The sequence below is a fragment of the Peribacillus simplex genome (genome assembly GCF_900156045.1).
Classification (GTDB): Bacteria; Bacillota; Bacilli; order Bacillales; family DSM-1321; genus Peribacillus; species Peribacillus simplex_D.
On the sequence record NZ_FTMX01000006.1, the window covers coordinates 288358 to 346028 of the forward strand.

General features: G+C 38.3%; 58 protein-coding genes and 2 pseudogenes (2 of these 60 only partly in view). 47 read left to right on the plus strand and 13 right to left on the minus strand.

The features are described 5' to 3' along the window. The 6 genes from pucL to BW986_RS21160 form a co-directional block, all read left to right on the plus strand. Window positions 1–345: the end of a factor-independent urate hydroxylase gene (pucL, locus tag BW986_RS21130; protein WP_076370427.1), read on the plus strand. The gene continues 639 nt to the left of window position 1, outside the view; 345 of the gene's 984 nt are visible here — the last part of the coding sequence; its start codon lies off the left edge, out of view; its stop codon occupies window positions 343–345. Beyond that, window positions 345–704: a hydroxyisourate hydrolase gene (uraH, locus tag BW986_RS21135; protein ID WP_076370429.1), complete on the plus strand. Its 360-nt coding sequence runs from the start codon at window positions 345–347 to the stop codon at window positions 702–704. Before pucL ends, uraH begins: the two co-directional genes overlap by 1 nt. A gap of 30 nt (window positions 705–734) precedes the next feature. Further along, entirely contained in the window at window positions 735–1274 is a 540-nt protein-coding gene (gene tpx / locus BW986_RS21140; protein WP_076370431.1) for a thiol peroxidase, read from the plus strand. Between the two features lie 561 nt (window positions 1275–1835). Further along, window positions 1836–2594, plus strand: coding sequence for a carbon-nitrogen hydrolase family protein (locus tag BW986_RS21145; protein WP_076370433.1), 759 nt, complete (start codon window positions 1836–1838; stop codon window positions 2592–2594). A gap of 545 nt (window positions 2595–3139) precedes the next feature. Then, window positions 3140–3994 (plus strand): hypothetical protein, encoded by an 855-nt coding sequence (locus tag BW986_RS21155; RefSeq protein ID WP_076370437.1) that lies wholly within the window; start codon window positions 3140–3142, stop codon window positions 3992–3994. A gap of 66 nt (window positions 3995–4060) precedes the next feature. Further along, window positions 4061–4966, plus strand: coding sequence for a VanW family protein (locus BW986_RS21160; RefSeq protein WP_076370439.1), 906 nt, complete (start codon window positions 4061–4063; stop codon window positions 4964–4966). Window positions 4967–5332: 366 nt separating this feature from the next. Here the strand turns inward: BW986_RS21160 and BW986_RS29780 are convergent, their stop codons facing one another. Further along, window positions 5333–5743, minus strand: coding sequence for a hypothetical protein (locus BW986_RS29780; protein WP_142244703.1), 411 nt, complete (start codon window positions 5741–5743; stop codon window positions 5333–5335). Window positions 5744–6013: 270 nt separating this feature from the next. On the opposite strand from BW986_RS29780, the gene BW986_RS21165 reads away from it, so the two are divergent. The 3 genes from BW986_RS21165 to BW986_RS21175 all read left to right on the plus strand — a co-directional run bounded on the left by BW986_RS21165 (window position 6014) and on the right by BW986_RS21175 (window position 8493). Further along, window positions 6014–6577 carry an MOSC domain-containing protein gene (locus BW986_RS21165; protein ID WP_076370661.1) on the plus strand — a complete coding sequence of 188 codons (564 nt, stop codon included), beginning with the start codon at window positions 6014–6016 and terminating at the stop codon, window positions 6575–6577. Window positions 6578–6758: 181 nt separating this feature from the next. After that, a complete protein-coding gene (locus BW986_RS21170; RefSeq protein WP_076370441.1) occupies window positions 6759–7160 on the plus strand; it encodes a DUF6157 family protein in 402 nt (133 codons plus the stop codon). Window positions 7161–7404: 244 nt separating this feature from the next. Continuing rightward, the gene (locus BW986_RS21175; RefSeq protein WP_076370443.1) at window positions 7405–8493 is read left to right on the plus strand and encodes a glycosyltransferase; all 1089 of its coding nucleotides are present in this window, start codon (window positions 7405–7407) and stop codon (window positions 8491–8493) included. A 646-nt stretch (window positions 8494–9139) separates the two neighbouring features. Here the strand turns inward: BW986_RS21175 and BW986_RS31130 are convergent. Continuing rightward, window positions 9140–10114, minus strand: a complete 975-nt coding sequence (locus BW986_RS31130; RefSeq protein ID WP_311316568.1) for a hypothetical protein — start codon at window positions 10112–10114, stop codon at window positions 9140–9142. A gap of 347 nt (window positions 10115–10461) precedes the next feature. Here BW986_RS31130 and BW986_RS31135 point away from each other — a divergent pair, with 347 nt between their 5' ends. From BW986_RS31135 to BW986_RS21220, 9 genes are all read left to right on the plus strand, one after another. After that, on the plus strand, window positions 10462–11112 hold the full coding sequence (locus BW986_RS31135) for a hypothetical protein (protein WP_311316569.1): 651 nt from the start codon (window positions 10462–10464) through the stop codon (window positions 11110–11112). A 536-nt stretch (window positions 11113–11648) separates the two neighbouring features. Next, window positions 11649–12356, plus strand: coding sequence for a DNA alkylation repair protein (locus BW986_RS21185; protein ID WP_076370663.1), 708 nt, complete (start codon window positions 11649–11651; stop codon window positions 12354–12356). 216 nt (window positions 12357–12572) lie between these two features. Next, window positions 12573–13181, plus strand: a complete 609-nt coding sequence (locus BW986_RS21190) for an undecaprenyl-diphosphatase (protein WP_076370445.1) — start codon at window positions 12573–12575, stop codon at window positions 13179–13181. Window positions 13182–13368: 187 nt separating this feature from the next. After that, window positions 13369–13635: a CPCC family cysteine-rich protein gene (locus BW986_RS21195; protein WP_076370447.1), complete on the plus strand. Its 267-nt coding sequence runs from the start codon at window positions 13369–13371 to the stop codon at window positions 13633–13635. Between the two features lie 152 nt (window positions 13636–13787). After that, complete coding sequence (locus BW986_RS21200; protein ID WP_076370449.1) at window positions 13788–14477, plus strand: HAD family hydrolase; 690 nt, start codon at window positions 13788–13790, stop codon at window positions 14475–14477. A gap of 176 nt (window positions 14478–14653) precedes the next feature. Then, a complete protein-coding gene (locus BW986_RS30860) occupies window positions 14654–14863 on the plus strand; it encodes a hypothetical protein (RefSeq protein WP_076370451.1) in 210 nt (69 codons plus the stop codon). Window positions 14864–15149: 286 nt separating this feature from the next. Then, window positions 15150–15791, plus strand: a complete 642-nt coding sequence (locus BW986_RS21210) for a DUF4272 domain-containing protein (RefSeq protein ID WP_076370454.1) — start codon at window positions 15150–15152, stop codon at window positions 15789–15791. Window positions 15792–16272: 481 nt separating this feature from the next. Then, window positions 16273–17070, plus strand: a complete 798-nt coding sequence (locus BW986_RS21215; protein ID WP_076370456.1) for a fumarylacetoacetate hydrolase family protein — start codon at window positions 16273–16275, stop codon at window positions 17068–17070. 145 nt (window positions 17071–17215) lie between these two features. Then, window positions 17216–17572 (plus strand): ABC transporter, encoded by a 357-nt coding sequence (locus tag BW986_RS21220; protein WP_076370458.1) that lies wholly within the window; start codon window positions 17216–17218, stop codon window positions 17570–17572. 470 nt (window positions 17573–18042) lie between these two features. Here the strand turns inward: BW986_RS21220 and BW986_RS30865 are convergent, their stop codons facing one another. The 4 genes from BW986_RS30865 to BW986_RS21240 form a co-directional block, all read right to left on the minus strand. Continuing rightward, window positions 18043–18177: a hypothetical protein gene (locus BW986_RS30865; protein ID WP_260320917.1), complete on the minus strand. Its 135-nt coding sequence runs from the start codon at window positions 18175–18177 to the stop codon at window positions 18043–18045. A 511-nt stretch (window positions 18178–18688) separates the two neighbouring features. Further along, window positions 18689–19378 carry a TetR/AcrR family transcriptional regulator gene (locus BW986_RS21230; protein ID WP_076370462.1) on the minus strand — a complete coding sequence of 230 codons (690 nt, stop codon included), beginning with the start codon at window positions 19376–19378 and terminating at the stop codon, window positions 18689–18691. Window positions 19379–19704: 326 nt separating this feature from the next. Next, window positions 19705–20997 (minus strand): MFS transporter, encoded by a 1293-nt coding sequence (locus tag BW986_RS21235; RefSeq protein WP_076370464.1) that lies wholly within the window; start codon window positions 20995–20997, stop codon window positions 19705–19707. Window positions 20998–21022: 25 nt separating this feature from the next. After that, the gene (locus BW986_RS21240) at window positions 21023–23068 is read right to left on the minus strand and encodes a CocE/NonD family hydrolase (RefSeq protein ID WP_076370466.1); all 2046 of its coding nucleotides are present in this window, start codon (window positions 23066–23068) and stop codon (window positions 21023–21025) included. A 366-nt stretch (window positions 23069–23434) separates the two neighbouring features. On the opposite strand from BW986_RS21240, the gene BW986_RS21245 reads away from it, so the two are divergent. The 11 genes and pseudogenes from BW986_RS21245 to BW986_RS21295 all read left to right on the plus strand — a co-directional run bounded on the left by BW986_RS21245 (window position 23435) and on the right by BW986_RS21295 (window position 33978). After that, window positions 23435–23923, plus strand: coding sequence for a GNAT family N-acetyltransferase (locus tag BW986_RS21245; protein WP_076370468.1), 489 nt, complete (start codon window positions 23435–23437; stop codon window positions 23921–23923). Between the two features lie 271 nt (window positions 23924–24194). Further along, the gene (locus BW986_RS21250; protein WP_076370470.1) at window positions 24195–24473 is read left to right on the plus strand and encodes an ArsR/SmtB family transcription factor; all 279 of its coding nucleotides are present in this window, start codon (window positions 24195–24197) and stop codon (window positions 24471–24473) included. Window positions 24474–24583: 110 nt separating this feature from the next. Continuing rightward, window positions 24584–24967, plus strand: a complete 384-nt coding sequence (locus BW986_RS21255; protein ID WP_076370472.1) for a VOC family protein — start codon at window positions 24584–24586, stop codon at window positions 24965–24967. Between the two features lie 403 nt (window positions 24968–25370). Beyond that, window positions 25371–26633: a dicarboxylate/amino acid:cation symporter gene (locus tag BW986_RS21260; protein WP_076370474.1), complete on the plus strand. Its 1263-nt coding sequence runs from the start codon at window positions 25371–25373 to the stop codon at window positions 26631–26633. A gap of 560 nt (window positions 26634–27193) precedes the next feature. After that, a complete protein-coding gene (gene cuyB / locus BW986_RS21265) occupies window positions 27194–27898 on the plus strand; it encodes a cysteate racemase (RefSeq protein WP_076370476.1) in 705 nt (234 codons plus the stop codon). A 38-nt stretch (window positions 27899–27936) separates the two neighbouring features. After that, the gene (locus tag BW986_RS21270; protein WP_076370478.1) at window positions 27937–28812 is read left to right on the plus strand and encodes a LysR family transcriptional regulator; all 876 of its coding nucleotides are present in this window, start codon (window positions 27937–27939) and stop codon (window positions 28810–28812) included. Window positions 28813–30377: 1565 nt separating this feature from the next. Continuing rightward, window positions 30378–30905 carry a hypothetical protein gene (locus BW986_RS21275; protein ID WP_076370480.1) on the plus strand — a complete coding sequence of 176 codons (528 nt, stop codon included), beginning with the start codon at window positions 30378–30380 and terminating at the stop codon, window positions 30903–30905. Between the two features lie 69 nt (window positions 30906–30974). Continuing rightward, window positions 30975–32372, plus strand: coding sequence for a DUF2642 domain-containing protein (locus tag BW986_RS21280; protein WP_076370482.1), 1398 nt, complete (start codon window positions 30975–30977; stop codon window positions 32370–32372). 36 nt (window positions 32373–32408) lie between these two features. Further along, a complete protein-coding gene (locus tag BW986_RS30365) occupies window positions 32409–32558 on the plus strand; it encodes a hypothetical protein (protein ID WP_179086130.1) in 150 nt (49 codons plus the stop codon). Between the two features lie 152 nt (window positions 32559–32710). Next, window positions 32711–33235: pseudogene (locus BW986_RS30870) on the plus strand (ArsB/NhaD family transporter). A 74-nt stretch (window positions 33236–33309) separates the two neighbouring features. Next, window positions 33310–33978, plus strand: coding sequence for a DUF2642 domain-containing protein (locus BW986_RS21295; RefSeq protein ID WP_076370486.1), 669 nt, complete (start codon window positions 33310–33312; stop codon window positions 33976–33978). A 262-nt stretch (window positions 33979–34240) separates the two neighbouring features. Here BW986_RS21295 and BW986_RS21300 read toward each other — a convergent pair whose 3' ends face one another. Beyond that, window positions 34241–35236 (minus strand): zinc-dependent alcohol dehydrogenase family protein, encoded by a 996-nt coding sequence (locus BW986_RS21300; RefSeq protein ID WP_076370488.1) that lies wholly within the window; start codon window positions 35234–35236, stop codon window positions 34241–34243. Between the two features lie 221 nt (window positions 35237–35457). On the opposite strand from BW986_RS21300, the gene BW986_RS21305 reads away from it, so the two are divergent. From BW986_RS21305 to BW986_RS21360, 11 genes are all read left to right on the plus strand, one after another. Beyond that, window positions 35458–35826, plus strand: a complete 369-nt coding sequence (locus BW986_RS21305; protein ID WP_076370490.1) for a winged helix-turn-helix transcriptional regulator — start codon at window positions 35458–35460, stop codon at window positions 35824–35826. A gap of 397 nt (window positions 35827–36223) precedes the next feature. Further along, on the plus strand, window positions 36224–36832 hold the full coding sequence (locus BW986_RS21310; protein ID WP_076370665.1) for a DUF3885 domain-containing protein: 609 nt from the start codon (window positions 36224–36226) through the stop codon (window positions 36830–36832). A gap of 474 nt (window positions 36833–37306) precedes the next feature. Beyond that, on the plus strand, window positions 37307–37606 hold the full coding sequence (locus BW986_RS31290) for a TIGR04104 family putative zinc finger protein (protein ID WP_076370492.1): 300 nt from the start codon (window positions 37307–37309) through the stop codon (window positions 37604–37606). 296 nt (window positions 37607–37902) lie between these two features. After that, window positions 37903–38400, plus strand: coding sequence for an LURP-one-related/scramblase family protein (locus tag BW986_RS21320; RefSeq protein WP_076370494.1), 498 nt, complete (start codon window positions 37903–37905; stop codon window positions 38398–38400). Window positions 38401–38809: 409 nt separating this feature from the next. Continuing rightward, a complete protein-coding gene (locus tag BW986_RS21325) occupies window positions 38810–39004 on the plus strand; it encodes a hypothetical protein (RefSeq protein WP_076370496.1) in 195 nt (64 codons plus the stop codon). A gap of 422 nt (window positions 39005–39426) precedes the next feature. Beyond that, window positions 39427–40095, plus strand: coding sequence for a DNA alkylation repair protein (locus BW986_RS21330; protein ID WP_034310892.1), 669 nt, complete (start codon window positions 39427–39429; stop codon window positions 40093–40095). A 435-nt stretch (window positions 40096–40530) separates the two neighbouring features. Beyond that, window positions 40531–40719 carry a hypothetical protein gene (locus BW986_RS21340; protein ID WP_076370500.1) on the plus strand — a complete coding sequence of 63 codons (189 nt, stop codon included), beginning with the start codon at window positions 40531–40533 and terminating at the stop codon, window positions 40717–40719. A gap of 278 nt (window positions 40720–40997) precedes the next feature. Further along, window positions 40998–42278 (plus strand): M20 family metallopeptidase, encoded by a 1281-nt coding sequence (locus BW986_RS21345; protein ID WP_076370502.1) that lies wholly within the window; start codon window positions 40998–41000, stop codon window positions 42276–42278. A gap of 678 nt (window positions 42279–42956) precedes the next feature. Continuing rightward, window positions 42957–43235, plus strand: coding sequence for a hypothetical protein (locus BW986_RS21350; RefSeq protein WP_076370504.1), 279 nt, complete (start codon window positions 42957–42959; stop codon window positions 43233–43235). A 212-nt stretch (window positions 43236–43447) separates the two neighbouring features. Then, complete coding sequence (locus BW986_RS21355) at window positions 43448–45088, plus strand: spore germination protein (RefSeq protein ID WP_076370506.1); 1641 nt, start codon at window positions 43448–43450, stop codon at window positions 45086–45088. Window positions 45089–45252: 164 nt separating this feature from the next. Further along, the gene (locus BW986_RS21360) at window positions 45253–45744 is read left to right on the plus strand and encodes a GNAT family N-acetyltransferase (protein WP_076370508.1); all 492 of its coding nucleotides are present in this window, start codon (window positions 45253–45255) and stop codon (window positions 45742–45744) included. 96 nt (window positions 45745–45840) lie between these two features. Here BW986_RS21360 and nhaC read toward each other — a convergent pair whose 3' ends face one another. The 3 genes from nhaC to BW986_RS21375 all read right to left on the minus strand — a co-directional run bounded on the left by nhaC (window position 45841) and on the right by BW986_RS21375 (window position 50152). Beyond that, window positions 45841–47292, minus strand: coding sequence for a Na+/H+ antiporter NhaC (nhaC, locus tag BW986_RS21365; RefSeq protein WP_076370510.1), 1452 nt, complete (start codon window positions 47290–47292; stop codon window positions 45841–45843). Window positions 47293–47341: 49 nt separating this feature from the next. After that, complete coding sequence (locus BW986_RS21370; RefSeq protein WP_076370512.1) at window positions 47342–48508, minus strand: alanine dehydrogenase; 1167 nt, start codon at window positions 48506–48508, stop codon at window positions 47342–47344. Window positions 48509–48742: 234 nt separating this feature from the next. Continuing rightward, on the minus strand, window positions 48743–50152 hold the full coding sequence (locus tag BW986_RS21375; protein ID WP_076370514.1) for a sigma-54 interaction domain-containing protein: 1410 nt from the start codon (window positions 50150–50152) through the stop codon (window positions 48743–48745). A 167-nt stretch (window positions 50153–50319) separates the two neighbouring features. Between BW986_RS21375 and BW986_RS21380 the strand changes: the two genes are divergently transcribed. From BW986_RS21380 to BW986_RS31425, 7 genes and pseudogenes are all read left to right on the plus strand, one after another. Then, the gene (locus tag BW986_RS21380; RefSeq protein WP_076370516.1) at window positions 50320–50760 is read left to right on the plus strand and encodes a GNAT family N-acetyltransferase; all 441 of its coding nucleotides are present in this window, start codon (window positions 50320–50322) and stop codon (window positions 50758–50760) included. A 46-nt stretch (window positions 50761–50806) separates the two neighbouring features. Next, entirely contained in the window at window positions 50807–51337 is a 531-nt protein-coding gene (locus tag BW986_RS21385) for a PepSY-associated TM helix domain-containing protein (protein ID WP_179086131.1), read from the plus strand. A gap of 14 nt (window positions 51338–51351) precedes the next feature. Beyond that, complete coding sequence (fosM, locus tag BW986_RS21390) at window positions 51352–51774, plus strand: FosM family fosfomycin resistance protein (protein ID WP_076370520.1); 423 nt, start codon at window positions 51352–51354, stop codon at window positions 51772–51774. Between the two features lie 36 nt (window positions 51775–51810). Next, complete coding sequence (locus BW986_RS21395) at window positions 51811–52503, plus strand: aspartate/glutamate racemase family protein (RefSeq protein ID WP_076370522.1); 693 nt, start codon at window positions 51811–51813, stop codon at window positions 52501–52503. Between the two features lie 805 nt (window positions 52504–53308). Continuing rightward, complete coding sequence (locus BW986_RS21405; RefSeq protein WP_076370526.1) at window positions 53309–53506, plus strand: IDEAL domain-containing protein; 198 nt, start codon at window positions 53309–53311, stop codon at window positions 53504–53506. A gap of 467 nt (window positions 53507–53973) precedes the next feature. Further along, window positions 53974–54435 (plus strand): DUF3574 domain-containing protein, encoded by a 462-nt coding sequence (locus tag BW986_RS21410; RefSeq protein ID WP_260320918.1) that lies wholly within the window; start codon window positions 53974–53976, stop codon window positions 54433–54435. Window positions 54436–54645: 210 nt separating this feature from the next. Continuing rightward, window positions 54646–54723, plus strand: a pseudogene (locus BW986_RS31425) (transposase); the annotation flags it as partial. 164 nt (window positions 54724–54887) lie between these two features. Here the strand turns inward: BW986_RS31425 and BW986_RS21415 are convergent. From BW986_RS21415 to BW986_RS21425, 3 genes are all read right to left on the minus strand, one after another. Beyond that, window positions 54888–56240, minus strand: coding sequence for an APC family permease (locus BW986_RS21415; protein WP_076370530.1), 1353 nt, complete (start codon window positions 56238–56240; stop codon window positions 54888–54890). Window positions 56241–56394: 154 nt separating this feature from the next. Further along, window positions 56395–57336 (minus strand): agmatinase, encoded by a 942-nt coding sequence (gene speB / locus BW986_RS21420; protein WP_076370532.1) that lies wholly within the window; start codon window positions 57334–57336, stop codon window positions 56395–56397. A 268-nt stretch (window positions 57337–57604) separates the two neighbouring features. Further along, window positions 57605–57671, minus strand: partial view of a TetR/AcrR family transcriptional regulator gene (locus BW986_RS21425; protein WP_311316570.1) — the 3' end only. 506 nt of this gene lie beyond the right edge of the window; 67 of the gene's 573 nt are visible here — the last part of the coding sequence; its start codon lies off the right edge, out of view; the stop codon is at window positions 57605–57607.

Sequence of the window (57671 nt, forward strand, 5' to 3'; positions counted from 1 at the left end):
AGCCGCTGGGAGGATGCCACGGGAGCAAATCCAGAAAAATATGTAGCAGCGGAACAAATTAGTGATATTGCAAACACAGTGTTCCATGAACTGAATAACCGTTCGATTCAGCAGCTCATTTATCATATTGGCATCAGGATTCTGGAACGTTTCCCTCAGCTCGCAAATGTTCAATTTAAAACCAATAATCGTACCTGGGAAACGGTTGTAGATACTATTCCAAATTCAGAAGGAAGTGTTTATCAGGAACCTCGTCCTCCGTTTGGCTTCCAAGGCTTTGTCGTTACACAAGAAGACGTTAAACAAAAAAAGGCAGCTGATTCAACTGTAGGGGTTTCCCGATAATGGACAGTAAGCTGACCACACATGTTTTAGACCTGTCTAAAGGCCTGCCGGCAAAAGGGATGAAGATAGAACTTTGGGCCATAGCAGAACAGGGAGACCATTCTTTCATTAAAGAAGTCTGTACAAACAAAGATGGGAGAGTGGATGATCCGCTACTTCAAGGGGATGATCTCAAACCAGGGGAGTATGAGCTTGTCTTTTATGTTGGGGAATATTTCAATGATGGAGCGAATGATCCTTATAAAAGGCCATTTTTAAATAAGGTCCCACTTCGTTTTGGAATAAGAAGTAATGAAGAACATTATCATGTTCCTCTGCTTGTTGCTCCAGGAGGATATAGCACCTACCGAGGAAGTTAGTGAATCAGTAAGGGAGTTGGAGGGTTCAATTTGGCATATGAGCGTACTGGTGTAGTGACTTTAGGCGGTAATCCAGTGACCTTAATTGGTCTTGAACTAAGGGTAGGGGATAAGGCCCCTGACTTTGCACTATTAACAAATGACCGCCGTAAAGCACATTTAACAGACTATAAAAATAAGGCATGCATCATCACGACTGTTCCTTCGCTTGATACGGGTGTATGTGATTTACAAACAAAGGTCTTAAATGAAGAAGCAAGCAAAATGGGTGATGATGTAGCAGTGTTGGCCATCAGCGCTGACCTTCCTTTTGCTCAAGCAAGATGGTGTAAAGAGAGTAATGTGGAAGCCATAACCATTCTCTCCGACCATTTTGATTTGTCATTTGGTACTGCATATGGAACGTATATGAAAGAACAACGACTGGAATGCAGGGCAGTATTTGTAATAAATCAAGAAGGAACTATTAAGTATGTGGAATATGTACCGGAAGTCACGGATCACCCAGATTATGAATCCGCATTGCAGGCAGCGAAGGAAGTGATAAATAAAGCTGGTACAGCAAAATGAATATTTTCCCTCACGAAGGATATTAAAATTTCATTCTATTATTCGTATGACCGTCCGATGTGCAAAAACTGGACGGTCTTTTGATGATACTGAATTAAATTGGAGTAGTTTTCCCGTGACTTTAAAAGGAGAAAAGTACTTCTACCCAAGTCTTTTTAAATGTAAAAATATATTAAAAATAACTAAATTTATCATTAATACCTTTTATTTGAAGGTTAACTCATGCTATAATGAAAGTCCAATAGCTTTATATAACATGGAAGCGCTTCCTTCTCCGAGGAAGTGCCCTTTTTATGTTTTTCACTTACTAATTAACATAACAACGCTAAAAACACCTGAAATAGAAATAAGTATCTGTTTAACGTCCAAAATCCCTCATCTCTACCCCTTCTACTTCAATTTCTTGATGATATAACAATCAGCCCTTGTAACGGAGAATTTTGCTACATCAGCGAGTGGCAAAATCTATCGAGGAAGATTAGTTGAACAAGCCAATCAATGTCTATGCTACAATCATTACAAGCATGGCCATTAATATAAGTTGATGTTTGGGAGATCACTATGGGAAAAATAAAAATAGCTTTATTACACCTATTGCCTATCGCTGGTGATGTGGAGTATAACCAAAAACTAATTGAACAAGCCATTCATATAGCATCAAATAATAATGCCGAATGGATTATAACACCCGAACTTTGTGTCAGCGGACTTCAATTCAATCATAAGATTGGGACTGGATGGATTAACAGGCAACCTGATGCTTGGATGAGTAATTTGAGCCGTAAACTAAAGAATTCGAATAGCACTGTATTTTTGGGCTGCCCTGAAAAAGGCAGTAACGGAGAGTTGTATAATTCTGTGTTTGTCATGGATAAAAAAGGTCATTTATTAGGTAAACAGAGAAAAATAAGTGTTATTGATGATTGGTCAGCTTCGGGGGATGTAATAGAGCCAATAAAAACAGATAATGTTGAGGTTGGTATTATGATATGTGCTGACGCATATACCAAAGATATTGCTAACAGCCTATTTGAAAAAGGGGCAAAAATATTAATTGCACCGTCTTCCTGGGGTCCCGGATTACATGGTCCAGAGGGAGAATGGGAACAAAGGTCATTGGATACAGGACTGCCTGTAATTGTCTGCAATCGTACTGGCGAAGACGAAACTGTCCGTTTTTGGGATGCAGAAAGCATGATCATAAAAAATGGTGTTCCCCTCCTAACACATAAATCAAAACAATCAGCGATACTTACCTTTGAATGGGATTTACAAAGCATGGAATTAATATCCCCTCATTTCGACATCGAATACATATAATGAGAACTTGATTTACTACATACACTGCACTCGTGTTCAATTAAAGGTGCGTTATTTCATTAGGCTGATTTCGCATACTTTGTTGCAATTTACCAAGTAAAGCGGTGTGGTTGATTTCCCCTCCAGATGCTCGCTTTCCGCGGGGCGGGCGGTGAGCCTCCTCGGCGTAAACGCCCGTGGGGTCTCACCTGTCCCGCTGCTCCCGCAGGAGTCTCGCACTTGCGCTCCAATCAACCTTAAATCGTTTTGTTTTAAAAACAACAATCTTTACGAAAAGAGCCTTTCATTAGATGAAAATGAAAAAACTTTGTTTCAATGCATAAACGGAGAAAACCCCTTGGCCGCCAAGGGGTTTTATTTTTTTTATATACGGATTGGACCCTCACCACTAATATGACTGAGCCATTTTAAGCTTTTATAGCTGATTCCCCAAAACCTTTTGTTTAGAAAATAAATGAACAAGGAAGAGTTTAATTTCCAAATATTCGAAGGTATTCAACTGATAAAGTTCTGAAATAATAAGTAAAAAATGCGGGAGAAACCAAATGAAAAACAATAAACTTTATCAAGTGATTATCGCTATTTTTATACTTGTCTTAATTGCCGATCACCCGGTCCATGCAGCGGAATGGGAAGATGAAGAAGGACCAATAAGCTTTAAAATTGAGATGTTACCTTGGGAGATTGTGAACAACATTATCCCTAATAAAACTATTTTCACGATTATTGATATTGAAACGGGCTTATCATTTAAGGTACAGCGAAGAGCAGGCAGCCATCATGCCGATGTACAACCGCTAACCAAAGAAGATACTCAAATCATGAAGAAAATTTATAATAATAAATGGAGCTGGAATAGAAGGGCCATTATTGTATTGATCAATAATCAAATGATTGCTGCATCCATGCACGGAATGCCACATGGTGCCGGTGCTCTTCAAAATGGTTTTGCAGGTCATTTCTGTGTTCATTTCTCTGGAAGCATTACGCATCGTTTGAAAAACGAGGATCTTTCTCATAAATTAATGGTATTGAAAGCGGCTGGCAAGCTTGATGATTATTTACAAACGGTGAGTCCCTATGAACTTATACGCATTTTTACCATTGCCGTTAATCAAGGAAATCAGAAATTAGTGGCAATGACCTTATCAAATCCGGAACATCCCGATCGTGTCAATAAGCTTGTTAACGATATTACATATTTTGGAGTTGTTGACCCTTTAAGACAACCGCCGGAACAACTAAATGGGCTATTTCTAGTGGATGTACCCGTTCAAGTAGCTATTTATAAGAAGAGAGAAGGCAAAGAAAAAAAGGTTATGCATTTTATGATCCGAAGGGAAAGTTTGACTGATCGTTGGTTTATTGATCAAGATTCGCTCCGTGAAGATTTAAAATAAGATTTGTGAAGTAAGGGAAACATGAAATGATGAATCCTAACTATATTAGTGTGGGGGAGCATTCAAATGAGATTAACATGGATTGCTGGAATTTTACTATTCGTTCAACAAGTGAATATCTCTGAAAGCTTATCGGTAACTCAACATGGGCAAACCATTGCCACTGTCAACCGTGTTGATGTTACTATGCCCTCACTAAATGTTCCTATGATGGACTTGGATAAATACAATCGGTTTATCGAAAAACTAGACCGCCAAGTGTACCAAAAACCTGTAAATGCCACCATCGATAAATATGGTAATATTCTACCTGGGCGGCTAGGTTATAAGCTTTACCATCAGGCGTTTAATGAGCAATTTTATTCCTATTTGTATAGCAGTAAAGCATACAAAGTGGAAGTGCCTTTGCTTGCCGTTTATCCAAAAGTTGACATCGAATTGCTTGCTCAGATTCGTGTGAAAAAAATAGGTGAATATAGAACCTATTTTAATGAGAAAAATAAAAATCGTTCTAATAATATCTTGCTTGCTACAAAAGCCATTAATAATTATGTCGTATTTCCAGGAGAGACGTTTTCTTTTAACCAAGCCGTTGGCAGGAGGACGGGAGACAAAGGATATATGCCCGCTCGGGTCATAGTCGAAGGAGAGTTTTCTGAAGGGATCGGTGGAGGGATCTGTCAGGTGTCATCCACCCTGTTTAACGCTATCGACAATGCAGGATTGCAAACTGTTCAACGCTATTCCCATTCTAGGAACGTTCCTTATGTTCCATCCGGTCGGGATGCTACAGTAAGCTGGGATGGTCCTGATTTTAGCTTTAAAAACAAGTACAACCAACCTATCCTAATCCGAGCTGCAACATATGGAGGAATTGTGAGCATCACGGTTTATTCTTCGGATATGATTAATTATGAGACCAAAAAAGTTCCCAACGCTTCAAAACACATATCAAAAGAAATTTCGGTGTGATTAATGAGTAAAAGCAAGCACGATCTTTCCGTGGGAGCTAGACAATATTCATCTAAAGATAGACTCTGCCATTAATACAATATTGATGGTCTGAAGGAAAAGTGGCGTACTACTATTAACCCCGATTACACAAGAAATTTAGTGCCAAAGCCTTCAACACACGATATAGAAGGGGGCGATGCATTGATGACAGTACCAACAGCAAAAAGACAATTAATTAAATTAATTGTCTTTTTTACCCCACATGGAATGGAGGAGAAAATGAAAGGATTTCAAGATGTGTAGAAATTTAGAACTTCCTGACCCCCATCTCCCTTAGGGAGTTTTTTATTTTTTTCCTAATTCTCTATAAAGTCTTTTTAAACATTAAATAATCCGTTGCGTTGTAACGGAACAAACAGTTTTAACGGAACAAATAGATGAAAGGCTAATGGTAAAATTACCCATTGACCTGTCATTAACTGTCACTTGCCCCGTAACAGGATCAAAACTTCGTAACTCTACAAATATAGGCGTAAATGGTTCAGCGGTTGTAGTAAATCCAATGACTGAACCTATGATAGAAGTCCTTAAAAACTCACTTATTTCACGTCGAGTCTGACATGCTTGTCCGATTGGCGCAAATGTTGTTTTATGACTCCTATCCTTTCCTTTATCACAGCAGGAAGATTTATCACAGCAAGATGATTTATGACAGCGGGATGATTTATCACCGCTGAATCGATTATGAACACAGAATGGGTTATGACGGCATAATATATTTTGACAAGATTTCATATATATCACTCCTTTTTCTACTATATATATGAGATTTTAAAAAACATGCTTGTACAAATTTACTAAATTCCCTGCCTTTATCGTATCCTTCCTTCTATTAGGCAATTTTATTTATATTTCTATTGAATGCTTCGTAATCGTTACTAAGTTGGAAAAGAGTTTGTGAGGAAGGTCCTTAAACTTTAAGGCAGCCTTTTTCTTATGGAATTAACTGGGCAGGATATATGAACAAATATATCAAATATAAGTAATAGGGGGAGATGAATGAAAATGAATGACGAAAAAATCGGCTCGGCCAGTGGAGTAGTAATAGCTGTAAGTAAAAGTGATAAACACACATTCAGTAAGGAAAGTTGCACTAGTATAAAACTGTTGAAAGGTTTGGGCGTTGAAGGAGATGCCCATTTAGGTAAAACCGTTAAGCATCGTTCACGTGTGGCTGCTAACCCAAATCAACCTAACTTGCGGCAAGTTCACCTAATCCACTCAGAATTATTAGATGAATTGAAAGATAGGTTTAATGTTACAGCTGGACAAATGGGTGAAAATATCACCACAAAGGGTATTGATCTGCTTGGATTACCGAGGGATTCGTTACTGTATATTGGGGAAACAGCGGTTATTAAAGTAACAGGCTTACGAAATCCATGTGCCCAAATCGATCAATATAAATCAGGACTGACGAACGCTGTTTTAGACCGGGATAAGGATGGGAACTTGATACGTAAAGCAGGAATAATGAGCATAGTTTTGGAAAGTGGTGAGGTTCACCCCGGGGACGTGGTTAGAATTCAATTACCTCCTTTGCCTCATACACCTCTTGAAAGGGTATGAGGTTTCAAAAGAACTGTTATTTTCAGTAAAACAAATCAACCTTAACTGGTTGCTTTATTTCAATTAGGGGGTTGCTGATGCGGCCTTTTTCTTTTGTAACTCACGGATCGGGATACCTGAAGAAAATAATGGTATAATATGGTACGTAAATGATCACGCTGCTGAAGAAGGAGGCTGTCGTATGAGTTATAAGAACACACTTATTACCATTTCAGAGGATTCAAAAGTTACTTCAGCAAAGGTACCTGTCATCAAAAATGATAAACCCACAATTGCTTATATTGAGCATGATTTAATTAATAATAACCCATATAAATTTACACAAGACGACGTGCAATTCAAAACATACTTAATCAGGAATCAAATAGAAGAGGAAAGTGCAGCTGAACTTCGAGAACAGTTCTTTTCAAAATCCAAGGCTTGCTTCAGAACTTCTCCGTTAGTAAAAAATTATGGTTGGGGAATTCATTATAATAATCAAGGGAAAATCGCCATATATGACGCCAAGAGTGAAATGTATAACCAATTGCTGAATCAAGTCGACATTACAAAACTCAAAGGTATGCGTTCCAAAAGAAAATAAAAACTAACGGGGCAGATTAGTTGAATTATATGAAAACGCTAGATATATATTTGGTGTTTACTAATAAATTAGAGTCCTTCAGCAAAGGAATTGTGACAAAAGATGCGGTTGCAAAAAAAGATCTTAAATTTCCTGCAATTGACGATTTTCCTTGTCATGTCTTGAATTAATTGGATCATACATCCCCTATCCCCAGACATTATTACAGGCAGAATCTAATATGCTGTTTACTGGAGGTGATTTAATGGGCGGGATTTCAATTAGTTTATGCATGATTGTAAAGGATGAAGAAGATTCACTTTCTAACTGTCTGGCTTCTGTTAAGGAACTAGTTGATGAAATTATTATCATTGATACAGGATCAAAAGATAACACGAAACAAATTGCTTCAGCCTTCACTGATCATCTTTATGATTTTGAATGGATCGATGACTTTTCGGCTGCGAGAAACTTCGCTTTTTCTAAAGCGACAAAAGAATATATATTCTGGCTTGATGCGGATGATATTTTAACAGAAGAGAATAAGGAGAAATTTTCAACCCTGAAAAAAGTACTTCCACCTCAATTCGATTCTGTCATGATGTTTTATCATCTTTCTTTTGATGGGAATGGAAACCCCAGCTTCAGTTCCAGGCGGAACCGGCTCGTAAAACGGGAAAAGAACTTCCAATGGATAGGATTCGTTCATGAGTATCTTGAAGTAAACGGAAACACATTTCAATCGGATATTGCCATACATCATAAAAAGGAAAAAAGTTTTAATGATCGTAATTTGGGAATTTACAAGAAGGCCCTTCAATCAGGAATTGATTTTTCACCGCGCGACAAATATTACTATGCAAATGAATGCAAAGACCATTGTTTATATGATGATGCCATCAAGTGGTATCGTAAATTTCTTGATGAGGGTAAAGGATGGAGTGAGGATAACATTCAAGCATGCGGCAAGTTGGCGGACTGCCATATTCAATTAAAAGATTGGGGTTCAGCAGTCCAGAGCTGTTTAAAGTCTTTCGAGTACGATACACCAAGAGGGGAAATCTGCTGTCGGCTCGGATACATCCATATGGAGCAACATGAATATGAACGCTCCATATTCTGGTACAATCTAGCAACACAAATAGAAATACCAGAAACAAAAAGCCCTTTTATCGAGCGGAATTGTTACACATGGCTGCCGCACATTCAGCTTTGCGTATGTTTTGACCGCATCGGCAAGCTAGAAGAATCAAAAAGACATAATGAGTTGGCTGCTGAATACTTGCCTGATCACCCTTCCGTCCTCTATAACCGCAATTATTTTCAGAATATCGAAAAAAAGGAAAAAAGCTAATCCCTTGAACGCCAAGGAATTAGCTTTTTTTGCTTCTCGAAAAGTTAATTTTGGTCTTTTAATTGCATGTAAGGGGGGAGAATAGCACTATCAAAATATTGATTATCCTTAGATTAAATAATACATACTACTATTTTATCATTTTTGCATAACTCTGGATATTTAACAATGGTAAATGATTTGTGCCGTTTCACTGTTGTTGCAAATTTCATAAAGTACTATAAGGTTCTAACGCCAAATTAAAACACCTAGTATTTGAAAAAAACATTTAGAGGGTGAAACAAAGTATGCCAGAATTCTTTGATGGAAGAACATCTCAAAATGCTTCCTATGCTAACTCCATTAACATTCCCACTTCGTCTGATTACCAATTATTTGGTCAAGTTGGTCTAAATGTTAGCGAAGCAAATCCCACTTCAATTATTCGGGTTCAATTTGACGGGATCATCACCTTGAAAGTAAATCCGGAAGCAAGCGTTCCTACACATTTTGTTGAAATTAAAATTGTTAGAGGGACCGATCCTAATGCTAATACAATTTTTAGCGGTATTAAGACTATTGTTCTTAATGGCTCTGAGGTCGGATCTCAAGAGTACGCATTTTCAGCTTCAGATTACAATGTCCCAAAAGGTTCAGGATTTTTAGTCTATACAGCTTTTGTTCGTAACATTACTGGTTCAGCTGATACAGATGTAACGCGTGTCGGCCCAGAGAGCTTTAATGCGTCAGCTATTGGAAATACAGGAGCCACCGGAGTTCCGGGTGTCACAGGAGCGACGGGGGCCACGGGAGCCACGGGAGCCACGGGAGCCACGGGAGCAGCAGGCGCCACCGGAGCCACGGGAGATCCAGGAGCCACGGGAGATCCAGGAGCGACGGGAGCAACAGGAGCCACGGGAGATCCAGGAGCAACGGGTGCAACGGGAGATCCAGGAGCCACGGGAGCCACGGGAGATCCAGGAGTCACCGGAGCGCCGGGTGCAACAGGCGCCACCGGAGCCACGGGAGATCCAGGAGTCATCGGAGCGACGGGTGCAACCGGAGCCACGGGAGATGCAGGAGCCACGGGAGATGCAGGAGTCACGGGAGCCACAGGAGCCACAGGAGCCACAGGGGCCACCGGAGCCACGGGAGATCCAGGAATCACAGGAGCGACGGGAGCCACGGGAGCCACAGGGGCAACGGGAGATCCAGGGGCAACGGGAGCCACGGGAGATGCAGGAGTCACCGGAGCGACGGGTGCAACCGGAGCCACGGGAGATGCAGGAGCCACGGGAGATGCAGGAGCCACGGGAGATGCAGGAGTCACCGGAGCGACGGGAGCCGCAGGAGCCACGGGAGCGACAGGAGCCACCGGAGCAACGGGAACTACGGGAGCCACGGGAGATCCAGGAGTCACCGGAGCGACGGGTGCAACCGGAGCCACCGGAGATGCAGGAGCCACGGGAGCGACAGGAGCCACCGGAGATCCAGGAGCAACAGGAGTAACAGGAGCCACGGGTGCAACAGGCGCCACCGGAGATGCAGGAGCCACGGGAGCGACGGGAGCAACGGGAGCGACGGGAGCTACAGGAGTAACGGGAGCAACAGGAGCGACGGGAGCCAGGAGCAACGGGAGCAACAGGAGCGACGGGAACCACAGGAGCAACGGGAGCCGCAGGAGCGACGGGAGCCGCAGGAGCGACGGGAGCAACGGGAGCGACGGGAGCCGCAGGAGCGACGGGAGCAACGGGAGCGACGGGAGCCGCAGGAGCGACGGGAACCACAGGAGCAACGGGAGTCACGGGAGCGACGGGAGCTACAGGATTAACGGGAGCAACAGGAGCGACGGGAGTCACGGGAGCTACAGGATTAACGGGAGCAACAGGAGCGACGGGAGTCACGGGAGCAACAGGAGCAACGGGAGCCACCGGAGCCGCAGGGGCCACGGGAGCGACGGGAGCCGCAGGAGCGACGGGAACCACAGGAGTGACGGGAGCGACGGGAACCACAGGAGTGACGGGAGCGACGGGAGCCGCAGGAGCGACGGGAGCGACGGGAGCCGCAGGAGCGACGGGAGTCACGGGAGCTACAGGATTAACGGGAGCAACAGGAGCGACGGGAACCACAGGAGCAACGGGAGCCGCAGGAGCGACGGGAGCAACGGGAGCAACAGGAGCAACGGGAGCAACAGGAGCAACGGGAGCCACCGGAGCCGCAGGGGCCACGGGAGCAACGGGAGCCACTCCTCAATTAACTTTTGCAGAAGTGGCTGGTCCAGTCGCTCTCACAACTACTGGAACCGAAACGTCAGTGGTTACAATGAATGTACCAACTATTATTGGCCAGAACGTTAAAGTGGACTATGTGGTATCAGTTGATGTGATCACAACGGCCAACTCAAATTTCACCTTTCAAACTAGGTTATATCGTAATGGGGCTTTAGTTGATACACGTTCCGTTCAAAGAAGTATAAGTTCTGCAGGTACATCAAGATTCCCTGTTGCATCTACTAATGTAAATACTGCCGCTATCACTGGAACTTCAACATATGAAATTAGAATCGCTTTTACAGTAGCATCAAATGTAACCTCCTCAAATGCTATAAATGCCGATATTAACGCAATAAGCTTTCCATAATGAAAGTAACTTTATATCACCAGCCATATTCCTTTAAAGTAAGGGTATGGCCTTTTTTTAAAAAAAAGGGTTATGAGGAAAGGAATTTTTGAATGTACTGTACTAGATTGAGTACAGTGGTATGTGATGGTCAATATCGGATGATATCCTCAACCTTGTCCATATCCCCTATGATAAGTAGTCTGGCTCTAAGCCGTTACGCGTAGTGCTTGTGTTATTTGCAAAGGATAAGAAATGTATTTTGTCCTTTTAAACGTACATTTTGTGTCAAATCTACAAGCCTTATAGAACTAACGGGGCAGGTTAGTTGAACAAGAACAAAGGGGAAACCTCATGATTCTAAACGTTGTAGGAAACTGTAACAGAAGGCAATGTTTCTTACGTGCGAGAATAACGTGTTAAGTGGGTTTCTGCGTAACACTCATGTACTTAGACTGTAGTTTTGCTGACAAATGCTAGTTTGTTATAGGATAATGGTGATATATTTGATGGACAAAATATTAGGGGGAAAACTGAAAAGAAGGAAGTGCTTAGCGATGAATTTAGAGATGGTTATGCAGGAACTTGAAGCCTTTGGCAAGGAACGAACTAAAAAAATATACATATCCAATGGTGCGCATGAGCCGCTTTTTGGCGTTGCTACAGGCGCTATGAAACCCATTGCCAAGAAAATAAAAATAAGTCAACGTTTAGCAGAAGAGCTTTATTCCACGGGGAACTACGATGTAATGTACTTTGCAGGCATTATTGCAGATCCAAAAGCCATGACTGAGTCGGATTATGATCGTTGGATGGATGCTGCGTATTTTTATATGCTGTCCGATTATGTAGTGGCCGTAACCTTAGCAGAGTCAGATATTGCGCAAGAAGTTGCTGATAAATGGATCGCAAGCGGTGAAGAGCTGAGAATGTCAGCGGGCTGGAGCTGCTACTGCTGGCTTTTAGGGAATCGGCTAGACGTTGAATTTTCAGAAAGCAAGAATTCCAATATGCTTGATATTGTGAAAAATACGATTCACGATTCGCCGGAACGAACGAAATCCGCTATGAATAATTTTTTATACACCGTGGGGATTTCATATTTGCCACTCCATGAAAAGGCAGTCGAGACTGCAAAGGCAATAGGAATAGTAGAAGTCAAACGGGACAAGAAAAAAAGCAGTTTTCTAAATGCTTACGAAAGTATTCAAAAAGAAGTCGATAAAGGAAGGCTTGGTTTTAAACGCAAATATGTAAGATGTTAAAAAATTAGCCTCGCATTATGAATCAACTATCGTGAAAAGGTTATTACCTTCTCGATAGTTGATTGGATACATGAAAATATCCTTCTTAAACTAATGTGTGCTTTACTTCATTAAGGAAGGTTGCTGAGGCAGCCTTTTTCTATAGGTTTAATAGAAGTTCATCTTATTTACACTTAATAAAGATAAAGTGATCATACAATCAGGAGGAATTTTTCAATGGCTTTGTCCGAAATGAATAGTAAATTGTTTAGAATGATTAATAATCTAGGTAAACAATACACGGATTTAAATCCTTTCTTTGTATTCATCGCGGAATACATGATTTTTTTCTTAGTATTGGCAATCCTTCTGTTTTTGTTTTCTCGAAGAAATAAAAATAGAATCATGGTAATCTGTGCATTTATTACATTAGCTATCTCGGAACTATTGGCAAAAATAGCAGGGCAATTCCACTCGAATAATCAACCATTTGCTGAGTTGCCCAACGTTAATAGGTTAGTTGAAAAAGCAGTCAATAATTCCTTTCCAAGCGACCATACGATCATATTCTTTTCCTTTTGTATAACCTTCTGGTTGTTCAAAAGGGGTTGGGGGATTTTATGGGTAATTTTAGCTGTCACTGTAGGTATTTCGCGAATTTGGGTAGGTGTCCATTATCCAGCAGATGTTCTTGTCGGAGCCATCATCAGTATTGTTTCAGCCACGATCGTTTACAAAATGGTTCTTAAGTTAAGACTGACCAAGAAATTTTTGGGGAATCAAGGCGAACAATCCATTCTATCTGCCCTATCCAAACAAAAGAAAGGTAAGTCAAAGGACTTTTAAAAAAGTGTTTTACAATACTACTTGAAATGGAAGAATTATTAAACATTAACCATTTTTCATCTGAAAGGTCGATAGTTTAACAAAGGGTTGCTGCGGCAACCTTTTTTTAGGGAACTAAAGGGGCAGTTTAGTTGAAGAATGATGTTTAACCATAAAAAAGAATAACAAACAACTTCGAGGTGATTGTATGAAATATACTTGTCCTTGCTGTGGATATAAAACATTAGATGAAGAACCGACCGATACTTATGCAATTTGCAAAATATGCTTTTGGGAAGATGACGGTGTTCAATTTCGAGACCCTGATTACGAAGGCGGGGCAAATGAAGTTTCATTATGGCAAGCACAAAAAAACTTTGTTAAGTTTGGGGCATGTGAAGAAGGATGTATTGCTTTTGTAAGGAAGCCAAATAAGAAAGATATAAAAGACCCTAATTGGCAACCGTTTATTTAGAGAAAATTATTAAAGCTAACGGGCACTTTACTTCAATAAAGAGCCTTGGCAGCTCATTCAACAGAGCAGGGTATTGTGTGAAAAACAGAATGTTGCAAGATAATTTTTAATATGTTCTTGCTTAAATTTCATTTTTGCAAAGGGGGAAGAAAATGTCACAATCATTGATTTTTGATATGGATGGTACATTATTTCAAACAGATAAAATTTTAGAAATATCCCTTCAAGAAACATTTGATCATTTGAGAAATTTGAGTTTGTGGGAGCAAAAAACGCCTATAGAAAAATATCGAGAAATTATGGGAGTACCTTTACCAGTTGTATGGGAAACCTTATTACCTGAACATTCGAGCGAAATCAGAAAACAAGCAAATGAATTATTCCACGAGAAATTGATTACTAATATTAATGTAGGTAATGGTGCTTTATATCCGTATGTAAAGGAAGTTTTTGGCCATTTAAAAGATAATGATTGTGCAATATACATAGCAAGCAATGGGCAAATAGAATATTTAAATGCAATCGTAAAGTATTATCAATTAGATAATTGGGTTACGGAAACATTTAGTATACAACAAATACAATCTCAAAATAAGTCAGATTTAGTACATACAATAGTGAACAAATATAATGTTGAAAAAGGTGCTGTAATTGGTGATCGCTTATCGGATATTAAAGCAGCAAAAGATAATAGTTTAGTAGCCATAGGGTGTAATTTTGATTTTGCTCAAGAAAATGAGCTTGCGCAAGCAGATATCATCATTAACAGCTTAGCTGAATTGAAATCAGTTTTAGAAAAATTAAATGAAAAAAGCAATGGGGGAAATAAGGCAATAAGGTGAGTTGGTGAAGCTTTTTCTTTTTGCAACAAATGGGGCAGGTTAGATTAAGAAGATACATCAATCTGTATTATTGAGTGCCAGCGCATGCTATAATGAATAACTTACGATTATTACTGTTTTTGGACGGATGCCAAGTAAAGCCTCCGCATAGCGATAAAATATGGAGGTGTAAGAGATTGAATAAACAATGGACGATTGGCAAAATTAAAGAATTTGTTGAGAACAATTCGGAAAGTAAGTTGCTAACGACGGAATATCACGGTTTTTCTCAAAAGTTACTATTTAAATGTACATGTGGTAGCAATTTTGAAAAAACGTTTACGAAGTTTAAAAATAATAAACAACGTAAATGTGACGTGTGCCAACCGCCTAAGGCTGCACGATAACGGATAGTGTATAAACGAAGTGCTGATTTCTTTAGGTAAGTTGGCACTATTTTTATTTAATGGGGGAATAAAAGTGGAATCCTAAAGGGGAGGTCTAGATGATTATTCCTTCTTGAACTAGCGGGTGCGTTAGCTTTACCAATGGGCTGTCATAAGGCAGTCTTTTTTTATGCAACTAAAGTCTCAGGAAAGTTGAGATTAATGGTATAATAAAAGATGGTGTGTGGAAAGTTTTTCTAATCGTAGTTTTAAAGTTAACGGGATTTACCTAATAGTGAGGTGCGGAATGAGAAGTTCGAAACATAGAAAAAAAAGATCCGAAAAAATATTAAAGACCCTAAAGGTACCAATAAATAAACATTTGCCCTTAACGGAAAATGAAGAAGAAGTTTCGCTTAGAACAACAGAAGAGATCATTAACAGAATTATTTCATTAGCGATAGTCTCAGCGAAAGCTTTGGAGGCTCCGCCAGAAAAAATTGAGGAGTTTATTGAAAGGTATAATGCTAATGAATTATTCACAGAAGAAGAAAAAAAGTTTTTAATGAAAAAACATCTGAACCAGAACGAGCTGATCCAGTACTCTTGGAAGTTGGAATGTATTTGGCTTCTGCTTTGGTCTGTAAATCTAATATCCGATATAGAGGTTCCAGCCGATACATGTAATGCTGAATATGTTTTTGAGACGGTTTTTCTTCATTCTAAACAAGGGTTGCTTGATAAATCCTCTATAAAACCAACCAGTGATATATTGGATAGCCTTGATTTTATTTATAGAGCACATTGGGCGGTAAGGGAAGCTCAAATAAATCATTTGGAAGTTCCATCATCTCTAAATGAAGGCGTTGTATATGAAAGACACTACACTCTTAATTGGCTAGTAAATTATATGAATCAAGAATGGGAAGAAATAAGTACAGATACATAAAAGCACGAATACTTTTATGCTCTCATTACAGGGGCGAATGATCAGGGTTTACTTCAAACAAGGAAGGTTGCTGAGGCAGCCTTTTTCTTATGGCACTAACGAGGCAGGTTAGCTGGATAAGGGACGAATTACCAGTACAAAAGTTTTCATTTTTTGAGATAATCAATAAGCACCAAGATTTTGAATGTAATAGGTGCAATTGTATGCATGAAATTAAGTGAACATTTCATGGGGAATGTATTACAAGGGCTGCCAATCGGAAAATTTATTGGAGCCTATATAAGGCAATACACAGATAAAATTATAAATAAATTGTAGGTTCCATAAAATACAATCTTATTGACTAAAGGCCGGTTTAGTAGAAGATGGAGTTGCGACGAGAGCTCTTTTTTCACGTAAAAGAACAGGCATGTTATAGTATAGGAGAACCGGATTTTATTTTATCTGAGGTAATCTTTATCATCAAAGGAGTTTTTTCATAATGCATGTGCTACAAAAAACACAAAAAATAGTTCGCTATCAGAATCAACAGGGCAATATACATTACGGTATTGTTGAGGATGAGATGATATTACAACTATCCAGCAGTTTTGCTGAACTTGTCAACAAGGAAATAAAGTATGACGGGGTAGAGCTGAAATATAGTGACGTAAAAATTCTGGAACCTGTAAAACCTTCGAAAGTTGTTAATTTCGGCTGGACATATGCAGGTCATGCAAAGGAAACAGGGGGAGAGGCGAACCTTGTAGAACCATTTCTCTTCTTGAAGCCATTATCTTCGCTTATTGCAGACAAGGAGAAAATTATCCTTCCTCCAAACGAGCTATCCAACCAAGTGGAACTCGAAGGGGAAGTAGCCTTGGTGATTGGAAAGCGCGGAAAAAACATCAAAGAAGAAGATGCGCTTGATTATGTGTTCGGTTGTACGATATTCAATGACGTCACTGCAAGAGATCTTACAAAAAAAGATCCACAGTTTACGCGGGGTAAAGGATTTGATACATTCGGACCTTTGGGACCGTGCATCGTTACCGGGGTAGATCCGACTAATTTGCGGATTGTGACCACTTTAAACGGCCGCGTTGTCCAAGACGGTAATACCAATGAAATGTCTCTAAGCATTCCGTTTCTAATCAGCTGGCTTTCACAAGTAATGACACTGGAGCCCGGTGACATTTTGGCTACGGGTTCACCATCTGGCAGCTGCCCGATCAAGTCGGGGGATGAGGTCGTTGTTGAAGTCGAGAACATCGGTCGATTGACTAATGACGTTCAGTAAGATGTGCCAGCATTCTTAATAACCACGAATGCTAAATAGTTAGTAAAGATCGGAGCTGTCTTTAAGGCAGCTTTTTTCTTTATGCATCAGGGCAGGATGTTTAATAAGGAATGATAAAGTATGTATTTAGATAACCATTTGGGATGTGATTGAAACGGATAGCAGGCTATTAGAAATATATGTTGGATGGGAAGATAAACTAGATACTGACGAATGGTATTTTAGTAATGCATTCGAATCAATTACTAATGGAATGTCTCCGGAAGATGCATTTAATTATGTTCCAAATGTCATTGAGGTGTTACTTACATTAAACAATGACTTTCTAATATGGGAAACTCTTTACTTTTTAAGTGAACTCTATAGTGCTGCCGATACAACCCAAATACATCCACATCACGAAAGTAATTGGTCTGTTTTAACAGAACATATTAAGAAATATGAAGACTCATATGCTACTCCATTTAAAGGACTTATGAGACAACTAAGGACAAAAGAATAAGTTTATCTACTAAATTAGGTGGATTAATGAAGTTGGACATTGGGGTTTTGCCTCATAAAAAAGACAGTCCTTGCAAAGCGATGGAGTATGTAAAGAAGAAATTTCAACACTTAATGAACAATATAATGACTAAAATAAAAGTCTATTATATCTATGAAGAGTCAAGTTAGTGGATTGCTTGACTCTTCATTTCGTTACCTGCAAGTTTTTATGGGAAAGGCTGTTTTCACATACTTTGTTGCGATTTAACAAGTAATGCGGTGTGGTTGATTTCCCCTCCAGATGCTCGCTTTCCGCGGGGCGGGCGGTGAGCCTTCTCGGCGTAAACACCTGTGGGGTCTCACCTGTCCCGCTGCTCCCGCAGGAGTCTCGCACTTGCGCTCCAATCAACCTTAAATCGTTTCGTTTTAAAAACAACACTCTTTACGAAAACAGCCATCGGAAAAGCAAAGAAGGCACGAGATTGTAACTTATTTAGCATTGCGCGGGGGCTTATTAGTTGGATAAATTGCTTTTTCCAAGTCTTCTGCTGCGATCACTGGATTTACTGTATCGCTATTAGCTTTTCCCTTCTGACTATTGCCTTTATCACGCTTTTGGCTCATGCTTAGAACCTCCCTCCATATAGCTACATTTGTTAAGATGGACTAATAGATGGCGACTTATTCACCAAACGGGGGAAGGGCCTCGTTTTGAGTTGAATACACCCATATAGGGTTTAATATGTATAACTGATTTCAGCTAAAGTTGATGGACAATTCAATGTTTATAGATACCCTTTTGGATTATTGATGTTTGTCATAGTAATTATGTCTTGGGCTGTTTTCTAACGTCATTTTTAACTGAAGTTTTATTTCATTCGCGGAATGGCTAATATTCAATAGGTATGTCCCCGTTTCAACGACCTAAGTTATTCAAGAAAAGGGCGCGTTTCTGGGGCAAGAAATGCGCTCTTAGCAGCCGATGCCTTTGCATAAGGAAGATTAACGAAGGTACACTAGAAAAAACAGAAATAATAAAATAAATATCCTTATCCAAGCCTTCTCGATCAATAGAGGAGGGCTTTTTCGATGTCGCTGCGAAACTTGTATGTGTCAGAAGAATGGTAAGGGAATGCTACTGCTGATTGGCATGATCCCAATTTTTAAAATGAAATAGATTTGCGTTGTGTACAATCTCTGTTATATAGTTCATGGTGATTTTTGCAGCCGTTTGAATATCGTAGCTTTTGCGATTATTTAAAATGTTTGTAAACATTCCCTGCCATACTAAAATGGTTAATTCATTAATCGCATCAACATTTTCCTCTTTAATGTAGCCCTCTCTTAGTGCAATTTCTAAAAAGGATCTCCCTCTTTTTGACACATTACGTTCGAATAGGATAGTCTTTAATTCTTCAGGAATGTTAATCAAATCAGACGGATAGATTTTATAATAGTCTTCGAGCAGCTTTTCAGGTTGATCAGCTAGGTCCATAATAAAAACCGCATGGAAAATTTGTGGTTGCTTAAAAGAGTGATTACAAAAACATTCCCATGCTAATAAGTACTTTTCAATTGGATCTTTTCCTTTTTCAATATAATCAGCTACCTCATCTGTGTAGCATTTCAAGAATTTCATTGAAGCGAAAAAAATCAAATGGGAGACCTCAGAAAAATAGTTATAAATGGTTGCGCTATTATAGCCCGCTTTATCCGCAACTTTCCTTATTGTTACATTCTCTAAACCTTCTTCTTCGATAATTTCAGCTGTTGCGTCCACAAAGTATTTCCACATGCGGCCCATTTGTATTTCTTTTTTTTTCATATCCATTCCCCTCGCATTTTTAAAAAGATATAGGTCCATTTCGATTATAGATGACCTTATTTTTTTCACTGAACCCTTTAAAACAAAGCTTTCCTGTTTTCTACCTTTATTTTAAGTGGCGTGCTAATCAATAAAGTGCTGATGGATAAATTATACCAAACTATGGCATGGAAGCCGAAAGAACATTAGCCCACAATAGAAATGTATAAAAATAAAAAGCTGGCAAAAAACAAAACGTTTATCGCCAGCCACTTTACATTTTTGGGGATTTTTAAGAAAACCTCATTATTCTATCACTTGGCAGCCTTTTAATCCTTTTGTTTTTACTAACTTGCTTTCATTATTCTCTTCTGAAGCACAATTTCTTTTCGTTTTTCTTTCGTTACTCTTTGCCAAATTATAGCCGTTATCAACCCAACAATCGTCAAGGCTAATAAAATGGTGAATAATACCTTATAACCGTCTGTACCACTCCAGTGGTCCAAACAAGCACCTGCAACAATCGGCATAAAGATTTCTCCGCTATACCCAATAATCATCAAGGGCATGGCAACTGTTCCCGTTGTTTCGACAGGATAGTCTCCTTCCACTAAAATAGCGAAGTGCGTTGCCTGTAATGCATACATCGATATATAAATAATCGCTATAAAAACTAACAGTAATAAGATGAAAGAAGGCTTTCCGGGTAATACGATGAGAGCGGCTAAACCGATTGCCAGAACACAATAGCCAATTATGACCATATTCGAAATACCAATTCGATCCCCGATAATGCCAGAGCCAAAACTTCCGATTGGGCGACAGTATTGTGAAAAGTAACCCAAAGCAGCGGCGATTATTGTTGAAGCACCAAAGGCAGCCGTTGCATAAGGCGTAATATAATAGAAACTATTAATCATCGCATAAGACGTTAAAATAAGAATGGCTGCCAACCAGGTTGTCGGCATTTTGAGAATCCTCAAAAGTATTGCCCAATCAAATTTTTTATTTGCCTTTTCTTTTATTTCATCGCTACTGTTGTCATCATCATGTTCCTTATAAAGTAACAAAATCATGATCCCTAAAAGAATACACATCACGGAATAGAAAATGATCACAGAGGACAATGCCAGCTTGTCACTCAGTTGCTTTGCTAAAAAGGCGAAGAGTCCTAATACCAAAGCAGATTCGATAACTTTGGCAGCACCGCGTCCGCCTTCAAAAAAGCCGAATGCTTTTCCTTGTTCGTTTTCAGATGCTAACGACCGGACGGCTTTTATTAACGCTACCCAAAAGGTCATGATGGATGTTATACCCCAAGCTGCATAGATTAGCAGCAACACAGGGTAAGGGGGGTACAATAGTAAAGCAAAGCCTAGAATCCCTGTCGTAAATAAGGATATTGACAACAAGTGCTTCGTTCTCCATCGATCCGCCACATACCCTCCAAAGATATAGGAAATCAAACAGCAAACTCCATACGCACTGCCAAGCGTACCCATTTGTGTATTGGTTAAGTGAAAGGCATTTAAGAATACATCATAATAATAGTTTCGAAAATAAGGCAATGTATAAATCATTTCACCTGCAATGATTAAAATGACTAGAGTAGGTATATTTTTCCTCAGTTTTCCTTTCATCTCTTTCTCTCCAATCGCTGGCTTTTTAAAGTCCTAAACGTTCAATCCTTTGATCCCAATTCTTATGAAATGCCGGTCGGTCGTTTTCTTTAACATCCATTTCCCCAACAATGATAAAGTTTTCTGCATCAGAAGTTTGCGTAACGGTAATATCAGCCTCAATCCACCAACCTTCACGGCCAATTCTCATTTTTTGAAAAATGGTATATTTCGCGGAAAGAGGATTAGCATTGCTTAATGTCAACTCTCGTCTCAAATTGTGTTCAACCGTAACATCGATGTCATCAAAACGATAGACGCCTTCACCAAAAACCCCTCCAACACCATCGGTTATGCAAGTCCATGTATCCGTTAAAATATCGTATGAAATGGAACGATCGACTTTTCCCTCTGAAAGCATAGTTGTCGGAGTTAATGGCGCACTTTGAGGACTCATATTCGGTCCAGATACCCGGCTTCCTTTAAAGACTGGTAATGAAAACTTTGCGGTTTCAAGATTCAGGGTAAGGGTTGCATCCTCAGGCATTGTCCAAAACATTGGCCAAAAAGTTGTTGCAATAGATAAACGTACCCGGTGGCCGGCTTTAAACTTATGCCCGCAACAGTCCAAATCAACAAATGCATTTACCTTTTCACCAGGGGTTAACAAGTCTACTTGATCATGTCCATTTAAATGTGTTAAATTCATCACTCCATAAGAAACACGGGTAACGGCTCCATCTGGTGCCACATCTGATAGTTGTGCGAAGAGCATTGCCTTTGGTTTGTCACTTGTTAGTTGTACTTCAAATCTTGGATAACCAACTATTTCTAATGGGCTTTTCAAGAAATCCCCTTCAAATACCATTGCCATACCATCATCCAATCGTTGGTCTGACGGACTTTCTCCCGGTACGCCGGCACCCATCCATTCACCTGATAAAAGGCCGTGATTTAAAGGTGTTTTTAATAACACTCGCTCTTCTGTTTCATCTCTTTCTGCTAGCAACTTACCATGAGTCAATTGATAAGTTTTCGTTAGAACTTCATTTGATGGCCAGGAATCGAGTCCAACCCACTTTCCTTTACTGACTGGTTTAATGGAAGAAGGAGGCATACTTTCCTCAAGCCATACACTCACCATTGGTCCATCCATCGCATCGTTCTCTTTTCCTTTTAGCCAATGGTCCCACCATTTAACAGCTTCTTGCAAAAAGCCCATTGCTGGTCCTGGAACTCCATCATGAGGGTAAACATGTGCCCAAGGACCAATAATCCCCTTCCTAGGGACTGAAAGCCCTTTCATTAAACTTAATACGGTATTCGTATAAGAATCTTCCCAACCATCGATGGCTAGAACTGGCACTTCAATGTCATCATAATTTTCACAAACTGAACCATGCTTCCAATAAGCATCTCTCGTTTGGTGCTCCATCCATTGCGCCATCCATAAAGGCATTTCCTCTAATCTTCCCAGCCATTTTTCACGCCAGCTATCCCCGACAATATGAGGGTCAAGTGGACGCACCTGATAGGCTAGCATAATGGCCCCCCACCAGAAATTATCATTTAAGAGGCAGCCGCCTTTATAGTGGATATCATTGTTATACCGGTCATCGGTAAACCCGAGTGTAATAATTGCTTTTAAATTTTTGGGCCTCCTGGCTGCAACTTGAAGGGAATTAAAGCCCCCCCATGATTTACCCATCATACCGATATTTCCATCACACCAATTTTGCTTTGAGATCCAATCAATAACTTCCAGAGCATCGTCTTGTTCTTGCTTTAAGTATTCATCCCTAAGCAGACCATCTGATTCTCCCGAACCTCTCATATCCACTCTGACAACAGCATAACCGTGCCCGGCAAAATAACCATGCATCGGTTCATCTCTTGCCCTTGTACCGTCTGTTTTTCTGTAAGGAATGTACTCTAAAATGGCAGGTACTTTCTGACCTTCCCCAATTTCAGGCAACCAGATACGACTTGAAAGTCTTGTTCCATCTTTTAAAACAATCCAAGTGTTTTCAATGGTTTGAAACGCATAAGGAAAATGGGTGATAATTTCTTTTTCGTTATATTCTGTTGACATTTTTCATCCTCCATAAAGTAGTCATTATCATCATTTTTAAACTCATTTTAAGCGCTTTCCATAAATTTTTAATCGGAATTATAAAGCAATCATAGTAATTTTATAATCATGATTACTTTTGTGAATCTAGTATATCACCCGAAGATATGACGGACAACTTAAAATTTTCTGAATTTTTATGATAAATTTTTTCCCTTTGAAAATACGCTATTGGAGACGAGTTATGTAACTAACTGATGCGTTAAGAGCAGTGACGTTCAGCCCTTTTCTTATGGCACTAACGGGGCAGGTTAGTTCATGAAGGACAAATGGAAGTTTATGCCGAAATAATTAAGAGAGTTGATTAATTGTAAAAGAGGTATAACAATGAATGTTTCATTAAATCAAATTTCCTCAGATGAAAGGCATATTCTTAAGAATTTATATTCCCTTTATTTACATGACCTTTCGGAGTATACCGAGGGTTTAGACATATCATCAGATGGTTCGTTTGAGTTTGATTCATTTGAATTGATTTGGAAGATGGAAGGGGTAACACCATATTTTTTGAAAAAAGATAAGACAATTGTAGGGTTTTTATTACTCTTGGAAAGGCCGTTTTTAAATAAGGAATATGATTACAGCATTAATGATATTTTTATTTTGAAAAAATATAGAAGAAAGGGTATTGCCATTGCATTAGTAAAGGAATTGTTCAAACAAAAAAAGGGTAGCTACTTTGTTGTTGAATTAGCCAAGAACATTCCTGCCGTTATATTTTGGAGAAAGATTTTTAGTGCGCTAAATATAGATTTTGAAGAAAAAAAGAAAATGATAGATGATGAAGAATGTTTGATGCAATCCTTTCATATTTAAACATTAACTAACAGGTGCTCTACTTCAATAACAAGGGCCGCTGCGGCAGCCTTTTTCTTATGGAATTAACGGGGCAGGTGCTTATAAATTTAACTAGTGTGATGATCCAATGAGGATTCATGCACTTTTTAGAAATTATATTTCGATAATGGAACAAACTACAATTATGTGACTTTAACTTGTTAGGAATACATGATACGGTGCTTTTATCACGCAACTCTACGGTTGCCTGTTCTTGACAAGCAACCGTAGAGTTGCTTATACTCGATATATGAATTGGGACAAAGACGCAATATTCAAGGCACTTGGAGACTCGACTCGGCGGCTTATATTAGACGAACTCTCCGAACGCAACGAGCTGACGTTGTATGAACTTACGGTACGTCTCATTATGAAGCACGACATTTCCATTTCGCGGCAAGCGATAGCTAAACATCTTTCTGTATTGGAAGATGCAGGGCTCGTAAAATCAAAACGGAAGGGAAAGTATCGAGTCGTTATATTCAACAACGAACCACTTAAAAATTTGCTAAAAGGATGGATAGAGTAATTTTATTAAATCGGAACAAGACTTCTGACAAATGTGTGGGCCCGTTTTGCTTGCAGCCAGATTGTTAGCACAACACCATGCGTCACAAATATCAAAGGAGGCAAAACAAAATGAAAATCATTGTTACCAGCATATTCGTACAAGATCAAGATAAGGCACTGGAATTTTACTCAGAAAAGCTGGGATTTGTAAAAAAGCAAGACGTTCCAATGGGGAAATTCAGGTGGATCACGCTTGTTTCTCCCGAAGCTCATGACGGTACCGAGCTTTTACTCGAACCGAATGAGCATCCTGCCGCACAGGAGTATCAAAAGAAGATATTTGCAGATGGCATCCCGGCAACAATGTTTGGCGTTGCAGATATTCATGAAGAGTACAAACGATTATTGGAAAACGGCGTGAAGTTTACTATGGAGCCGACAAAAATGGGCGAAGTCACAATAGCTGTCTTGGACGATACATGCGGCAACCTTATACAGATAGCGCAGCAATAACTTTATGTAGAAAAAGATGTAACTTGTTCTTTAAACAGCTTTATGCTAACCCTGTCCTAATTTTAGGACAGGGTTATACTTGTTTAAGTGCAATAGAAATGTACCATTATGGATCACCTAAACTAACTGGTGCGTTAGCTGATTAAGGAACAATAAAAGGTGGAGTCAGGATTAATAATTAATTCTTATAACCTTATAGTAATTCAGTATTTTACTGAATCGCGAAAAAATGATACAGTTTTTGGTATATTTACAAATATTTTTAAAAGGGGGTTGTCTATGGAAATGTAGAATCAATTTTTAAAGGCCATTTCTTCTTTCTCATTTCATAGTCAAATGAGAATGGAATGATCTATTTATTGTGTGATGAGGCTATTAATCTTTCGTTCAGGGAGGACAACACATGAAAAAGTTTTTTGCTTTTCAAGTATTAATAGCACTGTTTATTGGAGCACTTATCGGACATTTTTTTCCTGTACTTGGCCAATCCTTAAGACCAATTGGCGACGCTTTTATTCATCTTATTAAAATGATTGTTGTGCCTATTGTTTTCACCACTATCGTCATTGGGTCATCAGGCGACGGGAACATGAAAAAAATGGGTTCATTAGGACTTAAAACAATTATTTGGTTTGAATTTATTACCACTCTGATTCTAGGTTTAGGTCTTATACTTGTTAACATTTTAAAGCCTGGTGCCGGGCTCAATTTGTCCCATCTTGCTCAAAAGGATATCACACAATTGAATGAAAGCGTTACCAAAGTTGTCGATTTTAAAACGATGCTTGTTAATATCATTCCAAGCAACATTGTTGATGCGATGGCAAAAAGTGATTTATTAGCTGTTATATTCTTCGCCATTTTATTTGGGGCAGCTGCTGGAGCAATTGGCAAAAAGTCAGAGCCGGCAATGAAGTTTATGGAATCAGTTGCAAATATCATGTTTAAACTGACACAAATGGTCATGGTAACAGCACCGATTGGTGTACTCGCTCTCATGGCAGCCTCTGTAGGTCAGTATGGCATTGCCCTTTTAATCCCTATGACAAAGTTGATTGGGGTTGTGTATCTTGGGCTTGCTATAGTTATTTTCGTTCTATTCCCAATAATTGGATGGATCTTGAAGATTTCTTACTTTAAAGTGTTTCGAATGGTATGGGATTTGTTCCTTATCGCTTTTTCAACAACAAGTACGGAAACCATTCTGCCTCAGTTAATGGAACGAATGGAAGCATACGGTTGTTCGAAACGCGTTGTTTCATTCGTTATTCCTTCTGGGCTATCACTGAATTGTGATGGTTCGACATTGTACCTTTCTGTTTGCTCTATTTTCTTGGCACAAGCATATGGCATCCCGATGGATTTTGGCCAACAGTTGATTGTAATGGGGGTTCTTGTTGCAACCTCAAAAGGAATTGCCGCTGTTCCATCCGGTTCGCTAGTTGTCCTTTTAGCTACCGCCTCAGCAGTAGGGCTTCCTGCAGAAGGCGTCGCAATTATTGCAGGAATTGACCGTGTGCTGGATATGGCACGTACTGCTTGTAATACTCCTGGACATGTTCTCGCTTGTATCGTTGTTTCGAAGTGGGAAAAAGAATTCCGTCAGGGAGATTGGAAAGCCCAAACCGAACAGTCAGGCATTCGGCAGGTGCCGCCAACATTTTGATGAAACGTTAAGCAGCATCATTACATCAGAAGAATGGGGAAAAGCAAAGATACAAGAAGCACGGACCTGATATTCTCGCCCCATTGTTGAGAGTGAAAGTCGAGAAATAAAGTCTTCCTTCACTAACAGCTGCGTTAGCTTAAAATCGGAACTGCCTTAAAGGCAGTTCTTTCTTTATGGAAGGCTCTTTTCGTAAAGATTGTTGTTATTAAAACAAAACGATTTAAGGTTGATTGGAGCGAGCATCTGGAGGGGAAATCAACTACACCGCTTTACTTGGTATGCGAAAACAGCCTTATGGAATTAAAGGGGCAGGATGGTTCAAGTACAGGGAACAGTTATGATGGACTTGAGGAGGGACATTTAATGGTCTGTAAGAAGTCCTTCGAGAATTTGAGGGGAAATGTTTCAATGGAAGCTTCATCATTAGTAAAGTTCAATTTATTGTTTCTATTAGTGTATAGATTATTTCTATAATTCATCGCTTCGTATAAAAATTATAATAAAGTTAAGTATTAAAAAACTATATTATAAAATTTTAAATATAAGTGGTGAAGAACATGAAAAAAGTAGTTGGGATTATTGGTGGAATGGGACCATTAGCAACTGTTGATTTAATGAATAAAATAATTTTTTATACACCTGCAAAGAAAGACCAGGATCATATCCATATTATCGTGGACAATTATTCACAAATACCTGATCGAACAACAGCTATTTTGGGAAAGGGTGCAGATCCGACTCCTTTTATTGTACAATCGGCACAAAGGCTAGAAAATGCTGGTGCGGATTTTCTGGTAATGGCTTGCAATACTGCTCACTTTTACTTTCAATCAATAAAAGAATCCGTTAGTATCCCGATTCTACATATGCCTTTAGAAACAGCTCGCTTTTTACACGTAAATAATATGAGGAGAGTAGGTTTGTTGGCCACTGATGGAACAATAAATACAAAACTGTATCAACAAAGTTGTCAATACTTTGATATTCAAGCCATTGAGCCTGATAAGCAAATGCAAAAGGAAGTGATGGAAGGAATATATGCTATTAAAGGGAGTGATTTGGAGAAAGGTCGTTTATACCTTTCAAGAGTAGCTGATAAATTAATAAAAAGAGGGGCAGAAGCTATAATAGCAGGTTGTACAGAAATCCCTCTTGTACTTAAATCATCCCAAAATATTTGTATGATTGACCCAACAGCAATTTTAGCCAAATCGGCAATTAAAACAGCTACTGAGCCAGAATCAGCTAAAGCAATTGGGTAAATTAGATAAATGGTGAACTAAAATTAGGAGCAGTAAAAATGAATATTGAAAATATTGAAGCCTTCATTTATGTTTGTCAACTAGGTAGTTTCAATAAAGCAGCTGAGGCTCTTTATTTAACTCAACCTTCTGTAACGGCACGTATTCAATCCCTTGAACGTGAAATTGATTTAAAGCTTTTTCATCGAAACGGAAATAAAATTTCTTTAACTGAAAAGGGAGAATATTTCTTTCCGCACGCACAAAAAATTCTTCAATCTTATCAGGAAGCAAAGTACGGATTACAACAAGTAACTGTACCTTTTGAGCTAGTACTTGGGAGTGCATTGTCCATTTCCAACAACATTCTCCCTGATATTTTGCCTGCTTTTAAATCTAAGTTCAAGGATGTTAGAATCAAAATTATAACAGGACATTCTAAAGATATTTTACACAAGGTCATTAATAAAGAGGTTGACTTTGGCATTATACGAACAGAAACCCATCCTCAAGTAGAATCAATTCGTCTTTATAATGATCCTATTAGCCTTGTTGTCCCTTCAAATCATCCTTTTTTAAAAGAAGAAAGAGTAACAGTAGAGGATGTAAGTAAACAGCCTCTAATCTTTTTTGATTATGGATCCATCGATTGGCTCATCATTCATCGTCTATTTCAAAGTAATGGTGTAAATCCGAATATATATGTAGAAGTTGACAATATGGAAACGGCTAAAAATTTAGTATTACAAGGCCTAGGCATTAGCTTTTTACCTGAGCATTGTGTAAGGAAGGAAATAGAAAATGAAGAGTTATTTAGAGTGGAAATGACTCCTCCCGTAAAAACGAATATTAGTATAGACTTTATCTATTTAAAAGGTAAAACCAAATCTGTTTTTATGGATTTTTTAAAAAATAAAATGTTTGAAAAACAATAAACGAATGATGTGTCCAATCATTGGCAGGAGGGTCTTCGGAGCCGATTGGTCGAAGGTCCTTTAGAGTTGAAATAAATGGATGTAGTATGAAGTTAAGAAATTATAGTGTGAAATATTGTACTTAAACTAAATGGTCAGCCAGTAATATTTTCTTGCAGACTTTATTATTTGAACTTTACTTCCTTAACAATCCTTCCAATTTTTAGTGCCCATCGAATAGGGATGTTACTTAGACCAATCTTAAGTCATTAAAGGGGTAGGATAGTTTAAGCAGTTTTCTCAATATTTACGGTTTCCTTAAGTGGTTCTTACAAATACATTAATGTTGAAACACAATGAGGAACTAAGAAGGAGCATAAGTTTTTATGCCTAAGTATTAGTTGAAATCACTAATTCAATTTATTTTCCCAACCAAACCAAAATCGTCTGTTTTAAACTATCATTAAAATAAATTTCTCTAACTCCAAAAAACGGCGATGCCAAAGAAGACCCACGGGTGTTAATTGAATAACGAAAGAGCTGTCTTAATGGTCAGCTCCTAAATTCAAAAAGGTCTGTGGGCGATGCGATTGGGGGATACCTTCCAAAAGAAAGACATCGAGAGGCTCAAAAGGTTAAAACCCCTTTCACACAAACTTTTTGATGCTATTTTTTTCTGTTCCTTTTCCCTTAGGCACCTTTACCCTGTTTCCCCTCATTGTTTCCCGCCGATTCTCCTCCTTCATAAAAACCTTCATGGCCTTTAGGTTCCGAGAGCTCCTGGGTTTGCACTGACTCGGAGGAGGCTGTACCATCTTTCGGTTCTTTTTTCCTTAGGCACCTTTGTCTTCTTCTGTTACCTCTTGAGTTGCACGCACTGGGTGTCCCTTTTTATTAGATTTTTTCTTCATTTTTTCACCATCTTATTAAATTTATTTTCTTGTTTAACTTATGAAAAAAATCCGAAACTCGATTAGATCCAATACATTTATTTTTGCAAATCTTGATCCATACCTAAATGAATAATTTCAGAAGCGTCCTAATTAACAAACAACCATCTGTATTTTCATTTTCCCCTGTCACAAAATCCGTCATGTAATAGGTCAAATATTGAGCATAACGATTGTTTGTTTTTAACAATAACTCGTCCACATAATACACACCGTTAGGTATTTGGTCTAGCAAAGTACGGTTAATGAAGCGCAGATACCGCAGCGACCCACTCTTCATTTAAGTTCATTAAAGTGACTATCCATTACACCAATTCATCTGTTAGATGCTGAGCGAATTTCTCACATGGATTTAGGCCATCTCTTTACCCCTGGCTATTCAATATCCTTCAGCTATCTTAAAAGGCGTTCTCTGCTTCGAATAAAGTACTTTTTTAAACTATCCATTATTCTGGCCATAGAGTTCATTCAGGAATTTCAGTCATTTAACTTCAGGAAATTCTAAAGGTTAGTGCATATACACATTTTTGATGAATTCCAGTCTTATTGATAGAAGATGGACATTTACCACGACACAATGTCATTCCATGACACATATACATACAGGGTAAATGATTATATAGGAGGGGCAACATTATGAATAAGGAATGGTTAACTAATTTGGTTGGGAAAGTTCTAAAGGTAGATAGAGGAGGGCCTGAATCTCGGACAGGATTATTATTAGGCATATACGATGACCACTTATCGATCTTAACTGAACAAGAAGGTGTTATCTACTATAAAACCGACCATATCAAAAGTATTACCGAGAATGTAAAGAAGGGATTCCAATTTCAACTGGAGGTTCCCGAAGATTTTACTTTTAAAACAGCTGCAACTTTTAAAGGCTTACTAGGTGACCTCAGAAATCAATGGGTAAATATTAACCGAGGCGGCCCCGAGAAGCTTGAAGGAGTACTTCATGATATTAATGATGAATTCATAACATTAATACTAAACGAAGAAGTTATTCGCCTGTCAATGTTCCATATCCGCAGCATCAGTTACGGTGCAAGAGTAGAGAAACCTAAAGAAGAAGAAAAATCAGAAAAAAATAAAGATAATAAAGACGGTGGAAAATCGGAAAAAAATAAAGATAATAAAGCAGAAGAAAAAGAAAAATAGTATTTCCCATAAATGATGTGTCGCTTCCGGACAGAAGCGACCATCCAATTAAAAAGGGGGACTCATCAGATGAAAAAACAAAATTTTCAAGAGGCACTTAATTCACTGATAGGTTTTAATATTAGTATTATTTCTGATGATAAAACTGTTCATGATGGGGTAGTACTTGATGTGAAGAGCGACTTTATTGTCATTCAAATTAATCCAAATAAACAATGTTATTTCAACTTAAATCAGGTTTATGCCTTATCAAAAAACACCAAAGAATTCCAGGCTCAAATACTTGATCACGAACTAACACAGAAACAAAGTTTTACAGAATTAATAAATGAACTCCAAGGCCATTGGGTGACAGTAAACAAAGATAATAATCTATCGTTTGACGGATTTTTAAGTACCGTAACTAATAATTATATCGTTTTATTAAATAAGGATAAACAGCTTTATGTACAATTATCAAATATACTCTATATTTTCAAAGGGATAGATAAAAAGGAATCGTCAGAGAACAAACAGCAGGAAAATAAGGACGAAAAAACTGAAAATAAACAGTCAGAAGGGGATCAAGTTAAGGAAAGTGATTCCATATTGAAGGAAGACACTGAAATTAATTCCAAAGGGGAGGAAGAGCCTGTTGACCAGAAACAAGAACAGGACATTTTAACTATTGGAAAAGAGGAACCAACTTCTGCCCCTCCGGAAGTTTTATCTGACGTGAAAGAAGAACCGACTGTTCAATCTACAGTAAATCAAGTGGACAAAGATCAATCCAATGTACAAGAAAGTACGGATCAATATACGGAACAAAAATCCCCTGAAAGTAAGAAGGAAAACCCTACAGCAACTAATCCTGTCCATCCGGAAGTTTTATCTGACGTGAAAGAAGAACCGACTGTTCATTCTACAGTAAATGAAGTGAAAAAAAATCAATCCAATGTAAAGAAAAGTACGGATAAAAATAAGAAACAAAAATCCCGGAAAAAAAAGAAAAAAGAAAGTAAGAAGGAAAACCCTACAGCAAGTAATCCTGCCCCTCCGGAAGTTTTATCTAACGTGAAAGAAGAACCGACTGTTCAATCAACAATAAAAAAAGTGAGCAAAAATCAATCCAATGTAAAGAAAAGTACGGATAAACATAAGAAACAAAAATCCCAGGAAAAGAAGAAAAAAGAAAGTAAGAAGGAAAACCCTTCAGTAACTAATAAAAAAGATATTCAAGAGGCAATCCAAGAAAACCCGACTGGGGAATTCAGGAACTCAAGCCCTGAAGAAATGAATGAACAATCCGCAAAGAAAAATAATTTAAAAGAAAAAAGGAAACTGATAGATAAGAAATGTTACGAATTAATGAAGTCCACTGAAAAGGTGTATGCAGAAAATGGAAAACGAAAAACAGAATATTATTCATTGATGAAATTTGCTGAAAGAATGAAGGGGAAATTGAAGGCAAAACGGGTAAAGCCTTAAGATAAAATTAAAGGCCAATTGAAAGGAGGACATGGAATGATGATTTTGTTTTTTTCTGTACTTGGAGGAGTCTTCTATTCCTTTTTTGTAAAACCTCAAAATCAAACCACTCCTGATACCGTAAAAAATTACACCATCCAAAAACAAGGCGGCGGAGGTAAATACTTAGTTTACAAATTGTCTTGATGTCAATAATTTTTACTTTAACTATTATTCTCATGTTATGGAGACCATTTGGGATTAATGAAAAAATGGGATAAAACCTTTCACGCTATGTGCATACTCATCCACTCAATGTTAAACAACAATCCGAAGATAATGATTGGAAGTTGTTTAAAATGAGTTTTGCAATCATCATCTTAACTCGGCGAGCTTCTTCGCACTTACACCATTTGGGGTTCCCTTGGAATTGGTCGGTGGGAGCGTTCCTTTTGATATTACTGAGATGGTATAAAACCAAAACTGGTCTTAGCGATATTGTAAAGAAAACACCCTGGCATGTTCTTTCATTTGCTTTCAATATGTACGTGCTGGTATATGGTTTGAAGAATGTTGGCTTGAACGATTATATAGTCAGCAATTTAAAACCCTTAATTATGGATAGCCCATTCAACGCAACCATGATCATGGGCATATTATTAACTAATAATCTTCCTGCAGTTATGATAGGGACTTTGTCGATAACAGAGATGGGATAGGATCCTCACCTTGTGCAAATTGCTTATCTTGCTAACGTGATCGGAAGCGATATAGGTGCTTTGTTGACGCCTGATGGTACGCTGGCTACATTAATTTGGATGTTTATATTGAAGAAACACTCCATCGATATCTCATGGGGAAGTATCTTAGAGTTACCTTTTTGATAATTCCTATAGGGTTAATCGTAAGTTTGTATTTTTGGACCGCTTGGCTATTAATGTAGGAAGGAGGGGTGATTATGAATAAAATCTTACAAAATCTCAGAGGAAAAACAATTAAAATAGAACTTTCTGGAAAAAAATTCTTTTTCGGTACATTGGTTGATACTGGTATTGATGTAGTGGTTATCTTTAATGGACAGGATTTTGTGTATCTTCCAATAATTCATATTCAAAATTGCAAAGTAAATACTACGGAAAACGAGGAGATTTCCCTCCCTGTAGATTCACCTGGAATTGAAGCTGAGGAAGAATTATCACTACGAAAAACTCTTTTATCCGCGAAAGGGATGTTCACGGAAATATACGTAACTGGTAACCAGCCTTTACACGGGTATATAACAAGGGTGATGAATAATTACTTTGAATTCTATTCACCAGTTTATAAGACTATGTATATACCTTTATTTCATTTAAAGTGGATTATCCCATACACGGACAATCAAACTCCTTATGGTTTAAGTAACAAGGATCTTCCTGTACATCCTTCAAACCTTTCATTGGCAAGAACCTTTGACGTACAAGTGGAAAAACTGATCGGTAGCTTAATTATTTTTAATATAGGAGAAAACTCCAATTTAATTGGACAAATTAATAAGTTAGAAGATAATTTTGTTGAACTTATTACGGCAAGGGAGGAACCTGTATATTTAAATCTTCATCATATTAAAACAGTTCACCTACCCTGAATAAAAGGCAGCAAATATGCTGCCTTTTTGATATTCCTTTTCTAAAGCGTAAACAAGGTGAGAATACTTTACGAAAAACCCACTTCTTACATATTTATCTTTTATCTATAAGATATAAAAAGCTTCTGAAAAGGAGCTTTTTTCAATGGTTCACCAATAGCTTTAGTGTAAGTGGATTTATCGCATTGTATATTTCCTTATCTATTTTAATTAAATAAATCAAAGTTTAAAAGCAGACGTTACGTGAGAATCTTTTAGAATATCACCAACTATTTTTCAGAACAATTTTTCCAATCGCCTTGCCTGACTCCATGTATTCATGGGCTTTTGAAACTTCATCAAACGTAAAAATGTTTGGATCCACAAGCGGACGCAGCTGCTCTTCCTCAACCAGCCGAGCAACCTTCTTCAAAATTTCTCCATAATGCTTATGCATGTCCTTGTTTAATATCTTCAACAACATAAAGGTAACATGCAGAGAAAGTCCCTTTGAATGCACTGGGGAGAGGTCATGGGTCGAACGGGTAGCAATGGCTGCTACCGTTCCATGTACCGCAGCCGCCTCAAAGGAGCGATCAAGGTTTTCTCCTCCTACCGTATCGAACACAACGTCAAATCCTTTTCCGTCTGTATATTTCTGTACATAGTCGTGAACGCTTTCTGCGCGATAATTAATAGTTACATCTGCACCAAGACTTGTGCCAATCTCCAGTTTCTCTTGCGAAGAGGCAGTTGTATAGACTGTGGCGCCTTTCCATTTCGCCAGTTGAATGGCAATGTGTCCTACACCGCCGGTCGCTGCATGGATCAGTATATTCTGTCCAGGGAGTAGATTTGCCCGATTGAATAATGCTTCCCATGCGGTAATGGCAACCAATGGTAAAGCTGCGGCTTCTTCCATCGTCAAATTTTTCGGTTTGTGAGCAAGTAAATCGACATCCGCCAGCATTAACTCTGCAAGTGCACCGCCAGTCCCTCTAAAGCCACCCGCGCATCCAAATACTTCATCGCCAACATTAAACTCGGTTACTCCTTCACCCACTGCAAATACCAAACCTGCAACATCCCCATGTAATACTGCCGGAAACTCGGGGGAAACGGCTGGAACTGCACCAGCACGGACTTTCGTATCAATGGGGTTTACACTTGTAGCTTTGACTTGAATGAGGACATGTCCAGGTTTTAGTTCAGGTTTTGAAATCTCTTTAAATTGAAATACGGAGGGTTCACCAAAAGATTGAATAATTTGTGCTTTCACTTTAGTCACTCCTACTTATTTTTTAGGAAAATGTCTCATCAGACTATTTTCGTAACATCGTTGATGATCAATAGTATGAAAAGAACGAATATTTAGTCTTCTCTTGCAAAATCAATGATACTTTATATAATATAAAATTAAAAGTACGCACATTTTTGTTTAATAGGATAAAATTTGTAATATAGTATACAATTTGATACTTAAAAGATTGGGGTGTCAATATGAAGGACTTTAAAACGGAAAAGTGCCCTGATACCACTGCTTGTCCTGTTGCAGTTACAGTAGATGTGATAGGAGGCAAATGGAAAGGGATCATATTATATAACTTAATCTCCGGCCCTAAACGCTTTAACGAGTTAGGGAGACTTATGCCCTATACCACAAAACGCATGATAACGTTACAACTTCGGGAATTGGAACAGGATGGTATTGTACATCGTGAAATTTATCGAGAGATTCCTCCAAAAGTTGAATATTCTCTTACTCCCTTTGGGGAAACATTAAAACCTATTATTAACCTAATGCGAGATTGGGGAGATATGAACGGAAATGAGGTATTAATGAAGCGAAAACGATTGGAAATGAAATAGACAAGGTATTCTAATAAAGGATGTCTAATTGTTAAAATATCAGAGCTGCCTTTAAGACAGTGTTTTTAGAAAAAAGGTTCTATCTAAAGTATAAAAAAGTTGATTGGAACGGAAGGTGCGAGACTCCTGCGGGAAAAGCGTGTCAAAGGGAGACCCCGCAGGCGCAAGCCGAGGAGGCTCCCTGACCGCCCGCGGAAAGCGAGTGCCTGGAATGGAAATCAACGTCCAAGTTGTACAAACCATAAAGAAACTGTAGATAAACTCGATTTTCATCTAGTGTCTACAGTCTGGGAGTTGCATAGGCAGCTCTTTTTTTTATGCAACCAAAGGGGCATGTTACATGGATAGGTATAATGAAGGAACATAATGAGGTGAAAAAATGCTTTTAAACGAATTTATGAATGAAAATTTCCCGAACTTAGAACTTAGACCGCCGTTGTTTTATACTTGGAAAACGGGCATCCGTTTTGAATTAGGTGTGGACTATGATAGTGATTATGCTTATGAAAATAGCCCATATCTACAAGGAGTATATAAAAGGGCTATCACTTTATTCAAGTCCTTGCATTCTCATAAAGATGATATTTATATCGTAGTTGACGTAAACGATTATTCCGATGGTTTTAAACATAAATCAAACACTTTTTCACGGTATATTAAAGAGAAGCCGCTCTTATACCGGTTAAACCAAACGACAACTTTTCATGACGATGATGAAGAAGGAACATATAAAACACATAGATTTACGTTAAAGTGCAGAACGTCTGACTTCAAATACATTCCTATGCTAAAAGCAATCTGTAATCAAGATATGGGAATAAGGCCAAGTATTTTTAATAGAGTCTATTTTATAAACATCAACAGGAAAACTATATTTCACGTTTATGATGACAGGGGTTGTGATTTATTGGCGACTTCGCCCGAAACGATAAGAGATGTTTATGATAAATACAACGACTGGATATTAGACTACGACAGAAATGAAATAGACGAAGGATTCAAATAAGGGGCACCCTGTTAAAATATCAGGTGCTATAGCAAAGATCAGAGCTGCCTTTAAGACAGAGTTTTTAGAAAAAAGGTTCTATCTAAAGTATAAAAAAGTTGATTGGAACGGAAGGTGCGAGACTCCTGCGGGAAAAGCGCGTCAAAGGGAGACCCCGCAGGCGCAAGCCGAGGAGGCTCCCTGACCGCCCGCGGAAAGCGAGTGCCTGGAATGGAAATCAACGTCAAAGTTGTACAAACCATAAAGAAACTGTAGATAAACTCGATTTTCATCTAGTTTGTCTACAGTCTGGAGCTGTCTTTATGGCAACCTTTTTTTCCAGGGTAATGGATTTTAACAACTTTTACTTCAATAAGGAAGGTTGCTGACGCAGCCTTTTTATAATGCACTAAAGGGCAGATTAGTTGAATGAGAAAATGTAATTTTATGTTAAAATAGAGGTGGAGATATGTATAAAAAAGGAGGTAGTTTAATATGCCAACCTGTCAGAATTGTGGTTATAAGTGGAGATGGAGAGAAACTTTTGTAAAAATATTCACGTTTAAAAGTAGGTTAAAATGTTCCTCCTGTGAAGGATTCCAATACGTTTCAAAAAAATCAAAAAACCGATTAAGTCTATTTGTATTTACTCCATTTTTGATTTGGTTACCGTTAGTATCATTTGGTGTACCTAAGGGTTTTATCTTAGTTTCAGAATTAGTTTCTTATGTTTTAGTGTTTGTTTGGATGCCATTTCTATATAAACTCAGTAACAAGGAGGAGCCAATTTGGTAGTATTCCTTGAACAAACGGGTGAAATATCAGGGGTTGCTACGGCAGCCTTTTTCTTATGGAACTAACGGGGCAGGATTGTTCAAGAGTACATAAGGAGCTGTTCAACAATTGGGCCAGATTGCGAAGGAAGAATTGCTGACTTTACAAAAGGTAAATTAGTTAAGGTAAATGGTGGTGAACCGAAAAGAAGGCGCTTTTGAGTGGAGCTATTATTTGGAATTTAATGCATAAGATTGGAACCAATGCCCATTTCAAACGTAAGTAATGTAAAAGACTTAAGGTTGGGAGGCATAAGTATGAGGCAGCTTTATATAAAGCAGAAGGTATTCAGTCTTAGCGGGAAATTTACAGTAAAGGATCAGCAGGAGAAGGATATATATTTCGTGGAGGGAAGTTTTATGCAAGTTCCAAAGACTTTCTCCATTATGAATACAGCAAGAGATGAAGTAGCACTCATTACGAAAAAGGTGTTCAGCTTTTTACCAAAGTTTTTGGTTGAGGTGAATGGTCGAGAGGTATTAACAATAAAGAAGGAATTTTCCTTCTTTAAAGCACGATATACAATTGATGCGGCAGGCATTGAAGTACATGGTAATTGGTGGGATATGGATTTTCAAGTTTTACAGCATGGTAAAATCGTAGGTAAAGTGGGCAAGGAGTGGTTCACTTGGGGCGATAGCTACAAGGTTCAAATAATAGATGAAGAGATGGAGACCATTATTATTGCACTCGTTGTTGCAATTGATTGTGTGAAGGCTGATCAAGCAGCTGCTTCCTCAGCAGCGTCGATTTAAATTAGAAGTGTAAAATCAAAAGGCTGAAAGTTTTTAAAAAACCACTGCTTGAATAGGTGCGGTGAACCGTATCATAAATAAATGACAAGGCCATTTCGTACCAAGGTTTTATATTCGTTCTTCAGTAATCGAGCGCGATTCTTGAATTAGGGTTGCTTTTCTTATAGAACTAACAGGCTGAAGATTGGAGCTGGCTTTAAGGCAGCTTTTTCTTTATGCAACTACTGTATATAATGTACTCGATTTTGTATCTCAAAACAGTTAGAGATTGAATTGGTGCGGTTTTGAGTGGATTAATAACTCTATGTACTCAAATTCATGTCCCCAATGTACTTATCTTTGTGTCTTCGTACAATAAACGAGGCAGGAGATATTATATTGTCAATAACAGTGATTGAGAGGAAATAATATGTTTAAAATATTTATACGTGATGACGAATTAATAATTGTAAGAGCGAAAGAAGATTTTAGAACGAATGGATATAACGTTAAAAAAGGGGAACTTTTCAAAGCCTCAGAAAAAGAAGGGGTAATTGTAAATGGTAGTTTCGCGTGTGATTTTGGCAGCCCTAATTTCGAGGCTTGGTTTGAAATAATCGCCTAAGATAACTATTAAACTGACTGATTCATAAATTTGTTGTCAATACTGAAATCAAGGATATATTATGCCTTGCTTTTTTTATTTCTATTACGGATATTTCTTCTATATAGCCCTTCAGAGCAATTTGAGGGGCTTTTTATTTATAAATACCATGATTTGATATAAATGCTTGTTAAACTAAAGGGTAGCGTTTCTTTAAAGAGGAGTGCTCTTTTCGTATCCAATTAAAAGGAAGTAAATGTTATTATTATATGAAAGATGGTTGCTCTTCTATTATAGGTGGAGAAAGCTTTAATACGATATATACTACAATATTAACTTTGGAGGCACACCACTGCAATAAGACATATAACGAAATTAAGTTCTTGATATATCCCGTCAAGGACATATTATGAAACAGTGCTTTAATAAAGGAGTTGTATAAAATGAATGAAAATAAAGGTACAGAAATAAAACGCTTTTCAAAAGCAGAAAACATTCTACCTCAGATCAATAGTAAAACTAAGCTAGGCGACTTACGGAAAATCGCGAAGGACATTAAAAAAGATCACGAACTAGCTATGGAACTTTGGTCAACCGAAGAGTTTTTGCCCAGACTATTAGCAATCTTAATTATGGACAAAAAACTTCTTTCACAAGATGTGCTAAATAAGCTTGATAAGGATATGCAGACTCACACTTTTGATGAGCGAAATAACTTAATGGATTGGTTAATGGCTAATCAGCTCACCAAAGACAAGAAGAAAATTGCATTGATGGAGTCATGGGAAAATAGTCCTTCTGCTCTTCAAAGGCGAGCTTTCTGGTATTATCAAGGGCGATTGAGATGGACTGGACAAACACCGCCTGATAACACCGCATACTTGCTATCTGCATTAGAAGCTAATATTACGCAGGAAGAACCGGAAGTTCAATGGGCTATGAATTTCACCGCAGGCTGGATAGGCGTTTATGATGAAAAGAATCGTGCACGTTGTATTAAACTTGGTGAGAAAACGGGTCTTTACAAAGATGAAATAGTAGCAAAAGGATGTACTCCCAGCTATTTGCCGGAGTTCATTACAATTGAAGTTAACAAACGACATAATAATTAGTTACCTCTGAAAAATTTATTAGGGTTTAATGCAAAAAATAAAGGAATTCAAAGCCTCAATATGAAAATTGTAATAGGCTTGGACCGAAAAATAAAGAAAACAACGCGTTATGGCAGCTAGTTAGTGAAATATGCAAGGAAGATGTAAAGGATTAACCCACTATCTCTTTTTGGTCTGTAGGGCGCTTATCTTTAAGAAGAACAACTTTCCAGCTGCACAGTACAACGATACTGTTCAGCTGGAAATAAAAAAGGACGATTTCCACATAAATGGTGATCGTCCTTCTTCAACTAATGGGGGCGATAGTGAAAGAAAGGGTATCGCTGCGGCGAGCCTTTTTTGTTATAGAACTAACGGTGCAGGATAATACAATAAGAAGAATATGTCTTATGTCTCATCAGATTCATATTATTCATTAAGAAAGGGATGATAACGATGACAAAATTATCTTATAGTGGTTTAAAATATGGGGAAAGTGATGTGGAAGTAAAATTACTGGTGGATATACAAAATGATTGGTTTGAGATAACGCATACGAAGGAAGTGTCTCAAGTAATGAATAAATCAACAGGTGAATATATCATAGTAAAACGAAACACCCTGAAATTTGAGGTTGTTTCATAGTACGATAAGATTGTGAAGGATTGTACTTAAAGTAACGGGTGCGTTAGCTGAAGATAAGAGCTGTCTTTAAGGCAGCTTTTTCTTTATGGAACTATCGGGGCAGATTAGTTTAAGTAGCATAGTTTATTCGAACTGTGAAACATAATCATTTAAAAATTACTTTTAACACGTATCAAATGTTTCCCCACTTTTATCCCCAGAAATATGATCTAGGAACAGCACATAGAATAGTATAGAAATACTGCGGCTAATGCCGGACATGGAGGGGATGTATTTATATGAGTACCAGAATAATCCGGCAGCTGATACGGTCAAGGCAACAGGAATTAGTCGAACTTGCTGCTTCATTTATTCGAATTCCATCTGAAAATCCATCGCCCGAGTTTAAGAAGCGGTCAGCAGAAATGGGGCGCCATATTAGCCGATACCTAGCAGCAAAAGGGTTCTTGATTACCGAGCACCGCCGTAGCGAAAATGCGCTGGTTACCGTGGTCTGTGATGCTCCCTTAACCAGGGTACCTGGTCCACGGCTCCTATTTTGTGGACATACAGATGTCGTACCTGCAGGCGATTGTTCACATTGGACCTTCGATCCTTTCTCAGGAGAAGTCAGAGCAGGTATGCTTTTGGGTAGGGGAGCTTCCGATATGAAAGGAGGCTTGGCATCACTGGTTTTTGTGGCTGGACTGCTTCAGGAGTTCGCCCCCGCTCTTAATTTGAAAGGAAGCCTGGGAGTTATAGCCTCTCCGGATGAAGAGACTGGCGGCATTGAGGTGGCCTCGCTCCTGGATCAAGGATTGATTAAGGGTGATGCTTGTCTGATTGGTGAACCAACGGACCCCTACCATCCGAATGCCGGCGAAAAGGGCAAGGCATGGATGCAGGTGATCATACCAGGTCAGGCAGATCATGGCAGCCTACAACCGCTTTATGGAATCTCCGCCGTACGAAGAGGGGCAGCCGCGGTCGAAGAACTAACCAAACTATGGGACCTCAAGGCAACGCCTCCGGCAGAACCTTATCAACTTTTGTACAATACTGAGTGGCTCCTATCTCAGTATCCAGGAAATCCCTTATTGTCACAGTTACTATATCGTCCCTCTTACAATCCAGGTGTAATCCAGGGCGGAACAAATCTGAACGTCGTCGCAGACAAGTGTATCGTTAAAGTGGATACCCGTGTTCCATTCGGCATGAAGTCCGAGTTTGTACTTGATGTCGCCAGGAATCTTGTTAGTGCTGTAGCGCCAGGTGCGGTTGTAGAGCCAATGGTACCCTGTACTAACCCAAACTGGACCTTAGAGAATCGTCCAATTGTGAGGTCCATGGAACAGGGAATCCAGCGTGTCCTCGGAATGGAGGAACCCGTCTTCAGCGTACTTTTGCTTAGTTCAAGTGATGCCAGTCACTTCCGGCGCCATGGCATTGATACCGTCCTTTACGGTCCTGGCCTGGATCACACCATCCATGGGTATGATGAGCGGGTTTCAGTGGAGAACTTAATAGAATCTGCCGAGATATATGCTGAGACGGCAGTCAAGTATCTTCGGTCATTTTAAATCTATTTTCACTAAAATTTATGTAGGGGTAACGTCAGGATTTTGACAATTTATAACATTAAGATAGTACACTTTGTATCAATAGGATCTAGCCTATTGATATGGAGTCAATATTACGTTAAACAAGGCTTACTAGTGTCTCGTATAACTTGTCTCAACACATGTATCGTTGCTACACCAACGATACCCACTTCCTATAACAGCTTAACGTTGTAAATCCGCATTTTCCTGACGCTGCCCCAGAGACATAGGTGCGCAGCCAATATAGTGTAAAAACAGGTCACTAATGGTGATAAATACAATTAAGTGACCTGTTTACTTTTTTCCTATTCATATTCCCCAAGGATTAAATGGGTACCCTCGATACTCTCCCAATCCTAGTCATTTTACTAGCTGAATTCCCACTTTTCTTACAAAAAAGCAGATATTATGCCATTGGAATTTAATCCTGAATATGTATGGGGAGAATAAAACCAAAATAAAAAGACACCCCATCAACCATAGTGGTAAGCTTGGTTATTGACCTAACGGGTGCCTGCTTCAATAGGAAGGTTGCTGAGACAGCCTTTTTCTTATAGCACTAAAGGGTCAGGATAGTTCAATAAGGGGTGAAATTTTATTGACTTGGGAAACGTATAAAAAGCGATAAAACGATGTTAAAAAAAGGAACTGAGATATATGGGTGCTTTGGTTGTTGGATTGTTGTTTCTAATTCCAGGAATAATCTTTTTATTATTAGTCATGTTTAAATATACGGAAGAGGAGCATCAGAAGGAATTAATAAAGTATCAATGGGTGAGAAATGATAGATTTCTATCTTGGGTAGAGTGGGAGTTAGTCCTTTTCCACAAAATTGCAAGTAAATCATACATTATAGCTAAAGTGATTATTTTGTTAATATCACTTATTCCAATTGCAATCGGCATTTTAGCGTTATGGGCATTTTTTAGTGGGTAAATGGATTTTTGTTGTGCAACTAACGGGTACATTATTTCAAAAAGGGAGGTTGCTGCGGCAACCTTTTTCTTATGCAATTAAAGGGGCAGGATAGTTCCATAATGAATACCTAAATATTAGATCTAATAATATTGTTGGGAATGAAGTTATCCATAAAAAACAATTTTGTTGGACAGAATAAAGAGAAATAGGATTGAAAGAGGACCGATGCCATGGTTTCTTTTTTTAAACAAAAAGGACAAATGAAGAAACGCAAGAAGCAAAAGATAGACGAAAATGAAAAAGATCAATCTATAATGAAAAAACCCAAAAATATTGAGAGCTCTATAACAGCCAATCTGGATATCGTGAAGCAAAAAACAGGAAGCAGTCCGGATATCATTATACGAACGTTGAAAACTAGTCAAAATCCTGTGATCAAGGTGACCATTTTGTATGTACAGGGTCTGATAGACAATCCGAGTGTTACAGATTTTTTAATTGAATCCATCATGAAAAATCCTCATCTAAAAGAAAAGTTACTTCCACATGAAGTGCTGGAAGTGATCTCTAAAGACGTGGTTTCACTCGGCGGTGTAGAACCCGTCACGGACTGGGAAAAATTATTTTTGTCATTATTATCAGGGGATAGCGTCATTTTTATTGATGGCATAAACATGGCCCTGGTTGCCAGTACAAAAGGGGGAGAAAGGCGTTCTGTCCAGGAACCAAGCACAAATTCGGTGGTCCGCGGGTCAAGAGAAGGTTTTACTGAATCGAATGCAATAAACATAGCCCTGGTACGCCGCATCATTAACAGTCCGGATTTATGGATAGAGTCGATGAAAATTGGCACTGTAACAAAGACGGATGTTTCCATCATGTATATAAATGGGATTGCAAAAAAAGGAATCGTCGAAGAGGTCAAAGAGCGCTTAAAAGGAATAAATATCGATAGTATTCTTGAATCGGGATATATTGAACAATTGATAGAAGATCAGGTCATGACCCCATTCCCCACCCTTGACCATACAGAAAGACCTGATAAGGTCGCTGGCAATCTCCTTGAAGGAAGGGTAGCCATTTTTGTTAACGGAACGCCTTTTGTCTTGGTTGCGCCTGCGTTATTTGTTCAGTTCTTTCAATCTGTCGAGGACTATTATGCTCGCTTTGATATAGCCTCAGCTATACGTATTTTACGTATTATCATTTTCTTTATTTCGCTGATTGCCCCATCTGTTTATGTAGCAGCTACAACGTATCATCAAGAAATGATTCCTACAAAGCTGCTCGTCATTCTTGCGGCACAACGGGATTCCGTTCCTTTGCCGGCTGTTATCGAAGCAATCTTCATGGAAATAACATTTGAACTCTTACGAGAAGCAAGCCTAAGGATGCCCAGAGCCATTGGGGCGACCATGTCCATTGTTGGTGCCCTGGTGATTGGTCAGGCGGCGGTTCAGGCTGGAATTGTATCACCGGCAATGGTCATCATGGTATCGATCACGGCCATTGCAAGTTTTGCGACCCCTTCCTATACCATGGCAACTGCTGCTCGCTTGCTGCGGTTCGTATTTATCATTTGCGCAGGTGTAATGGGTTTTTATGGTATGAATTTAATCTTTTTTGTCGTCATAGTCCATTTATGCAGCCTGCGTTCATTCGGAGTTCCTTATATGTCACCATTTGCTCCGCTTAATCCGGAAGGACTAGGCGATACATTCTACAGGAGACCATTGTGGGCGTTAAAAAAAAGACCCAAATTTTTAAGCTCCAATACTAATCTGAAAAGAGAAGGCGATAATCAAAGGCCACTGCCTCCTACATCACGTGGAATGAAGACTTCTAACATGAAGAAGGGTGACGGGCACTGAACCGTGACATGCTGTTGCAAAACGGGTGCGTTAGCTTAATATTCGAGCTGTCTATAAGACAGCTCTTTCTTTATGTAACTATCGGGGGTAGTTGTGCAAAATGTTTCTGGGTTATATGGCAAATGATAAAATTAGTTTAGTTGCATCATTAAAGGGGGAGAAGAATGGAAATTCGTTCAGTGAAAGGGTCAGATTACTATGCAATATCTCCACTGATCAATGAGTGGTGGGGCGGAAGGCAAATGTCTGATATGTTACCGAAATTATTTTTTGATCATTTTACAAATACAAGTTTCATTGCCGAAAAGGAAGGGGAAATAGTCGGTTTCCTAATAGGGATTCTATCTCAATCTCAATCTGATGAGGCATATATTCACTTTGTTGGCGTACATCCTGAATTCAGAAAAAATGATATCGGAAGACATTTATACCATCAGTTTTTTCATGTCGTTCATCAAAATGGTAGCAATATTGTCCGTTGTGTAACGTCTCCTGTCAACAAATCTTCAATTGCCTATCATCACAAGATGGGATTTGAAATGGAAGAGGGAGATAAATTAATTGATGGTGTTTCAGTCCACTCTGACTATGACGGACTAGATCAAGATAGAGTTTTATTCATGAAACAGCTATCAAATTATGGGGATTGGCAATGAATCCTATTCTTAATGTCGAAGGTCGGCCAGTAAAAATTGCTGGCCGACCTTTTTTCATGGAATATTATATAGCAGGGCTGTCAGCTAAAGTGTTTTTTATTCATTGCTTATTTTTTTCTGCATGAACGTTTTTTCTTCCGGATTTTCTTTATCCTTGTTCACATTTCCTTTTTCTTTAAAGATTGCAAATCCTGTTAGTGCGTAAATGATGGCAAGAATAGGTGTTAAGACGGCTTGATAAGCATAAGGGAAAAAATCCAAAGTCGAGACTCCCAGTACCCCTGATAAATAAATGGCTGTTAACGACCAAGGAACGAGATAGGAAAACATGGTTCCGCCATCTTCTAACGTTCTGGAAAGAACGGTTAGCGATACGTTATGTTTTTTATAAGCGGATTTAAACATTTGACCAGGCAATATAATGGACATATACTGACTTGCTGTAAGCATATCTGTGACCAATCCCGAGAATAAGGTTGTTAAAACAAGACTTCGTGCACTTTTGATTGCATTCTTAATGCTGCCTAGAATGGCACTTACAATACCTGTTCTTTGTAATATCTCGCCAAAACCAAGAATTAAAATGGACAGAGTAACAGTCGGCATCATGTTTGCTATACCGCCTCTATTGAGTAGGTTGTCGACTTGTTCCACCCCGGTTTGTATTTGGAATCCTTTAGATAAAGCGGTGAAAATGGTGTTTATATCATAATTTGTTTGAATTAAAGCAGCGGCAATCACCCCGCCTAAGGCTGATATTAACAAGGCAATTAATGGGGGGACTTTCTTGGCAGCCAATAGAATCGTTATAACCGGTACAAGCAGCAAAAAGGGACTGATCACAAAGTGTTTAGACAACGTATCTGTAATTAAATCTATTTTGGTCACATCCAACGAATTATGGGAAAACTTCATTCCTTGAAATCCATACAAGATGGTACTGATGACTAGTATTGGTAGTACGGAATAAAGCATGGACCGAAGATGGCTCGTGAGTTCAACCCCCGTAACGGCCACTGCCAAGTTTGTAGTGTCGGCAAATGGCGAAATTTTATTTCCGAATATGGCTCCCGATACAACCATGCCTGCCGTTAATGCCGGTGGTATTCCCATTCCATAGCCAATGCCCATGAATGCAACCCCAAGTGTTCCTGCTGATGCATAAGCGCTGCCGATAAAAAAGGAGGTAACACATAATATCAGAAAGCCTGATACTAAAAACACGGTGGGAGATAGTAATTTTAGTCCGTAAAAAATAATGGAGGGAACAATTCCCGAAACAATCCAAGAACCGATAACCATTCCTACACTCATTAAAATCAACACGACCAGCAATGATTTCTTACAACCATCAACGAAATATTCTTGCAGTTCCTTGCCTTTAAATCCCTGTGTTAATAGAACGATGGAAATGGCGATCGTTGCGACAATAAATACGATATCGGTAGGCAGTTTCAAAATGCCGTTACCGACTGATAAAACCGTTATCAATACAAGAATAGTCAGCAATGCCACCTTGAGTGAAACCTTTTTTTCAACTTCATTCATGGATTTTTCTCCCCCCTTAACATTTCTTTCTTTTTAAATAGTTGATGGGCTAACTCATTTTCATCGGTAATTTTGTTGTTGTAGCACTAGGTACAAAATCGAGATCATTGCGATCCGTCAAACCCAGTGCTTCTTCCGGAAATGTGAATTCCCTGCCTTGAACGACACATGTTTCTTCATGTGTAAGAATGCCTTTATATACGGTTAAGCTTCTTCTTAAGTACCCATCTCTCCTGCACGCCTCCGCTACACCGTTGTTCGCGATGGACCGGATATGGGGCAGTACGGCTGAAGCATAGGCTTTAGAGGCAGTATGTGGTGCAGCTCCGGGTATATTATCGACCCCGTAATGTACTACGCCGTCTAACACATAAGTAGGGTCTGCATGTGTTGTCGGTTTATAGGTTTCAATTGCCCCGCCAACATCCGCACTTATGTCCACAATCACTGAACCTTTTTTCATGATCTTTAACATATCTCTAGTAATTAAATGATCCTTTCTATGTTTTGGCCATTTAACACAATTGATGACTAAGTCTATATCTTGAAGGACTTTCTTAATGCTTTGTTGATTGGAAATCATTGTGTTTACATTTTTAGGGAAAATTTCTTGGCAATGTCTTAATGCACCTATATTGATGTCCGTTAGGGTAACGTCAGCACCTAAGGCGGAAACAATTTCTGTAGCTGCCTTTCCAACAATTCCAGCACCAAGGACCAGGACATTCGCTCCCGATGCGCCGCCGACTCCGCATATAAGCTGTCCGTTTCCTCCATTTATACTAAGCAAATGATAAGCTCCCATTAAAGCGCCTAATTTGCCGGCAACTTCACAGTTAGGGGAACCATATCTATGGGAATCCTCTGCTGTAAGGGCAATCACTTTTTTCTTCATTAATACGTCCACTTCTTCACTGTTTGAAGCCGGATGGAGGCAGGCGAAGATCATTTGATTTTCCCTCAACAGCTCATATTCTTCGGGTGAAATTTCCTTAACTTTCACAATAAAGTCAGCTTCCTTATATATTTCGTCCATGGTCAGCCTGATTTGTGCGCCTGCTTCCACATACTCCTCATCAGTGAAGCCAGCCTTCAAACCAGCTTCTGTCTCGATCAACACGCAATGCCCATCTCCGACTAACTCAGCCGTTTCTATTGGTGTTAATACAACGCGGTCTTCCCCAGCCTTGATTTCCCTCGGCATACCAATTTTCATACTATACCCCTTCTTCCTAGTTTTTTATAGAGAGGAAATGCTTTGTGTTACATCTGTAAACTAAGCAAGAAGTATGCCAAGAGATCTCATCATTTTCCGCCGTTTTATGCAGGAAAATAAGAGTTTCACATTATGATAATGTCGATTTCAGATAGTGAAAATGATTAAATTGTTAATATTTAAGCAATGGATGTTATATTTTGGGCACTTTCTACATCGTTTATTTATCCATTGTTAGCTTTTGGGCACTATTTCGTACAATCTGATCTTATTTTGCAAAGTCTGTCTAGGGATTTCGAGTAATTTAGCTGCTTGAGATACGTTGTTTTTTGTTTGATGGATTGCTTTTTCGATCATGATCTTTTCTAATCTGGCAACAGCATCTTTTAATGGTTCAATCTGATACTCTTCCTCACTATGTCTAATGAAATTTTTCACACGCTCTTCAATATCTTTCATTTGAAGTGTATCTTCCCATTCATCCATTTGATTGATCGCAAATTCAACAATATGTTCCAATTCCCTTACATTCCCTGGCCAGTTGTACCTTAAGAGAAAGTCATATACTTCTTTGGATACGTTGGTAATGTTCTTGTGCAGCAGCACATTATATTTAGAGATGAAAAAATCCAATAAAGGCTTGATATCATTTTTCCGTTCACGTAATGGCGGAATATTGAGCGTCATTACACATAATCTGTAATATAAATCAAGCCGCATATCTTTATCCTTTACACAATCTTCAGGCCGTTTATTGGACGCCGTGATTATACGCACATCAACTTTTCTAATATTTCTATCTCCTAATCTTCGAATATATCCGTCCTGCAGTACTCTTAATAACTTGGATTGGAGATGAATGGGCATCGAGTTGATCTCATCCAGGAATATGGTTCCTCCTTCCGCTATTTCAAATAAACCTGGATTATTTTCTGCTCCTGTAAAACTTCCTTTTATTGTACCGAACAGAATACTTTCAATTAAGGCTTCCGGAATGGCTGCGCAGTTTTGCGCAATGAAAGGCTTTTCTGCACGAGTGCTGGCATTATGCAGTGATTGGGCAAATAATTCTTTTCCTGTTCCTGTTTCACCATATATAAAGACGGGTGAGCTTCCTTTAGCGATTTTTTCGGTTAAACGCTTTAAATTCTTCATTTCCTCGTTATCGGTAATAATATCTTTTAGTGTATATTTGGCCCGTTCCGGCCGAATATTTTCCAGTAATCGTTTATCGCCTTTAAACATATCTGAATTGATCTCGATTACATTATTAGGAATGGAATCTTCTTTACTTCTTTCTTTCGACAATTCAATTGCTCCAATAATTTTCCCATGGGCCCTGATTGGTAAAGAGATATTTGTGGTTTCAATTTTCCGTCCCATGAAATCTACAATTTCTTGCTTGCCTTTAAATATAGGGCGACCTGTTTTCAGGGCATTTAATAACGTGCTCGATTTTTCATTCAACGTAGGAAATACAGAAAATAAGCTTTCTCCTAATATTTCCTCCCGTTCGAGAGTTTCAGAGTGAAATCGCGGATTAAATTTGATTGTAAATAAGATTGTCCCTTTATTATCGATAATGGTGATGCCATCAATGTATTTCAGTTGATTCAGAACCTCATAATTTTCCAATCTGTTCATTGTTTTCTCCTCCATGATTTTGTAGTTGTCTAGTATTTTAGGTGATTTAATTCTTCTTTGGCAGCCCTTCTTTTATGGTTCTATAGAAACAGGTTAGTTCACATAAGATAAGATATAATTTGGATTAATATACAAAATTTTAATGAAAATAGAAAGGAAGCATGAATATGACAGAAATGCTGCCACTGACATCGGAGAATTTGGAGCTATGTATCGAGCTCTACATGAACGTTTTTAATCGTGAACCATGGAATGAAAGTTGGACATATGAAACGGCTAAAGAGAGACTTTCCGATTTATTGCATACGCCTAAATTTCTTGGCTTTTTATTTCATATTGATCACGATCCAGTTGGTTTCATTGCTGGAAATAGTAAGGTGTCTTATCAAGGTTTAACGTATTATTTGGCAGAACTTTGTGTGAATAATGAAATGCAAGGTAAAGGGCATGGCTCAAATATGCTTCAATCTTTAGAAGATGAACTGCAGAAAAGAGAGATTAAAAGTTTATATTTATTAACTGCTAATGACGGTCTTGCAGAAGCATTTTATCTGAAAAATGATTATGTTGTAAATGAAGATCGGGTGGTTATGAAGAAAAATTTATAATTATATGAATTTTACTGTTTTGAAAAATGGTCAAGGGGTGATGGAATTGTCGAAATCTGTAAAGTTGTATCAATTAAGCCGAAAAATACATAAATGGACTGGATTGATTTTATCCATTTTTTTTATGTTCATCGCAGTCACAGGCCTCGTGCTTGTTTATATGTTACCACTCGGAGTGGCTGATGAGTTAAGGACGGGGAAAGAGGCGGGTCCAGATCAAGCGATACCTATGGAGAAGGTCGTGTCCATTGCCACGTCTCAGGATCTTCCAGGTGCGGACTCGGTTGAAGATATATTTAGAATAGAATATAGACCAAGTGCAAATGTTTACCAGGTTCGCTTTAATAACGGTCAAGGTGTTCAATTAGATGTGAGTACGGGAAAAGTGTTATCCACAAATCCGGATTACTCGACGTTCCTCATCACTTTGCATGATGGATCCTTCTTTGGCGATTGGTATAGATACAGTATCCTCACAATGACCGGTTTATCCCTAATCCTGCTGTCATTTTCAGGGTATTACATGTTTGGCTATCCTCTTTATAAGCGTCTAATGGCGAAAAAAAAGCAATCCTAATATGAGGTGTTAGAGTGTCTATAAAAGGTTTGAATCATTTTTTATTTTCAGTTACTAATTTAGAGAGATCCATTGAGTTTTATCAAAATGTTTTTGATGCAAAATTGTTAGTCAAGGGGAGAAACACTGCCTATTTTGATTTGAATGGAATGTGGCTTGCCCTGAATGCAGAAAAGGATATTCCCCGTAATGAAATAAGCCAATCATACACACATATAGCATTTTCCATAGAAGAAACTGACTTTATGCACATGTACGAGAAACTAAAGGAATTGAATGTAAACATCTTGTCAGGACGTCCAAGAGATGAGAAAGATAAGAAGTCCATTTATTTCACTGATCCAGATGGCCATAAGTTCGAGTTTCATACAGGTTCTTTACAAGATAGAATAGATTACTACAAACAAGAAAAAGCACATATGGAGTTTTTCGACTGATAAATAAGCCATTTTTACATGAAAAGGGGAATGTTCATGAAAACTATTGGCCTCATTGGCGGCATGAGCTGGGAATCGTCGCTGGAATATTATCGAACCATTAACGAAGAAGTAAAAGCCAAATTGGGAGGTTTGCATTCAGCCAAGTGCATTTTATATAGCGTGGATTTTGAAGAGATCGAACGCTATCAAGCTGAAGGGGATTGGGATAGTTCCGGAAAATTATTAGGGGAAGCAGCCCTGTCTTTGGAAAAGGCAGGTGCCGAAATGATTCTAATCTGTACAAATACGATGCATAAAGTGGTCGGATATATTGAAGGAAAAGTCAGTTTACCGATTTTACACATTGCTGATTCAACCGCAAAACAAATTCAAAAGTCCAAAATCAGCACGGTCGGTTTACTTGGCACTAAATATACGATGGAGCAAGACTTTTATAAAACACGAATTGAGTCTAATGGTATCAAGGTTCTGATACCAAATGCCGAGGATAGAAAAGTGATCAATCAAGTCATTTATGAAGAATTATGTTTAGGGGAAATCAAGCAATCATCAAGAGATCATTACAAAAAGGTCATCAAGGGATTAGTGGATGATGGAGCGGAAGGAATAATATTAGGCTGCACCGAAATTGGATTACTAATAAAACCAGAGGACTCAGAAGTGCCATTATTTGATACGGCCGCAATCCATGCCATTGATGCTGTTAATATGGCATTGGAAAAATGAATGGTTTGGACACTGTGCTTCAATAAGAAAGGTTGCTGCGGCAGCCTTTTTTTTGTGGAATAAAAGCGGCAGATTAGTTCAGAGCAATTTTTAATATGTAACCAAATAAATGGAATTATGTGTTAAAGTTTCACTAATAGGACTGGGGATTCTGTAAAGGGAGAGAAAGATGAGAAATCTAATATATATATTTATTACTAGTTTGATTTGGATCTTATCAGGAACTTTTTTGTTCATCCATGGTAGGGGGATGTTGAATGTAAGTCCTTGGGGGATGAACAATTTTGTTAATATAACGATACAACTAGCAATTATTCTATTACCGGTTATGGGGCTATTTTTGTCCGTTCTTATTAAGAAAAGATTCATAAAGTACGTAATGATTTTAGGATGCTTAATAAACATTTATTATCTCTCCATTCCATTTTTCCTCGCTTGGTTACATTACTTTAAGTTCATTTAATAAGGAAGATTGCTCTTTTTCTTATGAAACTAATAAAAATAATGCCTAAAACGACTATCATCTGTACATAAGTAAAAAAAGGGGAAAGTGGCTGTTATAGATGTATAAAATCATATCTTAAAGATAGAATGGTATAGATTAACGATTAAATAAACTGAAAGAATAATTATTTGAGATGAATTAAAAATTCTTGTTTAGAGACCATAACTGAAGGTTTCAATGAGCTTTCATTTTAAGATGTGAACTCATTGGCTAAAAAAAACATTGAACTACTAAGTGAAATGTTTGAATAGTCAGAAAACTTTTAGTATAATAGAAAAAAGGTTAAGGAGTTGGTTTCCTATGGATAGGAATTTGGTTAATACACCACAACAACCTGAAGTAAACGTCATGGATTCTGAATTTGCTGAAATGGTCTTAAACAAAGCCCTTCGTAATTTCAGAAAAGAGCAAATCCGAAAAGAAATTGACCAGTCATTACAGGACAAAAACAAAGAAGAATTCCTACGATTAACTGAGGAATTAAAAAACATTTCTTAAAACGTTGTATTATATATCGAGATGATTTGGAAATGAACTTAACATAATCGTAATTTAAAGAAGTACGCCAAAACGCCAATCCCATATCTATTAGGATTGGCGTTTATTTGATTTTTATCGATTAAGCACAATATTAAACATCGTTGATTTATCACCATTTTGGGCTTCTGAAGAAGCCTAGCTGCTGTATAAACTGGGGTTTTATGCAATCTCTTCTTTCACTAAAGTGCCCGATTACGGAATAAGGATAACATATTTCTTTGACTACCTATTTTACATAATGTGATGTTTTAGGTAAGGATCTTCAATCGAAGATCCTTTTATGTTCGTTATTGAATTAATGCACTCGTTCGTCACTCACTACAATAAACTTAAGTAAATATTTCCCATAAATCTGATTATTGCATGTATAATGAAGATAGAAAATTCACCATTGTTTTGTCAGCAATACTGTTGAATATGAAGGAGTGGGAATATTGGAAAGGAAAAAAATCTTCTATTGGATCATCCCGATTCTGTTAATTGTCTTTATAGGTAATGCTGTGTACGCTGCAGAACAACAAGAAACTAAAGAGAAACAATCTTCTGCATTAAAGGGGCAATTCTACCTTGAAGACGTAGTGAAAATTTATGTACCATCTACATATAATGTTGATCAACCCATTGATAATACTCCATATGTTAACAAGTCGTTGGAGGAATTCTCAAAAATGTTTGGAGGAGCAACAGCCATCGATGGGACAGGATCATGGCTATCTGATGATAATCAGCTGATTAAAGAGAAAGTAACGATTGTCTATAGCTATGCAGAAGATTTGGACAAGAAAAAAATTAATAAAGTAGTTACCTATGCTAAATCTCTAAAGGAAGAGATGAAACAATCATCAGTGTCTCTTGAAGTGAATGGGAAGATGTACTTTATTGAATAAATGATGTAAAAAGCCTGGAGATAAAATCTCTAGGCTTCTTTTCTTTACTTCCTGCATGCCCAGCAAGCCGTTAATTGTTAGTTGGCGAAAGTCCAACCCAGGTAAGTGCCAAGACGCACGGTTATAAAACCAACTTTGTTATGTTAATGTTTTTGTAATATATTGGAAATTTAACTCAGCACCAATACAAATTCTTTTTTTCTCTATTATGAATATAAAATCATCCAATCGATTCCCGGTATAGGAGAAAAAATCGCAGCCACGATTATCTCTGAGATTGGTGAAATGCCTTTTTGCATATGTGTTATGAAGCAAAAGTTGACAAAGGATGTCTTTTTGCAATGGGAAAAGAGGCGTTAATATGTCCCACATTCTTTAACAAATTGACCACAAAACATATTCAAGAGATTCATGAAACCGCTTACGTTAAATCATTTGGCTATCAAAAAATATTACTTAATTTGATCCTCGGTTATCCCGCCAAAGTCAATTTTGGGTACTTCCTTTTCGGATTTTTTACTTACAAAAAGGTAAATCGCCCCAAGTAATCCCCAAGCAAGTCCTAGCATAATAGCACTTAATTTAAGATTTATCCATAAAAAAACCAAAAGTGTTGTACCAATAAACGGTGAAACGAGATAAGTAACTGTTGATTTGAGATTACGCATTTTTTTACGTATAAAATAGTGTGAAAATACAGAAATATTAACAAATGTAAAGGCGGTTAACGCGCCGAAAGTGATAAAGGAAGTTGCAGTGGCTAAATTCAGAAAAATAGCGGTGAGTGCAACAATTCCAATTAGTATGATGTTTATTATGGGGGTCCCAAAGCGCGGATGAACATAGCTGAAAATTTTCCTCGGTATTACGTTGTCTTTCCCCATTGCATACAACAGTCGAGATGCACTAATCTGAGAGACGATACCGGATGCAATAGTTGAAGTTAGTGAAGCTGCAAAGAGAATCGACTGAAAAAGGATTCCTCCCATATGAAAAGCCATCTCCGACGAAGTCCCTTCTATATTTCTAATATCCGGAAACAATGGTAGTAATGATTGAGCAAAGTAGGAAGCAGTGATAAAAAGGATTCCTCCGATCATTACAATCAAAAATATCGCTCGAGAAATTGTTTTTTTAGGGTCATTTGTTTCTTCAGCAAGTGTTGTAACAGAATCAAACCCAAGAAAGGAAAAACAGAGTATGGCTGCGCCATTTAACAGCGAAGACATTTCCATATTAGCAGTATAGAATGGATGAAGTGAAAATAAGTGACTTGTTCCTTCTACCTGCAAAAGTTCTTTAATAGACAAAATAATAAAGACGCACGCGACCAAAGATTGAAATAGCACAAATAATGTATTAATGGAAACTGATATTTTTACGCTAAAAATGTTTACCAAGGTTATTATAGCTATGAAGCTAATAATCCATAACCAAGACGGAAAATTAGGAAAAATCGTTGTAGCATAAATGCTACTGATTAATGCGTTAATCATAGGTGTAAAAATATAATCAAGCAAAACCATCCATCCCACCAGAAACCCGGTCGATGGATGAAGTGATTTTCCCGTATACGTATAAGCGGAGCCTGCTGTTGGAAAGGCCACCACCATTTTCCTGTAGCTAGATGCTGTAAACAGTATAGCTAACGTGGCAAAAAGATAAGCAGCTGGGACGTGACCATTTGTTTCTTCTGAAACAATACCAAAAGTATCAAAAACAATCGTCGGCGCCATGTATCCAAGTCCAATAATGACAATATGCCATAAATTGAGTAAACGTTTTAAATCACCATGTTCGTTCAATTTATATTCCTCCTTTACTCTTGAAAGAAGCAGCTGGAATAAACAGCTGCTTCTTTATTTATTAATTATCCAAAGCTTCACGCACATTTTTTACATTCAGAGATACTGCCAATAAGATGCAAATTTATCATACTGAATTTTTAGCTTGATAGGTTTACGACAGGATCTCTACTTGGTCATTTTCTTGTTTAATTTTTAAAGCTACAAGACTTGCAAAGTTGTGGACTAATGTAGCAGCTAAAAGAGCAGTAGTTTGAGTTGGATCAAACGAAGGCAGTACCTCAACCAGATCAAATCCAACAAAGTTAAAGCCAGTGAGAGAACGGACCATTTTAAGTGTTTCATGACTGCTGAAACCACCAACTTCGGGTGTACCGGTTCCTGGAGCAAAAGCAGGATCAACGAAATCGATATCAAAGGTTAGGAAACAAGGAGTATTGCCAATCGTGCCCTTTACTTGTTTAACAACATCATCGATCCCGCGTGAAAACAGCTCATTTTGAGTAATGACGTTATACCCCAACTCAAGACTGGAGGTTACCTCCCAGCCGCGCATACCAATTTGAAATACTTTATCTGGCTGTACTAGACCTTCTTCATGTGCACGAATAAAAGGAGAACCGTGCCAGTATTTCTCATCCATATAGGTATCCCAGGTATCTGTATGGGAATCAAAGTGAAGTAAAGCTACAGGTCCATATACTTTGGCTGCTGCACGCAGACTTGCTAATGTGATGGAATGGTCGCCGCCTAATCCAATAGGAATGACTCCTTTTTTCATAAGATTTAACATGGCATTTTCCATGACCCCATAGCTTCTATGGATATTTTGCGTAATGACAGGTACATCCCCAATATCGATTGCATTTGTGTCTTCAAAAGGAGAAACATCTAGAAGTGCATGATAAGAAGATAAACACATAGATGCTTGACGAATGGCTTGCGGGCCAAATCTAGCTCCCACACGGTAGGAGGCTGCTGTATCAAAAGGCATTCCTAAGATGGAAAGTTTTGCATTTTTACTTTCGGAAGGCAATCTCATAAAAGAGCCTGAAGTACAAAAATCGGGTTGATAATTTTCAAATGGATTTGACATTTTCGAAAAACCTCCATGATATCTTTGTTAGTTTTAAATACATACTGTATTTTAAATAAAAATCACTGATGCAATTAGATTTGTTAGGGGGAAACCAGCGGTAAAATAGCTTGTTCCTCATAACATACGCCTCTCTACTATCTGAAATTTATTATGAAAGCATAGAATCCAGTTAATTGATTCTATACTTGCGAACCCTAATTTTAAAAAATGGAAACTAATACAGTTTCCGTGGTTTCCGATGGTATAAAGGAAGAATAAAAGATTGTTATCTTTTATTCTTAGTGCTTATCCCATATAGTAAAATATCCACAATTTCCGAAAGTGCTTCGGGA

What these genes read in the sequence shown, in the direction of transcription:
- cuyB (WP_076370476.1), top strand. Translation starts at nt 27,194, where the DNA reads ATGAAAAAAGTAGTTGGGATTATTGGTGGAATGGGACCATTAGCAACT.
- BW986_RS21200 (WP_076370449.1), top strand. Translation starts at nt 13,788, where the DNA reads ATGTCACAATCATTGATTTTTGATATGGATGGTACATTATTTCAAACA.
- BW986_RS30865 (WP_260320917.1), bottom strand. Translation starts at nt 18,177, where the DNA reads ATGAGCCAAAAGCGTGATAAAGGCAATAGTCAGAAGGGAAAAGCTAAT.
- BW986_RS21240 (WP_076370466.1), bottom strand. Translation starts at nt 23,068, where the DNA reads ATGTCAACAGAATATAACGAAAAAGAAATTATCACCCATTTTCCTTAT.
- speB (WP_076370532.1), bottom strand. Translation starts at nt 57,336, where the DNA reads ATGTCAAATCCATTTGAAAATTATCAACCCGATTTTTGTACTTCAGGC.
- BW986_RS21230 (WP_076370462.1), bottom strand. Translation starts at nt 19,378, where the DNA reads ATGAAAAAAAAAGAAATACAAATGGGCCGCATGTGGAAATACTTTGTG.
- BW986_RS21245 (WP_076370468.1), top strand. Translation starts at nt 23,435, where the DNA reads ATGAATGTTTCATTAAATCAAATTTCCTCAGATGAAAGGCATATTCTT.
- BW986_RS31290 (WP_076370492.1), top strand. Translation starts at nt 37,307, where the DNA reads ATGCCAACCTGTCAGAATTGTGGTTATAAGTGGAGATGGAGAGAAACT.
- BW986_RS21370 (WP_076370512.1), bottom strand. Translation starts at nt 48,508, where the DNA reads ATGAAAATTGGTATGCCGAGGGAAATCAAGGCTGGGGAAGACCGCGTT.
- BW986_RS21325 (WP_076370496.1), top strand. Translation starts at nt 38,810, where the DNA reads ATGTTTAAAATATTTATACGTGATGACGAATTAATAATTGTAAGAGCG.
- uraH (WP_076370429.1), top strand. Translation starts at nt 345, where the DNA reads ATGGACAGTAAGCTGACCACACATGTTTTAGACCTGTCTAAAGGCCTG.
- BW986_RS21260 (WP_076370474.1), top strand. Translation starts at nt 25,371, where the DNA reads ATGAAAAAGTTTTTTGCTTTTCAAGTATTAATAGCACTGTTTATTGGA.
- BW986_RS21270 (WP_076370478.1), top strand. Translation starts at nt 27,937, where the DNA reads ATGAATATTGAAAATATTGAAGCCTTCATTTATGTTTGTCAACTAGGT.
- BW986_RS21310 (WP_076370665.1), top strand. Translation starts at nt 36,224, where the DNA reads ATGAATGAAAATTTCCCGAACTTAGAACTTAGACCGCCGTTGTTTTAT.
- BW986_RS21395 (WP_076370522.1), top strand. Translation starts at nt 51,811, where the DNA reads ATGAAAACTATTGGCCTCATTGGCGGCATGAGCTGGGAATCGTCGCTG.
- BW986_RS21345 (WP_076370502.1), top strand. Translation starts at nt 40,998, where the DNA reads ATGAGTACCAGAATAATCCGGCAGCTGATACGGTCAAGGCAACAGGAA.
- BW986_RS21305 (WP_076370490.1), top strand. Translation starts at nt 35,458, where the DNA reads ATGAAGGACTTTAAAACGGAAAAGTGCCCTGATACCACTGCTTGTCCT.
- BW986_RS21340 (WP_076370500.1), top strand. Translation starts at nt 40,531, where the DNA reads ATGACAAAATTATCTTATAGTGGTTTAAAATATGGGGAAAGTGATGTG.
- BW986_RS21350 (WP_076370504.1), top strand. Translation starts at nt 42,957, where the DNA reads ATGGGTGCTTTGGTTGTTGGATTGTTGTTTCTAATTCCAGGAATAATC.
- BW986_RS21320 (WP_076370494.1), top strand. Translation starts at nt 37,903, where the DNA reads ATGAGGCAGCTTTATATAAAGCAGAAGGTATTCAGTCTTAGCGGGAAA.
- BW986_RS21170 (WP_076370441.1), top strand. Translation starts at nt 6,759, where the DNA reads ATGAGTTATAAGAACACACTTATTACCATTTCAGAGGATTCAAAAGTT.
- BW986_RS21185 (WP_076370663.1), top strand. Translation starts at nt 11,649, where the DNA reads ATGAATTTAGAGATGGTTATGCAGGAACTTGAAGCCTTTGGCAAGGAA.
- BW986_RS21235 (WP_076370464.1), bottom strand. Translation starts at nt 20,997, where the DNA reads ATGAAAGGAAAACTGAGGAAAAATATACCTACTCTAGTCATTTTAATC.
- BW986_RS21405 (WP_076370526.1), top strand. Translation starts at nt 53,309, where the DNA reads ATGGATAGGAATTTGGTTAATACACCACAACAACCTGAAGTAAACGTC.
- BW986_RS30365 (WP_179086130.1), top strand. Translation starts at nt 32,409, where the DNA reads ATGATGATTTTGTTTTTTTCTGTACTTGGAGGAGTCTTCTATTCCTTT.
- BW986_RS21360 (WP_076370508.1), top strand. Translation starts at nt 45,253, where the DNA reads ATGGAAATTCGTTCAGTGAAAGGGTCAGATTACTATGCAATATCTCCA.
- BW986_RS21295 (WP_076370486.1), top strand. Translation starts at nt 33,310, where the DNA reads ATGAATAAAATCTTACAAAATCTCAGAGGAAAAACAATTAAAATAGAA.
- BW986_RS21255 (WP_076370472.1), top strand. Translation starts at nt 24,584, where the DNA reads ATGAAAATCATTGTTACCAGCATATTCGTACAAGATCAAGATAAGGCA.
- BW986_RS21190 (WP_076370445.1), top strand. Translation starts at nt 12,573, where the DNA reads ATGGCTTTGTCCGAAATGAATAGTAAATTGTTTAGAATGATTAATAAT.
- BW986_RS21275 (WP_076370480.1), top strand. Translation starts at nt 30,378, where the DNA reads ATGAATAAGGAATGGTTAACTAATTTGGTTGGGAAAGTTCTAAAGGTA.
- BW986_RS21210 (WP_076370454.1), top strand. Translation starts at nt 15,150, where the DNA reads ATGAGAAGTTCGAAACATAGAAAAAAAAGATCCGAAAAAATATTAAAG.
- BW986_RS21355 (WP_076370506.1), top strand. Translation starts at nt 43,448, where the DNA reads ATGGTTTCTTTTTTTAAACAAAAAGGACAAATGAAGAAACGCAAGAAG.
- BW986_RS21375 (WP_076370514.1), bottom strand. Translation starts at nt 50,152, where the DNA reads ATGAACAGATTGGAAAATTATGAGGTTCTGAATCAACTGAAATACATT.
- BW986_RS21330 (WP_034310892.1), top strand. Translation starts at nt 39,427, where the DNA reads ATGAATGAAAATAAAGGTACAGAAATAAAACGCTTTTCAAAAGCAGAA.
- BW986_RS21380 (WP_076370516.1), top strand. Translation starts at nt 50,320, where the DNA reads ATGACAGAAATGCTGCCACTGACATCGGAGAATTTGGAGCTATGTATC.
- nhaC (WP_076370510.1), bottom strand. Translation starts at nt 47,292, where the DNA reads ATGAATGAAGTTGAAAAAAAGGTTTCACTCAAGGTGGCATTGCTGACT.
- BW986_RS21195 (WP_076370447.1), top strand. Translation starts at nt 13,369, where the DNA reads ATGAAATATACTTGTCCTTGCTGTGGATATAAAACATTAGATGAAGAA.
- BW986_RS21250 (WP_076370470.1), top strand. Translation starts at nt 24,195, where the DNA reads ATGAATTGGGACAAAGACGCAATATTCAAGGCACTTGGAGACTCGACT.
- BW986_RS21155 (WP_076370437.1), top strand. Translation starts at nt 3,140, where the DNA reads ATGAAAAACAATAAACTTTATCAAGTGATTATCGCTATTTTTATACTT.
- BW986_RS21280 (WP_076370482.1), top strand. Translation starts at nt 30,975, where the DNA reads ATGAAAAAACAAAATTTTCAAGAGGCACTTAATTCACTGATAGGTTTT.
- BW986_RS21160 (WP_076370439.1), top strand. Translation starts at nt 4,061, where the DNA reads ATGAGATTAACATGGATTGCTGGAATTTTACTATTCGTTCAACAAGTG.
- BW986_RS21175 (WP_076370443.1), top strand. Translation starts at nt 7,405, where the DNA reads ATGGGCGGGATTTCAATTAGTTTATGCATGATTGTAAAGGATGAAGAA.
- BW986_RS21165 (WP_076370661.1), top strand. Translation starts at nt 6,014, where the DNA reads ATGAATGACGAAAAAATCGGCTCGGCCAGTGGAGTAGTAATAGCTGTA.
- BW986_RS21215 (WP_076370456.1), top strand. Translation starts at nt 16,273, where the DNA reads ATGCATGTGCTACAAAAAACACAAAAAATAGTTCGCTATCAGAATCAA.
- BW986_RS29780 (WP_142244703.1), bottom strand. Translation starts at nt 5,743, where the DNA reads ATGAAATCTTGTCAAAATATATTATGCCGTCATAACCCATTCTGTGTT.
- BW986_RS21145 (WP_076370433.1), top strand. Translation starts at nt 1,836, where the DNA reads ATGGGAAAAATAAAAATAGCTTTATTACACCTATTGCCTATCGCTGGT.